Raw genomic sequence first — 49,573 nt, 5'->3', positions numbered from 1 at the left:
GAACCGCTCGGCTATATACCGCCGGCCGAAGCTGAGGCAAACTATTACAAGCAACTGAGCAGTCAAGCCGTCCCGGCCTGACTCACACTAACCGGCCTCCACAAAAGCCGGGGCGGTTCATTATGGGAACCGATCATGCTCCGCATTCGCTTGCACACTCACCGTACGCTCCCCTTCCTGCTGGCTTGCCTGTCGGCGCTAACGCCGCTGTCATCCGCCAGTAGCGATGCTGCGGTACAGGCAGCGGGCGCCGATAGCCGCTATGAACGCGTCGCCCGGAGCCCGGATGGTATCGGCAAGCGCTACATGGGCCGCGAGATCGCCGGCGTGATGGGATGGGAGGGCGCCCAATGGCTGGAGCGCGAAAGTCGGGCACGCGAGGAGCGGCCCGAATTGCTTCTGCGCGAACTGGCGCTGGCGCCGGGCATGACGGTGGCCGACATCGGCGCCGGCACCGGCTACTACACCTGGCAACTGGCGAAACAGGTCGGACCCGGCGGTCGCGTCTATGCAGTGGACGTCCAGCCGGAAATGATTCGCATGCTCGACAGCCAGATGGCAAAGCGCGGCGTGCGCAATGTGGTCTCGGTGCTGGGCAGCGAAACCACTGTCAAACTGCCCCCGGCCAGCGTCGACCTGGCAATCATGGTCGATGTCTATCACGAGCTCGCTTATCCTGCGGAGGTCCTCGACAGCATTGTCGAGGCGCTGAAGCCAGGCGGGCGCGTCGTCTTCGTCGAATATCGGGCCGAGGATCCATCGGTCGCGATCAAGCCGCTGCACAAGATGAGCGAGCGGCAGGTCCGGCGTGAAGCCACCGCGCATGGCTTGAAATGGGAACGCAGCATCACATCGCTGCCGCTCCAGCATGCGATCGTGTTTCGGAAGCCCTGAGCACCGATTTTCTTGCGGGATCAGGTGGTTGATGGCGAACTTCATCAGTTCGCCACAAGAGGGCTCCTCAGCGTTTGACATCCATCTCGAAAGGCACCGCCGGCAGGCCGGACTTGCCGTCGTAAAGCGTACAGGTCGGCGCGTCACCCCAGCAATAGCGGATTTTTTTCGCATCGGCGGCTGCGGGCAGCACGAACCGGGTACCCGCGACACGGGCTTCAGTCCAGCGGCAACCGGTATCGGTGCAGACCTCGAAGCCGATCGGGCCCGCCGCGCCATAAGCGACCAGCGCCCCTTCGACCCCATCGAAATCGACTGCCACCCCGTCTCCCTGCGCGCTGGCCGACTTCACCATCGGCCCATTGACGCTGCCCGGCTGGCCATACAGCTTGACTCCAAACGCGCGCGCCAGCCGTTCGCCGACACCCTGCTTGTTGGCGGGATGGATGTCGGTCGGGTCGCCCAGGTCGATCGCCGTGGCCAGCACGGCGTTCGCATCGGCCAGCACCGCGCGGCGCTGCTCCTCACGCAGCTGCGCCCAGCCCGATTCGACCGGCTGCGTCGGACGGGCGCCGAAGTTCGCCAGCTGGACCACGCCGAAAGCCATGCCATTGCCGAACTGGCCGCGCCAGTCCTTGAACAGGCGCGCCAGCAGGCCCTGGTACGGCGAGCCGACGTTGCTCTCGCCCTGGTACCAGAGCGCCCCCTTGAACGGGAAGCGGCCCAGCGGCGCGATCATGCCGTTGGAGAGCACGCTGACCCCAGCCATCGCATCCCAGGGCGCGCGCGGCGGATAGCGGTTCGCGCTCGGCGGCATCTGCCAGCGCCAGCCCGTCAAGGGCAGCACCGAACCGTCGGCCAGGCGCAACTGGCGCGGCTGCTCGCCGTACATGCCGCCGTAGCTCCACAGGTCGAGCACGTTCAGCACGATCGTGTTGTCGCCTGCCTTGAGCGTACCGGCTGCCAGCGGATAGGCGCGCGCCGTGCCGGCGCCCGCCGTGAAGCCGACCGGCTGGCCGTTCACCCAGGTCGTGTCGACCTCGTCGATCAGGCCGAGTTCGAGCGTCGCCGCCTGCGCCGCCTGCGCCGGCGTCAAACGGGCGGTCGCCCCGTACCAGATGCTGCCGTCGTAGCCCGACAGCTCGGGCACGCCCCAGTTCTCCCAGTTCTTGGCGACATCGGGCGCCGCCTTCCACGCCGCCAGGTCCGCCGCAGAGGAAGTCCAGGGCCGCCCCGGGCCACCGGAAGCCTGCCACCAGGCTTCGACCTCCTTGCCAAAGGCGATGCTGGCCTTGGCCGGGTCCTTCGCGTACAGCGCCAGCAGCTCCTGCTGGCGCGCATAGTCCGGCAGCGAGGCCGCGGGCGAGAGCCAGGCCGTCAGGTTCGAGCCGCCCAGCGAGGCGTGCACCAGGCCGACCGGCAGCTTGATCTTGCGCTGTAGTTCCTTGCCGAAGAAGTAACAGGTGGCCGACCAGTCGGCGACCGTCTTCGGCGATGCCGCCTGCCACGCCACCGGCTTGGCCAGCCGCGCCAGCGGCGCCGGCTGCGGATCGACGGCGACCGTCGCCATGCGCAGGTCCGGATTCGTCGACGTGCCGATCACCGTGTCCGCATTCAGGGCGCGGTTGACGGTGAGCTGCATGTTCGACTGGCCCGAGCACAGGAAGACGTCACCGGTGACGACGTCGCCCAGCGTGACCCGCTGGCCGCTGCTGCTCCCGACTGCGAGGGTATCGCTGCGTCCCGCGGGCAGGCTCGGCAAGGTGACAGAAAAGCGTCCGGCGGCGTCGGCGGTGGTCTTCCAGCTGCCGCCGAAGCCGCTCACGGTGATGTGCTCGCGGGCGCCTGCGCGGCCCGACACGACCGCCCCCTGGCGTGGCAGCACCATGTGGTCCTGGAACAGGCTGTCCAGTTGCAGGCTAGGCGCTTCCGCGGCCAGGCCTGGAGCCGCTTGCGCCAGCAAGGCGGCGGAGAGGATGAGTTGTCGCATGCGTCTCCCCTGGTGTCAACGTGCGCGGCCGCGTGCGTCCAGCGTGCTGGCAGGCAGGTCGACGGTCACGCTGGTGGCGTTGGCGGCGGAGGCGTCTTCGGCCAGCGTCAAGCGGATCTTGCCTTTCGGGCGGCGCCAGGTGCGCGACTTCTCGTCGAACATGGCCAGCAGGCGCGGCTCCACCGCGACCTCGACTTCCTTGGTCTCGCCCGGCTGCAGGGCGACCTTGCTCCAGGCGGCCAGGCGCTTCGGCGCCTCCCACTTGGTCGCGAGCGGCGACGCGTACACCTGCGGCACGTCCTTGCCGGCGACATTGCCGGTGTTGGTGACCTTGAAGCGCACGTGCAGGCGGCCGTCCTTGACCTGGCCGGACAGGCCGGAGTACGCGAACGTGGTGTAGGACAGGCCGTGCCCGAACGGGAACAGCGGCTTGTGGCCTTTCAGGTCGAACCACTTGTAGCCGACCGCCGCACCCTCGTGGTAGTCGACCGCGAACTGCAGCTCGGGGTTCTTCGGGTCGCCATCCAGTTTCGGGCGCGGCAGCTGCTGCTCGGATTGCGGGAAGGTGGCCGGCAGGTGGCCGGATGGGTTGACCGCGCCGAACAGCACGTTCGCGATCGCCTCGCCGCCGCTGGTGCCCGGATACCAGGCTTCCAGCACGGCAGGAACGCGCGCCAGCCAGGGCATGGTGACCGGTCCGCCGGTCTGCAGCACCACCACGGTGCGCCCGTTGGCGCCCGCCACCGACGCGATCAGCTCTTCCTGGCCGTCCGGCAGCGCGAGCGTCTGGGCATCGTTGGCCTCGCCGATCCACTGGTTGGCGAAGACCAGGGCGACGTCGGCCCCTGCGGCCACGCGGGCGGCGCGGGCCGGGTCGCGGCCATCGTCGAACACCACCTTGGCATTCGGGGCCTGGGCCTGGATCGCGCGCAGCGGCGAGGACGGGTAGTACACCACCGGACCCGGCCAGGTGGCCGGCAACAGGCCCTTGACCGCGATGCCGCCCACCGGGTACACCTGGGACGAGCCGCCGCCCGAGAGCACGCCGGCATCCGCATGGCCGCCGATGACGGCGATCGTGCGCACGGTTTTCGCGAGCGGCAGGATGCGGCCTTCGTTCTTGAGCAGGACCATGCCCTCTTCCGCCGTCTGGCGGCTCACCGCGCCGTTGGCGGCGAAGTCGATCGCGGCGCCCGGCTTGAGCGGGTTGTCGACCACGCCCTTGGCGAACATGGTGCGCACGATGCGGGTGACCATGTCGTCCAGGCGCTTTTGCGGCACGGCCCCGGTCTTGACGGCTTCTTGCAGCGCGCCGCCGAAGTACGGCGACTTGTCGAATTCCTGGCCGGACTGCTGGTCGAGGCCGCTGTTGGCGGCGGCCACGGTGCTGTGGGTGGCGCCCCAGTCGGACATGACATACCCCTTGAAACCCCAGTCGCGCTTGAGCACCTCGGTCAGCAGCCATGGATGTTCGCAGGTGTACGGTCCGTTGAGGCGGTTGTAGGCGCACATCACCGAGCCCGCGTCGGACTGCTCCAGCGCCAGCTCCATCGCCAGCAGGTCGGACATGCGCAGCGCCGCCTTGTCGATGCGCGCATCGAGCTCGTTGCGGCCGGTTTCCTGGTCGTTCAGCACGAAGTGCTTGAGCGTCGAGATGATCCGGTTCGACTCCACGCCCTTGATCGCCTGGCCGATCATGGTGCCGGCCAGCAGCGGATCCTCGCCCGCGTATTCGAAGTTGCGGCCGTTGCGCGGCTCGCGCTGCAGGTTCACGCCGCCTGCCAGCATGACGTTGAAGCCGGAAGCGCGCGCCTCCGAGCCGATCATCGCGCCGCCGGCGTAGGCCAACTTCGGGTCCCAGGTCGAGGCGGTGCTCAGGCCCGACGGCAAGGCGGTGCGCTCGCGCACGTTGGGGCCGGACTGCGAGGCCACGCCCTGACCAGCGTCGGTCTCGAACAATGCCGGCAGACCCAGGCGCGGCGTGCCCGGGATGTAGCCGGCCGACTGCGGCAATGCCTCCGGATGCTTCTTGCTCTTGCCGAAATCGTGACCGAAATAGCCGAACACCCAGCGCAGCTTCTCCTGCTGGGTCATGGCCTGCACGGCCAGGCGGGCGCGCTGGTCGGCGTCCAGGGAAGCATCCAGCCAGGGCTTCTGGGCCGGCTCGGCCGGCTCGGGCGCGGCGAAGGCGCCGGGGGTGAACAGCGGGAATGCTGCGGCAATGGCCGCGACCAGGGCGGTGCGCGCCGCGGCGGCGGCGTGGTTCTTGCGATGCATGATGTCTCCTGATTGATTTCTTGTTGTGTGCTGCTGCCGCCGACGCGTCGGCCGGCGGCTTGACGATTATTTCTTGCCGTCGGCCGGCCGGTAATCGAACCAGTCGAAATCGGCCGGCGGCATGGGCGCGCCGTCGGCGCTGTGCGCCACCATCCCGAGCACTACCCCGGTGAAGCCGCCCGCGTCCTCGGAACTGAGCGGCGCAGTCGGCGCGCTGCCGAAGTCCGCGACTTCGCGGCCGCCGATGCTGTAGCCGAACACGTAACGCGCCGGGCTGGCGCGCACGCTCAGTTCCACCTTGCCCGCGCCGAGGGGCGCTTCGCGCAGCACGGTGCTCACGCCTTTCACCCTTGTGACCAGCCGGATCACGCGCCCCTTGCCGGTTCCGGCGACGAGCAGCTGGTAGTGGTTGTCCTCGTTCATGCGCAGCGCCAGCCCGGCCTGCTGGCCTTTGGCGCGCGGCGTGAAGTCGAGCAGCGTCGAGGCGCGCAGGTCCCGGTGCGCCTGGCGCTTGCCCACGAAAGCCGGGGTGCCGATGTCCGCCAGCGACAGCTTGCTGCCCTTTAGGCGCAGGAAGCCTGGCCGCTCGGACAGCGACCACAGGTCCTGGGCCGGCCCGCGCAGGAAGATCCACTCGCCGCCCAGCTTGCGCGCGCCGAAATCCTCGCGCGCCGCGGGCGCCGGCCACGGATGCGGCGCCGGCAATCCCGCCGCCTCCGCCTTCTCGAGCAGCGGTGCGCCGCCATTGATCTTGAGCCAGCCGTCCTGGGTCCATTCGACCGGCGCCAGCAGCGTCTCGCGGCCCAGGTGGTGCTTGTGCGCTAGGTGCCGCACACCCAGCAGCACCATGAACCATTTGCCCTCCGGCGTCTGCACCAGGTCGGCGTGGCCTAGCGCCTGCAGCAGCAGGTCCGGGCGGTCGCGGTGGGTCAGGATCGGATTATCCGGCGCGCCTTCGAACGGTCCCCAGGGCGAGCGCGAGCGCGCCAGGATGACCACGTGGCCATACGAGGTGCCGCCTTCGGCATGCAGCAGGTAGTACCAGCCGTTGATCTTGTACAGGTGCGGCCCTTCGGGCCAGACGCCCCCGGTACCGTTCCAGATGCGGCGCGGCTTGCCCTTCAGCTGGCCGGTGGCGACGTCGATCTCGACCTGGCCGATGCCGCCACGTTCGCCGCCGTCCTGGTAGGTGAGGTAGACCTTGCCGTCATCGTCGAAGAACAGCGAGGGATCGATCCCCTGCACGTCCTTGATCCAGACCGGCTCGGACCAGGGGCCGGCCGGTTTGGTGGCGTGAACGATGAAGTTGCCGCCGCCTGCCACGTTGGTGGTGATCATGTAGAAGTGGCCGTTCCCGCAGCGCAGGGTCGGGGCGAAGATGCCCATGGAGCTTTTCTGGCCCGCGAGCGGAAGCTGGCTCGGGCGGTCGAGCGCGTGACCAACTAAGCGCCAGTTGACCAGGTCCTTGCTGTGGTAGATCGGCACCCCGGGGAAGTACTCGAAGGTGCTGGTGGCGACGTAGTAATCCTCGCCATCCCGGCAGATGCTGGGGTCGGGGTTGAATCCCGGGATGACCGGGTTCCTGTATTCGCCTGCCGCGGCGGTGATTGCGCAGGACAGCCCAAGGGCCGCCCACGCTGCGAGACCGAAACGCATCCGAGTTCCTTTCGTGCACGTAATGTTAGCGCAACCAGTATAGGTTACAAAATGGTTACGAGCAACGAAAAGAAGCTGGAGAACACGCACCGGAGAACCCGGCGCGTGGATTGCAGGGTTTAACGCACCGCTGCCACCGCGAGCGCGGTCATGTTGACGACCCGGCGCACGGTCGCGCTCGGGCTCAGGATGTGGACAGGCTTGGCCGCGCCCAGCAGGATCGGGCCGACGGTGACGCCCTTGCCGGCCGCGACCTTCAGGACGTTGAACAGGATGTTGGCGGCGTCCAGCGAGGGCATCACCAGGAGGTTGGCACTGCCCGCAAAGCCAGCGGCGCCCTCGCCTGCCGGCTGGTACAGGCGCCGGATCTCTTCGGACAGCGCGGCGTCGCCATGCACCTCGCCGATCAGCGCCAGGTCCGGCGCGCTGGTCGCCAGCAGTTCGCGCGCTTCGCGCATCTTGCGCGCCGAGGGACGCTCCGAGGAACCGAAGATCGAGTGCGACAGCAGCGCCGCCTTGGGCTCCAGACCGAAGTGGCGCAGTTCGGTGGCGGCCAGGCGCGTGATGTCCGCCAGTTCCTGCGCCGACGGGCTGTCGTTGACGTAGGTGTCGGTGATGAACAGGGTCATCTTGTCCAGCACCAGGGCGTTCATCGCGGCCAGCACTCCCGTGCCGGGCGCGGTGCCGATCACCTCGCGCACATGCGCCAGGTGGCTGTCGTAGCTGCCCGCCATGCCGCAGATGAGCGCATCGACCTGGCCCGACTGCAGCAGGCGCGTGCCCTGCAGGGTGGGGTTGCCGCTGCCATCGGGTTCGGCCAGCTCGTAATCGACGCCGCGCGTCAGGCGCAGGCCGGACTGCTTGACCGCCTGCTCCACCGCTTGCGCCGTGCCGATCAGCACCGGCTTGGCCAGGCCTTCGTCGACCACGGTCTGCACCGCGCGCAGCACGCGCTGGTCGGTGCCTTCGGCATAGGCCACACGGCGCGGGCTGGCCTTGGCCTTGGCGAACACCGGCTTCATGAAGAAACCGGTGTGGTAGATCATCTCGCCCAGGCGCGCGCGGTAGGCGTCCATGTCGGCGATCGGGCGCGCGGCAACGCCGGAAGCCGCGGCGGCTGCGGCCACTGCTGGGGCAATGGCGGCCATCAGGCGCGGATCGAAAGGCTTCGGGATGATGTAGTCGGGACCGAAGCTCAGGTCCTGGCCGGCGTAGGCTTCGGCGACGGTGTCGTTGGCTTCGGCCTCGGCCAGCTGGGCCATCGCGCCCACGCAGGCCAGCTTCATCTCGTCGGTGATGCGGGTGGCGCCGCAGTCCAGCGCGCCGCGGAAGATGTAGGGAAAACAGAGGACGTTGTTGACCTGGTTCGGGTAGTCCGAACGGCCGGTGGCGATGATGCAGTCGGGACGCGCGGCCTTGGCCACTTCCGGACGGATTTCCGGTTCCGGATTCGCGAGGGCCAGGATCACCGGCTTGTCCGCCATGGTCTTGACCATCTCGGCAGTCAAGACGCCGGCGGTCGAGCAGCCCAGGAACACGTCGGCGTCCTTGACGATGTCGGCAAGGCTACGCGCGTCGGTGTCCTGCGCATAGCGCGCCTTGTTGGCTTCCATGTTGGCTTCGCGCCCCTGCCAGATCACGCCCTTCGAGTCGGTAACGAAGATGTTCTCCTGCTTCACGCCCAGGCTCACCATCATGTCGAGGCAGGCGATCGCCGCCGCGCCGGCGCCGGAGGCCACCAGCTTGACGCTGCCGATGTCCTTGCCCACCACCTTCAGGGCATTGAGCAGGGCTGCGCTCGAGATGATCGCGGTGCCGTGCTGGTCGTCATGGAAGACCGGGATGTTCATGCGTTCGCGCAGCTTCTTCTCGATGTAGAAGCACTCGGGCGCCTTGATGTCCTCGAGGTTGATGCCGCCCACGGTCGGCTCGAGCATGGCGATGGCGTCGACCAGCTTGTCCGGATCGTTCTCCGCCAGCTCCAGGTCGAACACGTCGACACCGGCGAACTTCTTGAACAGGCAGCCCTTGCCCTCCATGACCGGTTTGGACGCCAGCGGGCCGATGTTACCCAGGCCGAGGACCGCGGTGCCGTTGCTGATCACGGCCACCAGGTTGGCGCGCGAGGTGTAGTCGGCGGCGGTGCTCGGGTCGGCGGCGATCTCTTCGCAGGCATAGGCCACGCCGGGCGAATAGGCCAGCGACAGGTCGCGCTGGTTCGACAGCGGCTTGGTGGCCACCACCTCGATCTTGCCGCGCACGGGGTTGCGGTGGTATTCCAGCGCGTCGGTGCGCAGTTGGCTGTCGACGTTTGCGCCGAGGCTGCTCTCAGTGCTCATGGGTTCCTCTTTCTTGATGTGCCGGAAGGCAGGTATGCGTAAAACGCATAGCATACTGCACTAGGAGAATCGCGTTGTGCCCGGCTGCCAATCGCGCAGCTTGTTGCGCCTTTAGCGCGCTTGCGCAGGCGCGCGCCGGTCCGCGACCGGCACACCGAAGTCGGGAGTCCCGTCAGGGCGCCACGTGATGGCTTGCGCACGCGTGTGGCGATTGGGGTCGAACAGGGAGTCGCCCGTGATCTTTTCGTAGTTGCGCGCGTGGTAGACCAGGATGTCCTGCTTGCCGTCCGGCGTGGTGGTGAAGGAATTGTGTCCCGGGCCGTACTGCCCGGTCGCTGCACTGCTCCGGAACACCGGCAGCGGCGACTTGGTCCAGGCGGCCCGATCGAGCAGATTGGCGGATTCCGCGGCCGTCAAGAGGCCCAGGCTGTAGCTGGCGTCGGTGGCGCTGGCGGAATAGGTCATGAAGACGCGGCCGTTCTTCACCAGCACGGCCGGGGCCTCGTTGACGTGATGGGTCATCTTCTCCCACGCATAGTCGGGCGTGGTCAAGAGCGTCGCCGGACCCTGGATCGACAGCGGCGTGTTCATCTTCGCGAGGTACACGGCGGTCATGTGCCGGTCCGCCGTGGGCGGCTTCTGGGTCCAGGCCAGGTAGCGCTGGCCTTTGACCACGAAGGTGGTCGCATCGAGGGCAAAGGATTCCCAGCCGGTCTTGAGCTGCCCTCGTTCGATCCACTGCCCTTCCAGGGGATTGGCGGCGGCATTCTCGAGCACGTAGAGGCGGATGTCGAAAGGGGCGTCCTCGCGTCCTGCCGTGAAGTACAGGTACCACTTGCCGTCGATATGGTGCAGCTCGGGCGCCCAGATGTGGCGGCTCATCGGGCCGCTGGCATGCTTGCGCCAGACGACCTTGGCCTCTGCCTTGCCCAGCTCGTCCAGCGAACGGGTGCGGCGCAGTTCGATCCGGTCGTATTCCGGGACGGTGGCCGTGTAGTAGTAATAGCCGTCGCCGTGCAGCGTCACATGCGGATCGGCCCGTTGCAGCACCAGCGGGTTGGCGAATTCGGCGGCGGCGGCCGGCAAGGCCAGCGCGAGCGCCAGTGCGAAGCTGAGACGGGCTTTCATCATGTTCAGGGTCCTCGGGTCAGTAGATCTCGGACGCCGCCAGCCTCACCTGCTTGAGCAGCAGGTCCGCGCCCGGCGCCAGCAGGTGGTCCTGCTGGCGGATGATGCCGAAGGCGTCCATTTTGCAGGGCAGCTCGATCGGCAGGATGCGCATCACGTTCAGCGACGCGTAGTACTGCGCCACTTCCTGCGGCATCACGTGCAGCGAATCGGTCTGCTGCAGCAGCGTGGTGATGAGCAGCAGCGCGGTGGTGTCGACCACGTTCACGGGGGGCTGCAGGCCGGCGCGGCGGAACATCATGTCGAAGCGGTGGCGCAGGATGCTGCCGGGCGGCGGCAGGATCCAGGGCTGGTCGGCGATGTCTTCCAGGCGCAGGTCCCTGGCCTCGAGCAGCGCGTGGCCGGGACGCACCACGGCGCAGGCGGGTTCCTCGGTCAGCTCCTCGTACACCAGGCCGCTCGAGTCTTCCTTCTCCAGGATGCGGCCGATCATGAAGTCGAGCGTGCCGCGCTGGAGCTTGTCGAGCAGGACGTTGCTGGGCTCGAGGTGCACGCCGATGCGCAGCAAGGGCGCCTGTTCCTTGATGCGCGCGATCGCGCGCGGCAGCAGCGCCATCGCCGGCGACATGATGACGCCCACTTCCACCTGCCCGGACAGGCCGGCCTTGAGGGCGACCAGGTCGTCGTGCGCCAGCGCCAGGCTGGTGAGCGCCATGCGCGCGTGGCGGATCATGGTCTCGCCGTAGATGGTCGGTTCCATCCCGCGCGGCAGGCGCTCGAACAGGCGCACCTCCAGCATCTCTTCCAGGTCCTTGATCTGCTTGGACGCCGCCGGCTGCGTCATGTGGAGTTCCTCGGCCGCGCGGTGGATGTTGCGGTAGTCGTCCAGCGCGATCAGGAGCAGCAGCTGGCGCGTCTTGAGACGCGCCTTCAGAAACCAGTTGGGGTTCGTCGTATCCATCAGGAAATCATATCATTTGTGATATCGATCCAATGGAAATACCGCTCGGTGGCTATCACTTGCAGCCGGGCGAGGGGTTGGCGGCCGGCCCTTCCGCCGTTTGCGCCACCGGCAGCATCTTGCCGTCCGGGCCGTAGTGCAGTTCTTCCACCGCGACCGAGCGGCGGAATTCGCCGCCGGTCGGCAGCTTGCCGTTGTGGTAGAAGATGTAGGACTTGCCGTTGAACTCGACGATGGCCTGGTGGATTGTGTTGACGTTGCTGTTCTTCTCCATGATCACGCCGCCGAAGGTCCAGGGGCCGGTGGCGGTCGGGCCGCTCATCACCACGGTCTCTTCGGGGAACTTGCGCGAGTACGAGAGGTAGTAGGTGCCCTTGCGCTTGTGCAGGTAGGCCGCTTCCACGAAATTGTCCAGGCCCACGGTGTGGATCGGTCCGTCGAGCTCGATCATGTTGGGCTTGAGCCTGGCGTACTTCATCACCGTGTTGCCCCAGTACAGATAGGCCTGGCCATCGTCGTCGATGAAGACGGCGGGGTCGATGTCGTCCCAGGGGATATCGGTTTCCTTGGTCATGTCGTTGGTGACCAGGGCGGTGCCGCGGGCGTCCACGAAGGGCCCGGTCGGGCTGTCGGAGACGGCGACGCCGATCGCCTTGCTCTTGAGGGTGGCGTGGTCCACGGTCGAATAGAAGTAGTACTTGCCGTCGCGCTTGACGATGTCCGAAGCCCAGGCGTCGCGCCCGGCCCATTTGAAGGTGCTGTAGCGCAGCGGCGAGCCGTGATCGGTCCACTTCTTCATGTCGCAGCTGGAGTACACGCGCCACTCGTTCATCACGTATTCCTTGCCGCCGACCGGCGCCTCGTCCTTGCCGACATAGAGGTAGACGCGGCCGTTGTCGACCAGCGCGGCCGGGTCGGCCGTGAAGATGTCCTTCACGATGGGATTCGAAGCCCCGGCCAGGGGCGCGGCCAATGCAGAGGCCAGTCCGGCCACGAGTACGGACATCTTATTCATCACGTCTCCTTATATATTGCTTATATTTATTAGCTTTGCTTCTGACGGAAGCCCATCAGGCGTTGGACCACGCAGAACACGAACAGCAGCGCGCCGATGACGATCTTGGTCCACCAGGAGCTGAGGGTGCCGTCGAAAGCGATCAGGGTCTGGATGGTGCCGAGCACCAGCACGCCCGACAGCGCGCCGAGGATGTAGCCGTAGCCGCCGGTGAGTAGGGTGCCGCCGATGACAACCGCCGCGATGGCATCCAGCTCGGTGCCCTGCGCATGCAGGCCGTACCCGGACAGCATGTAAAACGAGAACAGCAGGCCGCCCAGCGCCGCGCAGAAGCCGCTGAAGGCATACACCGCTACCTTGGTGCGGCCCACGGCCAGGCCCATCATCGCGGCCGACTGTTCGTTGCCGCCGATGGCGTACACCGCGCGCCCGAAGGACGAGTAGTGCGCCATCCACACCGCCAGCAGCAGCATGGCGAGCGCGATCAGGGCGCCCGGCGACAGGAAGCCGCCCAGGAAGGGCAGCTGGGTCTGCGACATGGCCACGAACAGCGGATCCTCGATGGTGATCGATTCGATGCTGATCAGGTAGCACAGGCCACGCGCCAGGAACATGCCGGCCAGGGTGACGATGAAGGGCTGCAGGCGGAAGACGTGGATGATCGCCCCCATGGCGCCCCCAAAACACGCCCCGCCCAGCAGCACGAGCGCGATCACCGCCAGCGGCGGCCACTGCGCCGCCTGCAGCAGCCAGGCCGCCACCATGGTGCTCAGGGCCAGCACCGCGCCCACCGACAGGTCGATGCCGCCCGAGAGGATCACGACGCCCATGCCGATGGCGAGCACCAGCAGGAAGGCGTTGTCGATCAGGAGATTGAGCATCACCTGCAGCGACAGGAAGCCGTCATAGGCCTGGCCGCCGGCCAGCAGCATGGCCGCCAGCAGGACCACGGTCGCGGCCGAGGTGAACCAGGGCGCATTTGTCACCTTCTTCATACCGCCCTCCTCTTCCACAGGCTCTTGAACTGGTCGGACTGCGAGATACAGACCAGGAACACCACGCTTGCTTTCACGACCATGTTGACCTCGGGCGGCACGCCCAGCGAATAGATGGTGTAGGTGAGCGTCTGGATGATCAGCGCCCCGATGATGCTGCCCATCAGCGAGAACTTGCCGCCGGCGAGCGAGGTGCCGCCCAGCGTGACCGCCAGGATCGCGTCCAGCTCCAGCATCAGGCCGGCGTTGTTGGCGTCGGCGCTCTTCACGTTGGAGCTGATCATCAGACCGGCCATGCCGGCGCAGGCCGCGCTGAACACGTACACGAAGACGACCAGGGCCGCGGTGCGGATGCCGGCCAGGCGCGCCGCCACCGGATTGATGCCGACCGCCTGGATGAACAGGCCCAGCGCCGTGTGCCGCAGCAGCAGACTGGTGGCGGCAAACACCGCAATCACCACGAACAGCGCGAACGGCAGCCCTGCTAAATACCCGCTGCCCAGGAAGAAGAAGGGCTGGTAGTAGACGGTGACGATCTGGCCGTCGGTCAGCAGCTGGGCCAGGCCGCGCCCGGCCACCATCAGGATCAGGGTCGCGACGATCGGCTGCAGGCCCAGGCCCGCCACCAGGGCGCCGTTCCACAGCCCGCACAGCACGGCCGCGCCCATGGCTGCCAGCAGCGCAAGCCCCATCGGCGTCTGCGCCACGTACTCGGGCACGCCGTTGTTGATGACCATGGTGCCGCCGATGAGCATCGAGGCGACGGTGCCGGACAGGGCCACCACCGCGCCCACCGAAATGTCGATGCCGCGCGTGGCGATAACCAGGGTCATGCCGATCGCGGCCAGCATCAGGGGCGCGGCGCGGTTGACGATGTCGACCAGGCTGCCGTACAGGTGGCCGTCCTTGATCTCGAGGTGGAAGAAGCCCGGAATCAGGAGGAAGTCGATCAGGAGCAGCAGGGCCAGCGCAGCCAGGGGGCGGAACAGCGCATGCTGGAAGACCGAGGGCCGGGACGGCGTGGCGGGGGCCAGCACCGTTTCCTTGACGGCGACGTTCATGCGCTGCCCTCCCCGGCGATCACGTGCAGCACCGAACTGTCGTCCAGCTCACCGCGGCCGTACTCGCCGCAGGCCTTGCGGTCGCGCATGACCACGATGCGGTCGCTCACGCGCAGCACCTCGGGCAGCTCGGACGAGATGAACAGAATCGACATGCCCTTGCGGCACAGGGTGGTAACGTAATCCATGATTTCCTGCTTGGCGCGCACGTCGATGCCGCGCGTCGGTTCGTCGAGGATCATCAGCTTCGGCTCGGTGGCCAGCCAGCGGGCCAGCAGGACCTTCTGCTGGTTGCCGCCGGAGAGCGTGCCGATCGGCGTTTCGATGCTCGCCGTCTTGATCCCCAGTTGTTTCACATAGTGGGCGGCCAGTTCCTGCTGGCGGCGCATCGGGATGGCGCGCAGCAGTCCCTGGCGCGCCTGCAGCGCCAGGATCAGGTTCTCGCGCACCGACAGGGCCAGGATCGCGCCCTCGTACTTGCGGTCTTCCGAGCAGAAGCCGATGCCCTGTTGGATGGCGTCGCGCGGCGTGGAGAACACGCGGCTGCGGCCATCGATCTCGATGGCGCCTCTGTCGGCCTTGTCGGCTCCGAACAGCAGGCGCGCGGTCTCGGTGCGGCCGGAACCGAGCAGGCCGGCCAGGCCGAGCAGCTCGCCCTTGCGGATCTCGAGGTCGATTGGGTTCAGGACGCCCTTGCGCGCCAGCGCCTTGGTGCGCAGGAAGGTCTCGGTGGCTTCGCCAGCCGCGGCACAGGCGCTGCCGCTTTCTTCTTGCGCCTCGGCCGGCGCACCGATCATCTTGTTGACCAGGGCCAGGCGCGACAGCTCGCTGCACAAGTATTCGCCTTCGCGCTCGCCGTTGCGCATCACGGTGATGCGGTCGGAGATTGCGTAGGTCTGGTCGAGGAAGTGGGTGACGAACAGGATCGCCATGCCCTGCTCGCGCAAGCCGCGCAGCACCGAGAACAGCAGCTGGACTTCGTTCTCGTCCAGGCTCGAGGTGGGTTCATCGAGGATCAGGACCTTGCTCGAGATGTTCAGGGCGCGCGCGATCGCCACCATCTGCTGGATCGCGAGCGGATAGCTCGACAAGGGTTGACTAACGTCGACGTCGATCTGCAGGCGCGCCAGCAGTTCGCTGGCCTGGCGGCGCATGCCGCGCCAGTCGATCATGCCGAAACGGCGCGGATAGCGTCCAATGAAGATGTTTTCCGCGACCGACAGGTTCGGGCACAGGTTCACCTCCTGGTACACCGTGCTGATGCCGAGCTGCTGGGCGTCCTGGGTGGAGCTTGGTGCGATCTCCCGGCCATCGAGCATGATACTGCCGCGCTCGGGCTGGTAGACGCCGGTGAGGACCTTGATGAGGGTCGACTTGCCGGCGCCGTTCTGGCCCATCAGCGTGTGGACTTCGCCGGGGAACAGGCGCAGGCCCGCGTCCGACAGCGCCTTCACGCCCGGGAATTGCTTGTGGATGCCGGTCACTTCCAGGACCGGCGCCACGGTGGTCGAGGCGAGCATGGCCGCCTCAGTATTTACGGTTCGGGAATTCCTTGGCCGCGACTTCAGCTGGGAACACACCCTCGTTCACGGTAATACGCTTCGGTACCGGCTTGCCCGCCTTGACCATTTGCGCGGTCTGGATCAGCTGCGGCCCGAGCAGCGGGTTGCACTCGACGGTGACGTTGAGCTTACCCTGCAACATGGCTTCGAACGCGCCGCGCACGCCGTCGATCGACACCACCAGGATGTCCTTGCCCGGCTTCAGGCCCGCTTCCTCAATGGCCTGGATCGCGCCGATTGCCATGTCGTCGTTGTGCGCGTACAGCACGTTGATGTTCTTCCGGTCGGACTTCAGGAAGGCTTCCATCACCTCCTTGCCCTTGGCGCGGGTGAAGTCGCCGGTCTGCGAGCGGATGATCTTCAGCTTCGGATGGTCCTTGATCACTTCCGCGAAGCCGGCCTTGCGGTCGATCGCCGGCGCCGAGCCGACGGTGCCCTGCAGCTCGACGATGTTGTAGCTGCGGTTCGGATTCTTCTTCTGGTGCTCGACCAGCCAGCGCGCGGCGCGGCGGCCCTCTTCCACGAAGTCGGAACCGATGAAGCTCACGTACAGCGAGGGATCGCTCACCTTGACGGCGCGGTCGGTGAGGATGACCGGGATCTTGGCGGCCTTGGCTTCGCGCAGAACGGTGTCCCAGCCGGATTCCACGACCGGCGAGAAGGCGATCACGTCGACGCGCTGGGCGATGAAGGAGCGGATCGCCTTGACCTGGTTTTCCTGGCGCTGCTGGGCGTCGGCGAATTTCAGGTTGACGCCGGCCGCCTTGGCGGCGCTCTTGATCGAGGCGGTGTTGGCGGTGCGCCATTCGCTTTCGGCGCCGACCTGGGAGAAGCCGATGGTGAGGGGTTTGGCGGCGTAGGCCGGCATCGCGGCGGCGATCGCACAGGCGGCGGCGCTACCCAGGAGGGTTCTGCGGGTGAGGGTCATTACCTAGTCTCCGGTATTGTTGTTTCGCAATCGTAAGACAAAGTGTGATGCTGATCCAATCATATTTGTGCTTGAGTAGATACCGGATTCGATATCACTACCCTGGGGCCTTCCCTTCCTTGCATGCACGATGCATCAAAACGGGGTTTGGACTGATTCGACAGGGACAACTGCTGCATACTCGACTACTATTATTTCCACAAGACAACATGGAATGGAATATGGGTCGCCGCAGCAATAAGGGTTTGGTCAACGATCTGGTCGCTCTGCCTTGGCAGTTCAGTGCCGTGCTGGCAGTCAGCGCGTTTGTCGGTATCCGCTGGGTGCTGCCGGGTTTTCTGCCCGAGCGCGGGCCGCTGTCGGCACTGAAACCGGATCTCGACGCGCTGTCCTGGATCGTCTTTGTCGCACTGGCTTTCATGGCAGTGCTGGCAGCGCTGCGTACCGGGTTTCGAGGCTCGGACCATCGATCCGGGTCCAGCCGGCAGCGTGCGCGCATGCGCGCCGTACCGGATGCGGCGCCAGCCGCGAAGCCGGACCCTGCGCGCCTGCCCGCCGCAGCGACGGCGTGGTCGAGCGAGGCACTGCGCATGCTGGAATGGAAGCGCTTCGAGCTGCTCTGCGCCAGCTACTATGAAGCTGTCGGCTTTACCACGGCGACCCTGGCCGCGGGGCCGGACGGCGGCATCGACGTCAAGCTGTTCAAGGTGGATCCGGCGAAACCCCTGGCGATCGTCCAGTGCAAGGCCTGGAACAGCCATCCGGTCGGGGTCAAGGAAGTACGCGAGCTGCTCGGCGTGATGGTGCACGAAGGCGTCGGGAGAGGCATCTTCGTCACCACCGGGAGCTATACAGCCGACGCGCTGCAGTTCGGCGCAGCAAACCCGATCCAGCTGCTCGACGGCGAAGCGTTCGTCAAGAAAATCCTCGCCCTCCCGCTCGACAAGCAGAAGGCGCTGCTCGATGCCGCCTTCGAAGGCGACTACCGCACACCGACCTGCGCCTCCTGCGGCACCAAGATGGTCGCGCGCGACAGCAAGCGCGGCGCATTCTGGGGCTGCATCTACTACCCGCGCTGCAAGACGACGCTGGCGATGCGCGCCTGAAGCCCCGCTAGCGCAGCAGGCGCAGCCCGTACAGCCCGCCCGCGATCGATCCCGGCCTGGCCACGAAGCGCACCGACAACGCGTTCGGCCTGGCCTGCAGGATGGCCGGCGGCAGCGCGTAGTCGACGGTGTAGAACTCCTGGGCGGCATCCTTGGCAAGCGTCACTTCGGCCAGCATCACCCCATTGACCTCGATATCGAAGCGTCGTCCCGCATCGGCCCTGGCAAAGGTGAGCCTCAACAGTTTGGCCTCCCCTTTCGGATCCTTCAGCTCATAGCTGAACCATTTCTTCGCATGGCGCCAGTGGCGTCCGCCGTTCACGCCCGCATCGATACCCTCGCCCTTGAAGAAGTGGTCGGATTCCGGTTGCTGCTCGCCCGGCGCCACCTGATCGATGGTACGGGCGTCCAGCGCCAGCCGGTCCGCTTCGCGGGCGGCATTCTCGGCCCGCATGCGCTCGAAATTGGCCGGCGTCGCATGCTGCCAATACATCGTGTAGCGCGACTCGTGCAGGCGGAAGAAGGGAATGAACTCGGTCGCGCTGCCCGCGGCGCCCTGCACCAGCCCCGGCGCCGTGAAGGTCAGCGGCTTACCCTTCACCGGCTTGAAGCGGCGCAGGAAGTCCAGCGAGTCGCTCACCAGCATCGGCGCCGCCTCCAGTGGACACACCGGCCCGCCCGCGATGTGGCCCATGCGCGACTCGTCGGCCAGGTAGTTCAATTGCTCGTCACCGAACATGCGGGTCTTCGCGGCCAGCACGATGGGGCCGTGCAGCACGGCGTAGTAGTTGGACTGGTCCGGCATCTGCTCCAGGCGCGTGCTCATCGGCAGTTGCACCTCGACCCGGTCGCCCTTCTTCCACGCGCGCTCCAGGCTTACGTAGCCGCCTGGCGCCGCGTCAAACTTCACCGCACTGCCGTTCACCTTCACCACCAGCTTGCCGGCCGCGACCCAGCCCGGATAGCGGATCTTCATGGTGAAGCTGCCCGGTTCGTCCACCGTCAGGCGCGTGCTGCCCTCATCCGGGAAGCGCGTCGACTGGGTGATGCGCACGCCCTTCTCGCGCCAGTGCAGGGTCGAAGGGATAAACAGGTTCACAAACAGCGCATCGCCCTCGTGCGCGTAGATGAATTCGCCGTACTTGGCGTGGCTCTCGATGCCCGAACCGACGCAGCACCACATGCCCTTGTCGACCTGCGAATACACCCGGTAGTGGTTCGGCCGCATCGGCGTGAAGTAGACGAAGCCGCCGCCCGGGCGCTGCGAGGACAGGATGTGGTTGTACAGCGCGCGCTCGTAATAGTCGCCGTAGCTGCCCTTCTGCTCCGACTGGAACAGCATGCCGGTCAGCTTGAGCATATTGTAGGTATTGCAGGTTTCCGGCCCCTCGACCTCGCCGATCATGGAACCGAAGTCCCCGGTGTCGTGGAAGTGCTCCTTGACGCTGTTGCCGCCGATCGCCACCGAACGGCGCTCGACCACCGTCTGCCAGAAGAACTCCGCGGCCTTATCGAGGTCCTGGCGCCCCGTCATGTCGGCGATGCGCTTGAAGCCGATTACTTTCGGAATCTGGGTGTTGGCATGCAAGCCGGTCAGCTTGTCCTCTCCTTGCGCCAGCGGCTGCAACACCGCCTGGTGCGAGAAGCGCAGCGCCAGCTGGAGGTATTTATCGTCGCCCGTCATCTGCGCCACGTCGGCGAGAATCTCGTTCATGCCGCCATGCTCGGCGCGCAGCATCTGCTGCATCTGCTCCTCGCTCAACTGCGCGCTCAGGCGCAGCGCCCAGTCGGACAGCGCAATCAGCATCGCGCGGGCGTCCACGTTGCCGGCGTAGCGGTGGGCGTCGCGCAGGCCCGCGTAGACCTTGTGCAGGTTGTACCAGGGGACCCACTTGCCGTTGACCGAGAAGTTACTGGCGTCCAGCTTGCCTGCCGCGATGTCGCGCCAGGCCTGGCGCCCACCGGGAATGCCGCCCAGGTAGCCGTCTCCGTTCGCTTCCTGCGCGCGCTTGAGTTCCGCCACGAAGTAGTTCAGGCGGCGCAGCACCTCGGCGTCGCCCGTGGCCGCGTACATCAGCGCCAGGGCCGACAGGTAGTGGCCGCCCATGTGGCCGTCCAGCCCCGTCGATTCCCAGTTGCCGTAGCTCGGCTGGCGCGGCGCCAGGCCGGCCTCGCGCAGGAACGGGGCCAGCAGGCGGTCCGGCTCCATCGCCATCATGTAGTTCAGGTCGGTGGTCTGGGCGTCGAGGAAGGGGCCGGGCTTCAGGCGCACGTCGGCCAGCGGGAACAGCTCGGCCGCCTGGGTCCAGGCGGATGACACGAACAAGGCAATTGCGGCGATGCGAAGCTTCATGGCAGGCGGACGCTCTGGTAACGGTTGAGTTCAGACTGGTCGACCAGCGGCCAGCCGTCGCCGTCCCACTTCATCTCCAGCACTTTCAGCTTCTGCTTGTAGCGGTCGGCGCTTTCATAGGCGTGCAGCACCATGACATCCTTGCCGTCGAAGGTGTAGGCGCTGTTGTGGCCCAGCCCCTTCCAATCGCGGTCGCCCTGGATGACGAGCGTACCGCCGCCCTTGGCCATGTCCAGGCCCTGGCGGTCGAGGTAGGGGCCGGTGATCGTCTTGGCGCGGCCGACCACCACCTTGTAGGTGCTGTCCTTGCCCTTGCAGCACAGGTCCCAGGAAGCGAACAGGTAGTACCAGCCATTCTTCCGGAAGATGAAGGGCGCCTCGATCTGGGCCGGACCGGCTTCCTCATCCGGCACGTAGGCCGGACGGTCGCGGCGGGCGATGGTGTGCCATTCCTGCGGCTCGGCCAGCCTAATGCGGCTGGGGTCGAGCTTGACGAGCTTCAGGCCGGTCCAGAAGGAGCCGAAGGACATCCAGGGCGTGCCGTTCTCGTCGTCGATCACGTGCGAGTCGATGGCGTTCCACAGGTCGCGACCCGGCACCGACTGCAGGACCATGCCCTGGTCTTCCCACTTGTAGTGCGGGGAGCGCGGGTCGAGCGTGGTGTTGGTGGTCACGCCGATGCCGGAGGTGTTCTTGCCGAAGCCGGAAACCGAGTAATACAGGTAGTACTTGCCCTTGTGGTGGTAGATGTCCGGCGCCCAGATGTGGTCGTTGAAGGTCGGCGCCGCCGTCCTGGCCCAGGTGGGCTGGCCGGCAAAGACGCGCCCTTCCGGCTTCCAGGACTTCATGTCGGTCGAGCTGTAGAGGGTGATGCCGGGGCCGGTGCTGAAGAGGTAGTACTTGCTGCCCTCTTTCGCCATCACCGGGTCGTGGACTTCGAGCTGGGCGGCGGAGGCAGGGAGCGTGGTGGCGAGCGCCAACACGCCCGCGCTGAGGCGTGAGAGTAAAGACATTGCAAACTCCTGAATTGTCGCGATCCGTAGCGTGGACGGCGGAGCGTGATCTGGTCCACCGGACCAGATCACCCCTACGGAAAGCCTTAGGCGTCTACGGACACGACCACCACCGACTTGGCCGGCACCTTCAGCGTCAGCTTGCCACCCACCGCCTTGGCACTGTACGGCGCCGGCTTGATGGCCTGCGGCTTGTCGAAGGTGTTATGCGCATCCATCGCCTCGGCGGTCAGCACCTGCCCCGTGGCGCCGGTCGCAGCCTGGCCCTTCAGGTCGATGTTCACGTCGCTGGCCTGGTGCGGATTGGTGTTCACCAGGGCCACGTACACCTTGCCGTCCTTGCCGCGCGCGCTCGATGCGCTGATGCCCGGGATGCTCTGGTTGTCGCTCGAGTAGGCCACGTCGTTGTTGACGGCCGTCGGCAGCGAGGTCGCGTCCTGGAACGGTATGTACATCTTGTAGGCGTGGTAGGTCGGGGTCAGGAGCATCTTCTCCTTGTCGGTGATGATCATCGCCTGCAGCACGTTGACCATCTGCGCGATGTTCGTCATGCGGACACGCTCGGCATGCGCATGGAAGATGTTGAAGTTCAGCGCCGCCACGACCGCGTCGCGCAGGGTGTTACGCTGGAACAGGAAGCCCGGATTGGTGCCCGGCTCGACGTCGTACCAGGTGCCCCATTCGTCGACGTAGAAACCGATCTTCTTCTGCGGGTCGTTCTTGTCGAGCACGGCCAGGTTGTCGCGGATGAGCTTATCCATGCGCATGGTCTGGCGCATGGTCGAGAACCATTCCGATTCCGGGAAGCCGATGGCGGCGCCCTTCTTGTCCCAGTTGCCGGTCGGGAGCGTGTAGTAGTGGAAGCTGATGCCGTCGGTGCCGCGCGCGGCTTCGCGGCTCAGCACGTCGGTCCACTTGGTGTCGTTGTCGTTGCCGCCGCTGGCGACGATCTTCGGACGCGCGTTCGGCGGCGTCTTCAGGAAGGTGGCGTAGTGGTTGTACAGCTGCGCGTAGTATTCCGGCTTCATGTTGCCGCCGCAGCCCCAGGCTTCGTTGCCGATGCCGAAGAAGGCGACCTTGAACGGCTCCTTGCGGCCGTTCTTGCGGCGCTGCTCGGCCAGGGTCGACTTGGTGTCCGAGGTCATGTACTCGAGCCACTCGGCCATCTCCTGCGGGGTGCCGGAGCCGAGGTTGCCGTTGACGTAGGCTTCGGTGCCGAGGATGTCGACCAGGTCGAAGAACTCGTGGGTGCCGACCGCGTTGTCCTCGGCCACGCCGCCCCAGTGGGTGTTGACCTTCACCGGGCGCTTGTTGCGCGGGCCGATGCCGTCGCGCCAGTGGTATTCGTCGGCGAAGCAGCCGCCCGGCCAGCGCACCAGCGGCACCTTCAGTTCCTTCAGGGCGCCGACCACGTCATTGCGCCAGCCGCGGGTGTTCGGGATCTTCGAGTCCGGACCCACCCACAGGCCTTCATAGATGCCGGTGCCGAGGTGTTCGGCGAACTGGCCGTAGACGTTCTTGTTGATCACCGGGCCCGGTTTGGTAGCGTCGATGCTTACGTTCACCTGGGCGAAGGCCGAGGCCGATGCAAGGACGCTGAGCGCGAGGATGGTCGGTTTGAATACGTTCACTACTGTCTCCTGTTCTGTCGAACTCTTATTGGAATACGGCGACGAAGCCGCCGTGCGCTTTGATACTGATCTTGTGCTTGCCGCCCTTGCTGCCCGTGAAGCGCGACTGGCTGAAGGCGCGCTCGCCCTCGCCGTCCGTGATGAGGGTGCCACCCGCTTTGCCGATGAAGGACAGGTCCAGCTCGAGCGCCTTATCGGCTGCGTCGGCGTTCAGGCCGGCCACGTACCAGGCCTTGCCTGCCCTGCGTGCGATCACGACATGGCGGCCGGGGTAGCCGTCGACGAAGCGGGTCTCGTCCCAGCTGCGCGGCAGGTCCTGCAGGAAGCCCTTCACATAGGCGGGCGCGGTGGCCATGCCTTCCGGCGTATCGGCGAAGTGCTGGATCCCGGAGAGGAACAGCACCGACTCGGCCAGCTCGAAGCCGTTACGGGTCTTGCGCTGGATCTTGGGGATATCGCCGAACACGGTGGGCGTGAAGTCGATCGGGTCGAACAGGTTGCGCGTGAACGGCAGCATCGCAGCGTGCGGCGCGACCACGTCCTGGTCGCTTTGTTCGAAGGTGGTGAACTCGAAGCCGCGCACCGCCTCCACGGTCATCAGGTTCGGGTAGGTGCGCGACCAGCCCCGCGGCAGCGTGGCGCCGTGGAAGTTCACCAGGAGACCCGCCTTGGCGGCATCGTTCAGGATGTCGACGTAGTAGGCGATCATCGACTGGCCGTCGCCGGCGAAGAAGTCGATCTTCACGCCCTTGACGCCCATCTCGACCAGCTTCGCGAATTCGCGGGTGCGCCCTTCGCGGGTGAGCAAGGCGCTTTTCGGTGTGAACGGGGTCTTGTTCCAGTCGCCGGACGAGTTGTACCAGACCAGGATGCCGATGTTCTTCCTGGCGCCGTAAGCGACCAGCTCGCGCATCTTCGCGTCGCCGATACTGCGGTCCCAGCCGGCGTCCACCAGGGTGTACTCCCAGCGCATGTCGGCGGCGTAGTCGACAAACTTCTTCTGGACCTCGAAAACGGTACCCTCATCCTTCAACAGCGCCCAGCTCCACGAGGCGTGGCCGGGCTGGACGCGCGCCTTGTCGAAGGCAATGGCCGGAGCCGCGAGGTCGGTGCCGAGCGTCGATTCGACCAGGGTCTTCAGGGAACCGAGCGCGATGACGCGCCAGGGCGTCACCAGCTCGCCCTTGCTTTGCGCCAGCAGCGCGCCGTTGGTGAACACTTCGGCGGCCATCGGAGAAGCGAGCCGGTAGCGGCCTTCCGGCGACTCGGCGTCCAGGCGCGAGGCGTGGAAGCTGCCGTCCATGTTCGCCTCGGTCAGCGCCACCCAGGTGTCGCCCGTGCGGAACAGGGCCGGGAACACCCAGCCGGCGGGCATCGGGGACCGGGTGCCGACCGCGATCTCGCGCTGGTAGTGCTCTTCGTAGGACGGGTTGGTGTTCGCCCAGCCGGTCTGCGCCACCGCCATCGGCTGGAGCCAGGCTTTAGCCGACTTGTCGAAGCTGAAACCGGTGGCCTCGGAGATGAATTTCTTCTGCGGCAGCGCCGGCTCGGCTACCCGATAGCGAAAGGCGACGCCGTCGTTCGAGACGCGAAAAGCCAGGTCCATGGCATGGCCCTGGGCGTTGCGCACGGTGTAGACCTGCTCGTTTGCGGCGTAGGTAATGCGTCGCTTCTTGCCGGTGGCGAGTTCGTAGCTGTCGCGGACCGACTTGATCGCGGAGGTGGAGGCGATCTTGAGCCCGGCCGCGAGGTCGGCGCCTTCCAGTCGCAAACCGAGCGGGGACGGGAGGATGACGGGTTTGCCGCCGCGGGCGACGGCATAGGTCAGGGTGCCGTTTGGTGCGGCGCTGACGGTCACGGAGATATGGCCGTCCGGGCTGGTCAGGGCGGCGGCGTGCGCCTGAGTGCTGAAGATGGCGGCGAGCGCCAGGGTGGTGCGAATCACAGAGGTCATAGGAATCTCCGTTAGCGCGTCGTTCCGGCGCAGGCCGGAACCTAAGTCCGTGGCGTGCCGACGAACTTGGATCCCGGCCTTCGCCGGGATGACGGATCATAGGGATGTGGTGAAAGCGAGCGTAGCGGCACTCAGCCGCTACACATCACGTCCAGCCCGCGTCGACGACGAAATCCTGCGCCGTGCACATCTTGCTGTCGTCGGCGCCGAGGAACAGCACCATGGCGGCGATATTGTCCGGCATCAGCTTGCCCGGCAGGCACTGGGCCTTCTTGATCTCGAGCTCCGCCGCCTCGTCGACCCACAGGTCGATCTGGCGCTGGGTCATGACCCAGCCCGGCGTGACGGTGTTGACGCGCACGCCGAAGGGACCGAGGTCGCGCGCCAGGCTGCGGGTCAGGCCGATCACAGCCGCCTTGGTGGTGGCGTAGACCGGATAGCCGGCGCCCTTGGCATGCCAGGACATGGAAGAGAAATTGATGATGGAACCGCCGCCCATCTTCTTCATGCCCGGCAGGACTGCCTGCGCGGTGAAGAACATGGGGCGCTGGTTGATGGCGATGCGCTCGTTCCAGTAGTCGAGCGAGACCTTTTCGACGTCGTGGCGCTGGTCGTTGGCAGCGTTATTGACCAGGACCTCGAAGTCGCCCAGCTGTTCGGCCAGCTCGGCCATCGTGCGCTGCAGCGCGGGGATGTCGGTGATATCGCAATGGCGGAACACCGGCGCGCGATGACCGGCATCGGCGAGCTTCGCGCACAGCGTCTCGCTCGCCTCTATCGCAATGTCGACGAAGGCGACCACCGCGCCCTGCTCCACGAACGCCTTCACGATCGCTTCGCCGATGCCGGTGCCGCCTCCTGTCACGAATACCCGCCTGTCCTGCAGGCTGGGGTAGCTAGCCAACTTTGTCATGCATGTCTCCGTCCGTTCTTATTGTGAGGCGGCCTTGCTCTTCGGTCAATGCGCCGCCAGTGCTTACAGTGGCTTCACCTTCGCGAAGCCGGTATCGAGCACTGCCAGGCGGTTGCGCAGGGCCGGGCCGAACTGCGGCGATTCCACTTCGAAGGTCTCGCCGGGTGTTACCTGGATGCTGTCGGCGAAGCTCAGGGTGGCGGTCCCGAAGAAGTGGATGTGCACGTCGCCCGGACGCTTGAACAGGCCGTACTTGAAGTGGTGGTATTCGAGGTTCTCGATGGTGTGCGACATGTTCTGCTCGCCGCTGACGAAGGCCTTCTCCCAGCGCACCTGGCCGTCCTTGCCGAGGATGCGCGAGGTGCCCGACACGTGGCCCGGCAATTCGCCCACCAGCAGCGCCGGTCCGACGCCGCAGTTGCGCAGTTTCGAGTGGGCCAGGTAGAGGTAGTTCTGGCGCTCGGTAACGTGGTCCGAGAATTCGTTGCCGATGGCGAAACCGAGGCGGTAGGGCTGGCCATCGTCGCCGATCAGGTACAGGCCCGCGATCTCCGGCTCCTCGCCGCCGTCGAGCGCGAAGTCCGGCATCTCGATGTCCTGGCCGGTCGCGCGCACGATCGAGCCGTCGCCCTTGTAGAACCATTCCGGCTGCACGCCGGGCGTGCCCGATGCCGGCTTCCCGCCTTCCACGCCCATGCGGAACATCTTCATCGAGTCGCTCAGGGACTCGACGTCGCCGCCGATCTTCTTGTGCATGGCGTCGCGGGTGTCGGCGCTGCCCAGGTGGGTCAGGCCGGTGCCGGTAACGTAGCAGTGGGCCGCGTCCGGGTGGTCGAGCGGCGGGAGGATACGCCCGGCCTGGGCGACGTCGTCGTAGTGATAGTGCTCGCTGGTGGCGGCGCTGTCGGCCAACTGCGCCAGGCCGGCGCCGGCGGCGATGGCGGCGCGCGCGAGCTCGAGGGTCGTGGCATAGCCGCCGACGACGCGGATGGTGTTGTCGTGCAGGATGCCGATGCGGCGTTCCTGGGATTCAGTGATGAATTGTACGAGCAGCATGGCCCGGTCTCCGATGTCGATATAAAAGAGAATGCGCGGCCGCCGGGGCGGCCGCGTAAGGCAGCGTCAGTGCGAGTGCTTCGGCACCGCGGACCCGCGACAACCGATCAGGAAGTCGAAGTCGCAGCCCTCGTCCGCCTGCAGCACGTGATCCAGGTAGAGCCGCTGGTAGCCGCTGTGCTGGACCGGCTTGTTCTGCTCGGCGCGCTCGGCCAGGCGGGTGCGGATCTCCTCGTCCGACAGCTCGATGTTCAGGCCGCCGCCGGCGCAATCCAGCTGGATCCAGTCGCCGTCGCGCACGATGCCGAGCGGGCCGCCGGCCATGGCTTCCGGCGCCACGTGCAGCACCACGGTGCCGTAGGCGGTGCCGCTCATGCGCGCATCCGAGATGCGCACCATGTCGGTGATGCCCTGGGCCAGCAGTTTGGGCGGCAGGCCCATGTTGCCGACTTCCGCCATGCCCGGGTAGCCTTTCGGGCCGCAGTTCTTCATCACCAGGATCGAATTCGCATCGACATCCAGGTCGGGGTCGACGATGCGCTGCTTGTAGTGGTCGAAGTCCTCGAACACGACGGCGCGGCCGCGGTGCTGCATCAGGTGCGGCGAAGCTGCCGAAGGTTTCAGCACGGCGCCGCGCGGCGCCAGGTTGCCGCGCAGGATGCGGATGCCGCCGTCCTCGATCAGCGGAGTCTCCAGCTTGCGGATCACTTCATCGTTGTAGATCGGCGCGTCCTGGCAGTTTTCCCACAGGGTCTTGCCGTTGACGGTGAGCGCGTCCCTGTTCTTGAGCAGGCCGCCCTCGCCCAGGCGCCGGATCACGCCCGGCAGGCCGCCGGCGTAGTAGAACTCCTCCATCAGGTATTTACCCGAGGGGAGCAGGTCGACGATGGTCGGGGTGCCCTTGCCGATCGCGGTCCAGTCTTCCAGTTCGAGCGGCACGCCGACGCGGCCGGCGATGGCCTTCAGGTGGATCACGGCATTGGTCGAACCGCCGATCGCCGCGTTCACGCGGATCGCGTTCTCGAAGTTCTCGCGCTTGAGGATTTTAGAGAGGCGCAGGTCTTCGTGCACCATCTCGACGATGCGGATGCCCGACATGTGGGCCAGCACGTAGCGGCGCGCGTCCACTGCGGGAATCGCGGCATTGTGCGGCAGCGAGGTGCCGAGCGACTCCGCCATGCAGGCCATGGTCGACGCGGTGCCCATGGTGTTGCAGGTGCCGGCCGAGCGCGAGTGGCCGGCTTCGGCGGACAGGAAGTCGTGCATGGTGATCTGGCCGGCCTTGGCCTGCTCGTGCAGCTGCCAGACGGCGGTGCCGGAACCGATGTCCTTGCCGTTCAGCTTACCGTTGAGCATGGGGCCGCCGGTGACGACGATGGTCGGCAGGTCGACGCTGGCGGCGCCCATCAGGAGCGCCGGGGTGGTCTTGTCGCAGCCCACCAGCAGCACCACGGCGTCCATCGGATTGCCACGGATGGATTCCTCGACGTCCATGCTGGCCAGGTTCCGGGTCAGCATGGCGGTCGGGCGCAGGTTCGATTCGCCGTTCGAGAACACCGGGAACTCGACCGGGAAACCGCCGGCTTCCAGGATGCCGCGCTTGACGTGTTCGGCCAGTTTGCGGAAGTGGGCGTTGCAGGGGGTGAGTTCGGACCAGGTGTTGCAGATGCCGATGATCGGCTTGCCCTGGAATTCATGGTCGGGAATGCCCTGGTTCTTCATCCAGCTCCGGTACATGAAGCCGTTCTTGTCCTGGGTCCCGAACCACGCCGCCGAGCGCAGCGTGGTCTTTTTCTTCGTCTCGGACATGCCTTCTCCTCGTTGTTTCCGCCACGGGAGGCTGGTTACCCCCTCTCATGTCGTGTTGTTCAGCAATGAGGCAAGTCTAAAAGCTGACCAGATAACTTTCCAATCAAATATTTCGCAATATTGATACTGAATTCGTTATCTGAAAGCGCCCAGAAAGCGCGATTCCGGCAGTCCGCGCACGTCCAGCGCAGAGCGGAACATGGCGCCCGACAGGGGCGCGCCGGCGCGGTCGCCCCCTGTCATGCCAAGCCAGGCGCTGGTGACATACAGGGTAGAGAAGTCCGGCCCGCCGAAGGCCGGGCAGCTCGGCTGCGGCGCGGCGAGCGTCAATACCCGGTCCAGCCGGCCATCGGGGCCAAAGCGCATCACCTGCCCCGCTCCCCAGCGCGTGGTCCACAGGCAGCCTTCGGCATCGATGCAGGAGCCGTCCGGTTCCCCCGGCGCCGCGTCGGCCGGCACGAACACCTGCGAGGCACCGATCGCGCCGCTGTCCGGGTCATATTGACAACAGCGGATCTCGCGCGTGACCGAGTCGGCGTAGTACATGCGCCGCCCGTCCGGGCTGAAGCAGATGCTGTTGGCGATGGCGGCATTCCCGAGCGGCAGGCGCTCGAGGCTCAGGTCCGTGTTCAGGCGGTAGAAGCCGCCCAGCGCGCGCTTTGGACTGTCTTCCTGGTTGAACATGCCGAACACGAAGCGACCCTGGCGGTCGCAACGCCCGTCGTTGATGCGGGTGGCCGGGATGTCGGCTTCGACCTCGACGATGCGCGTCACTTCTCCGGTCGAGAAGCGGAAGAAGGCCAGGCCGGAGGCCAGCGCCAGCAACAGGCAATCGTCGCTGCCGGTCAGCGCGAAGGAGCACAGGCGCTCCGGCATCTGCCAGCTAAAGCTCCTGCCGCTGGCAGGCGAATACGACCACAGGGTCGCCTGTGGAATGTCGGTCCACAGCAGGCGACCGGTGCGCTCGCACCACAGCACGCATTCGCCCAGTTCATGGCGATTGTCGAGGAAGTGCTCCATCATGGCTGCGCTCCCTGCACCGAGAAGCGGAAGCGCGACGCGGTCCGGTACACCTGGCCCGGGCGCAGGATCACGTTCGGGAAGCGCGGCCGGTTCGGCGAATCCGGGAAATGCTGGGGCTCCAGGCAGAAGCCGCTGCGGTGTCCGTAGCTGCGGCCCTTGCCGGATAGCGAGCCGTCCAGGAAGTTCCCGCTATAGAACTGCACGCCCGGCTCCTCGGTGAACAGCTCCAGCACCCTGCCCGACACCGGTTCGAGCACGTGGGCCGCGCGCGTCATCTCGGGGCCGTTCGGCTTGTTGAGCACAAAGTTGTGGTCGTAGCCCTGGCCATGGCGCAGCTGCTTGTCCGGCTGGCCGACGCGTTCGCCGATCGGACGCGGGGTGCGGAAGTCGAAGGGCGTGCCGGTGACCGGCGACAAGGTCCCCAATGGGATCGATGCCGCATCGATGCCCACGAAGGTGTCGGCGTCGATGGTCAGCAGATGCTCGAGGATGTCGCCTTCGCCGGCCAGGTTGAAGTAGCTGTGCTGGGTCAGGTTGACCGGGGTCGGCTGGTCGGTGACGGCCTCGAAGCGCACCACCAGCTCGTTGTCGTCGTTCAGCTCATAGTAGACAACGGTATCCAGGTTCCCGGGATAGCCCTGCTCGCCGTCGACGCTGCGGTAGGCCAGGCGCAGGCTGTCGCCCTCCACGCTGGCCTGCCACTTGCGCTTGTGGAAGCCGTCCGGTCCGCCATGCAGGTGGTTCTCGCCGTCGTTCGCCGGCAGCACGACGTCGCGGCCGTCGAGCGTGAAGCGGCCACCGGCGATGCGGTTGCCGTAGCGGCCGATCAGGGCGCCGAAGTACGGGTTCTCGCCTTCATAGGCGGTCAGCGTGTCCAGGCCCAGCACCACGTCGGCGAAGCGCCCCTCGCGGTCGGGCGCGTGCAGCTCGGTGATGATGCCGCCGAAATCGATGATCTTGGCCACCAGGCCGTTCGCATTGGCCAGTGTGAATTCGGTGATGGCCTGGCCGTTCGCCAGCCGTCCATAGGGCGCCTGGGTGATGCCGCGGGTGCTCAGGTCTCTCAAGGCGTTCTTCCTCGGTTGGTGGCTCAGTTGGTCGATGGGCGGCCGAACACCGGCATGCCGTCCGCGTCCCAGCGCAGGGTTTTCACGAAGGTGTGGCGGTCCGGGTTCCACAGCGGATCGCCGACGATCTCGGTATAGGTGCGGGCGTGGTAGACCAGCATCACGGTCTCGCCGTCTTCGGCATAGGTGAAGCTGTTGTGGCCCGGGCCGTAGATGCCGTGCTCGTAGCAGGTGCGAAGCACCGGCTCGGGCGACTTGGTCCAGGAGCTGGGGTCGAGCAGGTCGGCGTCCTGGTCCGCCCACAGCAGGCCCATCGCGTAGTTCTCGTCGGTGGCGCTGGCCGAGTAGCTGATGAAGATCCTGCCGTAGCGGCGCACCACCGACGGGCCTTCGTTGACCCAGAAGCCGCGCGTCTCCCAGTCGAACTCGGGCTTGCTGAGCATGACCGGCTTGCCTTCGATCTGCCACGGCGTCTTCATCGGCGCAATGTAGAGGTTGGAGTTGCCTTCGATGTCGTGGTTCTTCTGCGCCCACAGGTAGTACAACTGGCCCTTGTGGGTGAAGGTGGTGGCGTCCAGGCAGAAGCTGTCGATGCCGGTGTCGACCTGGCCCATGAATTCCCATTCGCCCTCGAGCGGATTGGCATTCCGGTTGCGGATCGCGTACATGCGATGCTGGAACAGCTTGTGCTTGATCTCGCGGCTCGGGGCCGCGGCGAAATAGATGTACCAGGCACCCTGGTTGAAATGGATCTCCGGCGCCCACACCAGTTCGCAGTACGGGCCGGTGTCGGGCTTGGTCCAGACGTCCACGGTGCGGGCCTGCGCCAGGCCGGCGATGGTGCTGGCGCGGCGCAGCTCGATGCGGTCGTATTGCGGCACCGAGGCAGTGAAGTAGTAGTAGCCGTCGTCGTGCTTGTAGATGTAGGGATCGGCGCGCTGCTCGATCAGGGGTTTCAGAATGGTTTCTTGCATGATTATTCGATGATTCATGGGGTGGTTGAACTACGGCACTCAACTGGCGACGTAGCCCGCCGTGCGCATGTCGGCCTTCACAGTGTCGTAGTAGCTGTCGCTGATGCGGTACTTGAACATCAACACGCCCATCAGGAAGTGGAAGAAGCCCGGGATCACCGACAGCATCAGGGCGATGCCCTGCAGCGCCAGCGCCGACTGCTCCTGGTTGGGCTGGTACTGGAAGTAATCCAGCAGGATGCCGACCATGCCGCCCGCGATCGCCATGCCCGCTTTCTGGCACACCGAGATGCCGCCGAAAGCGAAGCCTGACACGCGCTTGCCGGTCTTGACCTGGCCGTAGTCGATGGTCTCGGCGATCGCCGACCAGAACACCGGCGCGTGCAGGTCCACCACCAGCGACAGGATGAAGTACAGGACGAAGGCCAGGACGATGTCGCCCGGCTGCACCAGGAAGTAGATCAGGAGGCTGATGACGGCAACCAGGATCTGGGTGTTGCGAAACAGCTTGACCTTGCAGTAGAACTTGGTGGTCCAGGTGGACACCACCATCGCCAGGATCGCCGCCGCCACGCCCGTGGACAGGAAGGCCGAGACGGTGGCGGTGTCGCCGCCCAGGTAATACTTGGCGTAGTAGATCGCCACCGAGCCGCGGATCACGTAGCCGATGGTGCCGGTCACGCACACGGCGCACAGGATCAGCCACTGGTCGTTCCGCATCAGCACGCGCACCTGGTCCATCAAGGGCTGCTTCTCGACCTTGTGGACGACGCGCTCGGTGGTGGTGAAGAAGCACAGCAGGAACAGCAGCACGCCCATCGCGGCCATCACCGCCATCGCGGCCTGGTAGCCGGCGGCCTGGTTGCCGGGGTCCCACCAGCTGGCCAGCATCGGCACAATGATGGTCACCATGAAGGCGCCGATCTTGGCGAAGAACAGGCGGTAGCCGTTGGCCGACAGGCGTTCCTGCGGGTCCGAGGTGAGGCCGCTGATCAGGGAGATGTAGGGAATGCCGACGCCCGCCGTCATCAGGGTCATCAGGATGTAGGTCGAGTAGGCCCACACCAGCTTGGCGTCATAGCCCCAGTCGGGCGTGGAGAACACCAGGAACACGCTCAGGCCGTAGGGCGCGGCGAGCAGCAGCAGCCAGGGACGGTAGCGCCCCCAACGGGTCAGCACCGAGTCGGTCACCTGCCCCATCGCCAGGTCGGCCACGGCGCCCACCACTTTCACGGCCACGAACAGGGCCGCCAGGTCGGCGGTGTGGATGCCGTAGATGTCGGTGTAGAAGAAGGTAATGATCAGCATCATCGACGAGATCACCACGTTGAGCGCCATGTCGCCGGCGCCGAAACCCACTTTTTCGAGGGTGGAGAGTTTTTGTGTGTGCATGTGCATTCCCTTCCGAACGACCCGGGGCACTGCCGGAATCCATCCCGCAGTGCCCCTGCTTCTACTACATCGCTTGCGGCTTACATCTTCCAGCGCAAGGCGACCGAGACCGAACGTCCGACCTGCACGGTACCGAAATTGGTCAACTGCTCGTTACCCGCATTGCCGAAGTGGTAGTACTGGCGCTGCATTTCGTTGGTCAGGTTGATGGCGCCGATATCGACCGACATCCTGTCGTTGACCTTGTAGGACACTTGCATGTCCACGCTCTTCTCGGGCTGGCGCCAGATACCGATCGGATTGGCAAACAGGGCGGCTTCGTTGGCGGCCAGGAAGGCGGAGCGCCAGACATAGGACAAACGCGCGCTGACCGGGCCCTTTTCGTAAGCCAGGGTGGCGTTGTACGAGCGGTCGGACACGCCGAAGAACGGCGTTTCGAGCTGGGCGATGATCTCGCCGGCGCTATTCGCCTCGGGAACGTTCTGCGACGAGCTGAGCTTGGTAATACTGCCCTGGAAGCCCAGGCCGTCCAGCGGGCCTGGCAGCCACTTCGGGAAGTAGATCAAGCCGAGCTCCACGCCCTTGATGCTGCCGTCGGAGGCGTTGACCGGCGAGTTGATGACATAGTCGTAGCCGTTGGTATGGTCGCCGCCCGAGGTCGAGTTGCGGAACGGGTCGTCCGCCGGGTCGACGTGGATCTTGCGGCGCAGGGGCACGACCAGGCCGTCGATCTTGCGCTTGAAGACAGTGCCGTAGAGCGCGCTGTCTTTCTGGAAGTACCACTCGCCGGTCAGGTCGAAGTTGGTCGAGAGCGTCGGCTTCAGGTCCGGATTGCCGCCGGTGCCCGAGCCATACCCCACCCGCGACACGTCGTCGGCCAGTTGCAGGACGGGATTCAGGTCGCCGAAGTTCGGACGGCGCAGGGTTTTGCCGAAGTTGAAGCGCGTGACGACGTCCTTGGCCGCATCGTAGGTCAGGGTCAGGCTGGGCAGGAACTTGCTGGTCGACTTGTCGGCGCCGGACGGCGTCACCGCTTTCGTGCTGGCGTCGACCTTGTAGAAGGTCATGTCGGTATCGACCTTGGTGTAGCGCACGCCGGCATTGGCGCGCAGGCGATTGCCGAACAGCTCGCTCTGGAAATTCCCCATCAGGTAGAGATTGCTCGTCTTTTCCTCGATCTCGAAGGTCTTCTGCAGGCGCAGCTGGTCCGTGGTCAGGAAGTTGCTGTTGACCGAGTGATACAGCTTGCGCCACTCGTCGATATTGTCGCGGATGTAGTAGGCATTGGGTTCGAGCCATGAGCGCGGGACATCCGAGATGTCGGTGCCGAAGTTCGAGTTGGTAATGGCATACTGCGGACCGAGCGAGGCGAGATTGCGGCCCAGGAAGGCCGATTGGGTCCGGTTGGCTTCCGAGGCCTTGCGTACGTCGTGGCGCACGCCGAACTGCAGCGTCTGCAGCGCACCCCAGTCGGCATCGAACACGCCCGCCAGCGTGGCAGTGGCGGCGCTGCCCTTGTTGCGGTTGGCGTTATCGTAGAACTCCGCCACATTCCACTTGGTCGGGTCGACCAGGTCGGCATTGTTATTGAAGCGGAAGGCCGTATCGCCGCCGGCATTGAAGTCGACGTCGATGGACGGCGCCACGCGATCGATCCGGGTGGCGGTGAATTGCGTGTCGAACTCGCTCGTCTGGTAGGACAGATCGCCGTCCAGCTTCAGGCGCTCGCCGACATTCCACTTGCCGTTCAGGGCATATACGAAGGAATCGGTTTTCGAGGTGGTGTAGTCGCCGCTGTTGAAGCCATAGACGTTGTTGACCTTGCGGGTCTTGATGACGTTGGTACCCGGGAAGGTCGTGATCGTCCCCGCCGGGTTGCTGCCCAAATCGCCCCACCAGTCGACAAAGCTGAACAGCAGCTGGTTGAAGGCCTTGTCGCGATAACCGTTGTACATCGATTCGAAGGTGTAGACCGCATCGCTGTTCGGTTTCCACTGCAAGGCGATATTCGCGGCGGGACGCTTGCGCTCACCCTGGACGTCGCTCTGGAAGATGGCGTCGCGCGCCAGGTAATACGGATAGGCCTTGCCGCCGAAATTCAGGGTCGAACCGGCTGCCATCGGCAAGCCGGTACGGGTACCGGGCGCCCAGATGTTGTTGTCGAAGATGCGCTGCAGGGGCGTATACCCTGGCGGCACTTCGGCCGCATTCGGGCTGGTGAACGGCACCATGGCGCCCGGCGTCACGCTTTCATTGCGGTATCGCGTCTGGGTGGCAGCCAGGTTGACCAGGGCGCCGACCTCGCCAATGCCGGTTTCCCAGCGGTTGCTGAACATGGCGCTGAGCTGCGGGTTCCACTTTTTCGCAGGGTCCAGATAGGTTTCGCGCGCCGAGATCGACACCTGCGGCCCCTTGAAATCGAAGGGCCGCAGCGACTTGACGTCGATCTGGCCTGCAATGCCGGTTTCCAGCTGGCTGGCGTCGCGCGTCTTGTACACGTCGATCTGGCGCACCAGGGTCGAGGGAATGTCCTGGAGCGCGACCTGGGTGCCCGAGGCGGTAAAGATGTTACGGCCGTTCCAGGTGGTCTGGACGTCGGGCAGGCCGCGGATCGACAAGGCGCCGACTTCGCCGCCGGCGCGGTTGGTGACCTGGATCCCGGTCACGCGCTGCAGCGCTTCGACGACATTGTTATCGGGGAGCTTGCCGATGTCTTCGGCAACGACCGATTCCACCACCTGGTCGCTGATGCGCTTGATCGCCAGGCTCTTGACGAGCGATGCCCTGACGCCGGTGACGACCACGGTCTGCGTATCACTCGGCTCCGTCGTCTCGGCCGCGGGGGAGATCTCCTGGGCGCCGACCGTGGCGGCGCTCATCAGGCCTGCTCCGGCCAGTGCAGCGACCGTGGCGCGAAGTGCGAAGGCGTGACCGGTACTGGCCGCGGCGCGGCCGAATGATGTGCGTTTCATACGTCTCCTGATGTCGTTGTCGTTATGGCCGCTGTGTCGCGGCTTTGCTGTTATTACATGCTCGACAGGAATGGTAGGCCTAGCATCGAGAGCGTTCCAATCATATTTTTGGCCAATCCGATACCAAAACATGTATCGGCGAGGCAATCACGATCGTGATTGCTTGCAGGGCCATGCGCACGAGCTGTCTCCACTCGCTACCATGCAAGCCTGCTCATCCGAACAAGAAGGACATCATGCTCAAACCGATCGCCGGCGCCGCCGCACTCTTCTTCTCCACCCTCCCCGCGGCGCATGCCGAGGCGCCCAGGCCGGTCAAGGTGCTGATCGTCAGCGGCGGCTGCTGCCACGACTACCCGCGCCAGCGCGCGGTGCTGGAACGGGCGCTGAAGGAGCGCATGCCGGCGGAAGTCAGCCACGTCTACCACGATCCCGGGCCCGGAGAAAAAGCGACGCGCCCGGCGCTGCCCATCTACGGCAATCCGGGCTACGCCGACGGCTACGACGTGGTGATCCACAACGAATGCGCGGCCGACGAGGACAGCGCGCAAGCGCTCGACGCCGTGCTGGCGCCGCACCGCAAGGGCATCCCGGCCGTGAACCTGCACTGCGCGATGCATTCCTACCGCTCGGGCGATTGGCGCCGGCCGGTGAAGGCCGGCGACGCCAATGCGCGCTGGTTCGAGTTCACCGGCATCCAGTCCAGCGGCCACGGGCCGCAGTCGCCGATCCGCCTGAGCCTGGCCGGCAAGGAGCATCCGATCGTGAAGGGATTCGTGCCCTACACCACCGGCAGGGACGAGCTGTACAACAACCTGAGCAGCTTCGGCGTGACGCCGGTGCTGACCGGGACGCAGCCGGAATCGAGCATCGAAGCGGACCGCGCCAAGGTCTATACGGTGGCCTGGACCCACCTGTACGGACCGCAGCGGGTGCGCGTGTTCAGCACCACGCTGGCCCACAACGCGGCCGAGATGGAAGACCCGCGCTACCTCGACCTGGTCGCGCGCGGCGTGCTGTGGGCGGTCGGCAGGCTGTGACTCAGTCGCGGACCAGGCTGACGTCGTCCAGCATCAGCCACTGCCCGTCCTTGCCCTCGGTGTAGACCCCGACCTGCACGCTACCCTTGCGCACGTCGATGCCGGGCAGCGTGACCTGCGTCCATGCGCCAAGCGCCCCGCTGAACTCGCGCGCGACTTCCGGTCCGCCATGGCCGCTGGCGAACAGCCGTGCCACGCCCTGCCCCCCGCTACTCCTGACCCAGGCCCGCAGGGTGTAGCTGCCGTTCGGCAGTGTGATGTCCTGGATCGCGCTGCCCATGCTCGGATCGGCATGCCTCAGCACCAGCGCCCAGCGGCTGTTGCGGCCTTCCAGGGTGTTGACGATCGGCGCGGCGCCTTTGATGCTGGTCCAACTGGTGCGCCAGCCGGCCACGCTGGTTTGCGTGACGCGGTCGGCCTCGAATCCGGGATTGCGCACGTAGTTGTTGCCCTTGCCGACCGACCAGCTGCCCTTGGCGGCATCGAGCCTGAATTCGCTGAGCGAGTTGAACACCGGTTTATCGCCCTCGAAGGAGAGCGGCGTCCAGATGTTGTAGCCGATGCCGTTGGCGGCGTAGTTGCTCCAGCGGTCGCCCGCGTACAGCACCGTCGTGCCTTCGCTGCCCTGTACGGGAACGAAGAAGCCGTTCTGCGACACGTGCGAAAAATCGGCCTCGGTGCCCTCGATCAGCCGCTCCGGCGTGTAGGGGCCGGTGATGCTGGTCGCGGTCATGTAGAAGCTGCGCGAGGCGTTCCAGCCGTGCAGGTCCGACGAGCAGAAGTAGTACAGGCCCTTGTACTTGAACATGGCATTGCCTTCGCGCCCGCCGGCCGGCGCCGAATGCACCAGGGTGGCCGGTTCCACGGCCAGGAAGTCCGAGGCGCGCAGCGGCGCCACGTACAGCTTGCGCCGGTCGCCCCCGCTGCTGAACACCAGCCAGGCCTGGCCGTCGTCGTCGACGAACACGGTCTGGTCGCCCGACGTCGGCGTGGCGACCCGGTCGATCCGGGTCTGCAGGCGCTGGTACACGAAGGGGCCGGTGGGCGAATCGCTGGTGGCGAACAGCACGCCGCTGCCGTTTTCCTGGCTGCCGTACTGGGTCAGCAGCACGTACTTGCCGCTGCGCTTGTTGTGGACCACGCCCAGGCGCCCGACCCAGCCCGGCTTGTCGAACATCTTGCCGGCGGCTCCCGCCTTGAGCACCTCGCCTTCGAACTTCCAGTTGACCAGGTCGGTGGACGAGTAGGCCGTTACCGCGCTGAACGTCGGGTTGGCGTTATTGGGCTTCGGGACCGGCTCCCTGGCGTAGCTGACCGCCTCGGCGTACTTGGCGCCGTACCAGTAGTAGATGTCGCCGACTTTCAGGATGCCGCCGCCCTGCGAGTAGATCGGCGTGCCGGACGTGTCCTTCCAGAAGACGCCGTTGCGGATGGTCGATTCGGCGGCGCAGGCGATCGGCGCCAGGCCGCCGAGCCCTGCACATATGAGCAGGATTTGTAAATCGCGGCGTGGATTCATGAACATCATTGATGAGTCGCCACCCGCTTGCCGTTGACGACCACGTTCTCCATCCGCAGATTGGCGACGTCCGCCGTATCGAGCTTGTCGCCCTGCAGCTGCACGTCGAAGTCCTTCAGCAAGACGTCGCTGATCGAAGTCTGCCCCGGATTCGGCTTGATCGTCCCGAAGGCCTTGAGGCGTCCGCGGATGCCCACCAGGCTGATGTTGCGCACGATCGACTTCGGTGGCGGTGCGCCCTTCAGGTCGACATACTGGGTCCAGGGCTGGATCGTGACGATCTGGCCGCCGGAATTGTCGACCGTGATGTTCCTGAAGTGGATGTTCTCGTAGTGCTGCGGTGTGTCCGGGCGCAGCTTGAAGACCGCCAGGCTGTCCACCTTGCCCGTCACCCGGCAATCCTCGATGAGGACGTCGCGCACCAGCGTCGCCTCGCTGCCGAGGGCCAGCATGTGGTGGCCGCGCCGGAACTCGCAGTTGCGTACCCGGACGCCGATCACCGGCGGGCTGTCCTTGTCCTCCATCGCGAACGGCCCCTTCGAGCCCTTGGCGGCGATGCAGTCGTCGGTCACCGAGAAGTAGCAGCCCTCGACCAGCACGTGCTGGCAGCTGTCCAGGTCGATGCCGTCGGAGCTGGGCGCCTGGTGGTAGTCCTCGGGCACCACGAAGCGGGCATTGCGCACCGTGACCTGCTGGCAGCGGTACAGGTGCAGGTTCCAGAACTGGGAGTCCTTGAAGGTGACGCCCTCGATGCTGACGTCCTTCGAGCGCTCGATCAGGGCCAGGCGGGCGCGCGGGATGCCGATGTTCTTGAAATTGTGCGGATCGGGCGCGGCATTGCGCAGCTTCCAGAACAGGTCCCAGATCGGTCGGCCGGCGCCATCGAAGGTGCCGGCCCCGCTGATCCGCAAGCCGTCGCAGCCGTTCGCATTGATCAGCGCCGGATTGAAGTTGGGGGCGAAGTGCCCCTCGATCCGGGTGCGGCCGGCCGGGAAGTGGCGCAGGTCCGTCGAGCAGCGCAGCACCGCGCCTTCGTCCAGGTGCAGGTTGACCTTGGGCTTGAGGAACAGCGCGCCGCTGACGAACACGCCACTGGGGACCACCACCGTGCCTCCGCCCTGCGCCGCCACGTGGTCGATGGTCTTCTGGATGGCTGCGGTATTGACCGTGGCGGCATCGGCGACGGCGCCGAACTCCGTGATCGGAGTGCGCCGCGCCGCTGACGGCGTGGATGGCGAAGCGCAGCCCCATAGGGGAGCCGAGAGTAAGGACAGCGTCAAGGCGCGGCGGGTGGAAAGACGGTTTGGCATGCTGGCTTCCTGATCTCCTGTTTCGTGGGCCGCCGATGCGGCCCCCAAGGTATAGACGAAAACCGGGAATCAGTCTCTAGCCGCCGCCGGGATAATCACATTGTTGATTGCTTCTCGACGGCAGCAGCAGGAGCCGCGTCCTCGTCCGCGGCCTCGGTCGGCGCCGGCAGGATGTCCTCTACCGGCGCGTCCGGCGCGACGTCGAGGGCGCGCAGCGCATCCTGGACCACGCTGGCGAACACCGGCGCCGCCACCCGTCCGCCGAAGTAGCCGCCCTCGGTCGGCTCGTCGATCATCACGGCGACGATGATGCGCGGCCGCGACACCGGCGCGAGGCCGACGAAGCCGGCGATGTAGCGGTTGGTGTAGCGTCCTCCCACCGGCTTGTGCGCGGTGCTGGTCTTGCCCGCCACCCGGTAGCCGGGCACCCGCGCGCGCGGCGCGGTGCCGCCCGGCCAGGTGGCACGCTCCATCATGGCGCGCACCGCGGCCGCGCTGGCGCTCGACAGCACCGGACGTGCGACCGGCGGCTCGTCCACTTTCAACAGGCTGAGCGGCACCATGTCACCGTCGCGGGCGAACACCAGGTAGGACTGGGCCATCTGCATCAAGGACGTCGCCATGCCGTGTCCATAGCTGATGGTGGCCTGCTCGATCGGTTTCCAGGAACGGTGGGGCCGCAGGCTGCCGGCCGCCGTGCCGGGAAAGCCCAGCTGCGGCGGCTGGCCGAAGCCGACCTGCATCAGCATCGACCACATGTCCTGCGCCGGCATCTGCAGCGCCAGCTTCACGGTGCCGACGTTGGAGGACTTCTGCAGCACCTCGGCCACCGTCAGGGTGTCGTGCCGGCCGGCGTCGCGGATGGTGGCGCGGCCGATGGTCAGGCGCCCGGGGGCGGTCTCCACCAGAGTGTCGGGCGTGGCCAGGCCTTTCTCCAGGGCCAGCGCGATGGTGAAGGGCTTGATCACCGAGCCCGGCTCGTAGATGTCGGTCAGGGCCCGGTTGCGCAGCTGGGCGCCGGTCAGACCCTTGCGCTCGTTCGGGTCGTAGTCCGGCAGGTTGGCCAGCGCCAGCACCTCGCCGCTGCCCACATCAAGCACCACGATGGCGCCGGCGGCAGCCTGGTGGCGCTCGACCGCCGCCTTCAGGTGGCTGCGCGCCGCATGCTGGATGCGGCCGTCGATCGCCAGCGCCAGGTCGCGGCCGTCGCGCGCCGGCAGGCGACCGCCCGCGTCTTCGGCGATGCGCCCGAGACGGTCGCGGATCACGCGGCGGCTGCCGGCCGTGCCGCCCAGGCTGGCCTGGTGCGCCAGCTCGATGCCCTCCTGCCCCTGGTCCTCGACGTCGTTGAAGCCCACCACGTGCGCCGTCAAGGCCCCATGCGGATAGTGGCGGCGGCTCTCCTTGCGGGTGTGGATGCCGGCGATGCCGAGCGCCTCGACGCGTCCGGCGGTGGCCAGGTCGACCTGGCGCTTCAGGTAGACGAAGCCGCGCCGCGAATCGAGACGGGCGTCGAGTTCCGCGCGGCCCAGCCCGAGCTGGCGCGCCAGTTCGTCCAGTTGCGCAGGCTGGGCGCCGCGCGCCTCGGCCGGAATCGCCCACACCGCGCGTGCCGGCAGCGACAGCGCCAGCACCTCGCCGTTGCGGTCGAGGATGCGCCCGCGGGTGGCCGGCAGCTCCAGCGTCCGGGCATAGCGCGCCGCGCCCTGCTTTTGCAGGAATTCGTCGGACCACAGCTGCAGCCAGACCGCGCGCCCGGCCAGGGTCGCGAAGGCGGCGAACAGCACCAGCAGCAGCAGGCGCGAGCGCCAGGCCGGCAGGCGGCTCTCCAGCACCGGGCTGGCGCTGAAGGCGTGGCCCTTGCCGGCGGCGACGCGGCCGGTCTCGCCCATCTAGCCGTGCTCCCGCGGCTCGTCGAAGCTGCTGGTGTCGGCTTCCAGCACCGGCAGGGCCAGGCCGAAGCGCAGCGCCAGCAGGCGCAGGGCGAAGCCTGCCGCGATCGCGGCGCTGGTGGCGACACCGGCGGCCACGCCCAGCTCCAGCAGGCCCAGGTAAAGCACCCCGGTGGCCAGGGACACCGTGGCGTACAGGTCGCGCTGCAGCACCAGCGGCACCTGGTTGCACAGGACGTCGCGCAGCAGGCCGCCGAACACGCCGGTGGCCATCCCCATCAGGATCACCACCACCCAGTGCGCGCCGGTGGACGCGGCGATGTCGCAGCCGATCACGGTGAAGGCCACCAGGCCGAGCGCGTCCAGCCACAGGAAAGCCGTCTTGAGGCGATGCATGCGACGCGCCAGCAGGGCCGCCGCGATCGCGGCGCCGACGGTAAAGGCCAGGTATTCGGGATGCGCGACCCAGCCGAGCGGATAGTGGCCGATGAGCAGGTCGCGGATGGTGCCGCCGCCCAGCGCGGTGACGGTGCCGACCACGCACAGGCCGAACAGGTCCATGCGGCGCCGCATGCCCATCAGGGCGCCGGATGCGGCTTCGGCCGCGATGGCGACCAGGTAGATCGTGTGGAGCAGGCTCATTCTCGGGGGCGGCAGGATGGCGGAGTTCGGTGCGGGGCATGGTACGATGCGGCTATCGATGTGTCCAATGCATTATTCTTGCCATATCGATGCATCTTACGCATGAGAGTAGGACGTGAACATCAAGCAGCTGGAACACCTCATCGCGGTCGCCGAAGCGCGCTCCTTCAGCCGCGCGGCCGAGCGCCTGTTCATCACCCAGCCGGCGCTGAGCCGCAGCATCCAGGCGCTCGAGGACGACCTGGGGGCGCCGCTGTTCGACCGCATCGGCAAGCGCATCGAGCTCACGCCGCTGGGCAGCCACGTGTTGACGCGCGCCGCCCGCCTGGTGCGCGATGCGGGCGAGCTGGCGCGCAGCGCCGACATCTTCCGCCAGGGCGCGGGCGGCGCGCTACGCATCGGCATGGGATCGGGTCCGGCCGCCATGCTGATGGCGCCGCTGCTGTGCCACATGGCCGAGCGGCACCCGGGGGTCAAGCTCGGCATCACGCGCGGGCCGCTGGCGCAGCAGCTGGTGCAGCTGCGCGCCGGCCAGCTCGACGCCCTGGTCGCGGACGCGCGCAGCATCGCTCCGGCGGAGGACCTGGTGGCCGCGCCGGTGGGCGAGCTGCGTACCTGTTTCGCCTGCCGCCCGGGTCACCCCCTGCTGGCGCACGACACGCTCGGGTTCGAGCAGTTGCTGGCCTTTCCGGTCGCCTCCACGCCGCTGTCGGACGAAGTGGCGCGCCTGCTGGTGGCCGCCTACGGGCCGGCGGCCCTGCCGGAACAGATGGTCACCCTGCAGTGCGAGGACGTGGCCAGCCTCGTGGATGCGGTCGGCCGCTCGCAGGCCCTGTTCCTGGGATTGGCAGCGGCCGCGCGCGCCGGCGGCCTGGCCGAACTGCCGCTCCGTCCGCGCCTGGACGCCAGGGCGCGCTTCGCCTGCGTCACCCTGGCGGGCCGCACCGAAGCGCCCTTGCTGCCGGCCTTTCGCGCCTTCGCGGCAGGGCTGTTACAGGACTGAAGCTGGAATGTAGGAGAGCATGAAAATGGAAAACCAACAACTCTGGGTCGAGCCGGTCGGCGACATCATCATCGCGCGGATCCGCGGCGCCTGCACCGCAGCGCTGCTCGAGGAATGCCAGCGGCGCGTCATCGCGCTTGTGCAGGACACCCGCCAGGTAAAGGTCCTGTACGACTCGCTCGAAATGGACGTCCCCTCGGTCGACATCGCCCTGGTGCAGCAGGATCTGGAGTCGCGCGCCTGGGAGCGCTACGGCCCCCTGCCCTTGCGCCGGGCGATCCTGGTCGCGAATACCCGCATCGCCTACCGCGCCCGGATCGCCTTCGGCGAACTGGGAGAAGGCAGCTACCGGGTGTTCTACAACGACCTCGCGGCCGCGCTGCGCTGGCTCGACGAGCCGCCGGAAATCCCCGCCTGAGTTCACCGCTCCTGCGCGCCGGCCGGCGCCAGGCGACGCAACCAGGCGCCGGCGACCGCGCGACATCGTGGGTTGTGCAGGCACCAGCCGCCGGCCAGGCCGATCGCGCATCCGAGCAGGGTGTCGACGAAGCGCGCCTGCACCAGCGCGCCCGGCGCCGCCTGGCCCAGGGTCGCCGCTTCGGCCAGCAGGATCGTGAGCGGGGTGATGAGCGCCGTGGCCAGCGCGTAGTGGCGCACCACCAGCATCTCGATCAGGAAGGTCAGCAGCATCACCATCGCCGCCACCGACCAGCCGCCCAGCGGCAGCGACAGCAGGCCCCAGGCCAGGGCCACGCCGGCGCCGGTGCCGAGCACGCGCTGCAGCTGCTTGTTCCATATCGCGCGCAGCGAGACGCCCTGGATCACCGCCAGGCAGCTGACCGGTACCCAGTAGGGCTTGGGGAGCGCCAGCAGCTGCGCGGCCAGCAGCGACAGGCCGACCGCGGCGCCGATCACGACCGCGTCCAGCACCACGTAGTCGAAATCGAAGGCAGGCAGGGGCGGCTGCGATGCCGGCGCGCGGCCGCGCAGCGTGAAGACGCTGTAGCAGAAGCCGACCGCGCAGCCCAGCAGGCCGCCGAAGCCGAACAGGCCAACCATGCGCGGCAGCTCGGCCGCCGTCACCGGGCTGCAGGCGCCGATCGCGGCGGCCATCACGAAGAACAGGCTGCCCGGCGGTCCGAGCGCGTAGATGCGGCAGGTCATCGTCACCAGGATCGTGATCGCGACCAGGGCGGGAATGATCGCCGGCGGCCACAGGCCGCTGGCCGCGCCCAGCGTATAGCAGGCCAGCATGCCGAAGGCGCAGGCCAGCAGCGCCACCATGCGCCGCGCCAGCGAGGTGGCCGGCAGGTACAGGAACACCAGGCCGCCGAGCGAGGCCACCAGGCCGTCGCCGATGCGCCCGAGCGCGGCGCCGGCCAGCAGCGGCAGGCCGGACGACAGCGCCGCGGCCAGCGGCATCGGCCAGGCGCGGTCGCTGGCCTGGATGGTGGTCAGCTGGCGCAGCTCCTCGGACAGGACAGCCCGCAGCCGCTGCCGGCGCGGAAGGCGCATAGTCCGCTCAGTTGAAGCGCCCGGCCGTGCCGCCCAGGCTGTAGCGGCCAGCGCCCAGCAGCGCGACGGCCAGCGCCGCGGCCAGGAACATGCCCTGCAGTTCCAGCGCCCAGCCGCCCGTGTCGCCCAGCGTGAAGAACTGCGCGGTATGGGCCAGCAGCACCGCCACGATCATGTTGATCACCACCACCAGCGCCGCGGCGCGGGTGAACAGCCCGACCAGCATCAGGAGCGGCGCCACCACTTCGCCGACATACACGCCGTAGGCGAACACCCCCGGCAGGCCGGCGCCTTCGACCATGCCGGTGATCGGGCCGATGCCGCCGACCAGCTTGGAAAAGCCATGGAACAGAAGGAGGGCCGCGAGCGCCGCGCGCAGCAGCAGCTTGCCTTCGTCGTCCATGCTGCGGGGTGCAAGGTTTGTGGTTTGCATGATCACTCCTTCCGGATGAGTTGTCTTGACATCATCGCCCTTCGACCGATTCGCGGGCGCACCGTTCGCTTCAGTCGAACGCATAGGCGTCCATCGCCAGCACCCCGTGCTCCACGCTCGCGTGCAGGCGGGTGGCGCGCGCCTGCGGCCCGCCCGCGCCCATGGCGACGAACAGGGGCAGCAGGTGCTCGTCGGTCGGGTGGTTGCGCACCGCGGACGGGGCGCGGCGGCGGTAGTCCAGCAGCTCGGCCTGCTCGCCGTTCTCGAGGGCGGCCTGCATCCAGCGGGCGAAGTCTTCCACCCACGCGGGCGCCGGCGCCTCGACCGCCTGGCCCCGGTATTCGTGCAGGTTGTGGGTCAGCGAACCGGAGGCCAGCACCAGCACGCCTTCGTCGCGCAGCGCGCGCAAGGCCTGGCCGATGCGCAGGTGGGCGGCGGGATCGCCGCCCTGCAGGATCGAGAGCTGGGTGACCGGCACGTCGGCAGCGGGATACATCAGGCGCAGGGGCACCCAGGCGCCGTGGTCGAGCCCGCGCCCGGCGCTGCGTCCGGCCTGGATGCCGGCCTGCTCCAGCAGGGTGAGGGCGCGTTCGGCGAGTCCGGGCGCTCCCGGCGCCGGATACCGGATCTCGAACAGGGCGCGCGGAAAGCCGCCGAAGTCGTGGATGGTGGCGGGTTGCTGCGCCAGGCTCACGGCCGGGGCGCCGATGGTCTCCCAGTGCGCCGACACGGCCAGCACCGCGCGCGGACGCGGCAGCGTCGCGCCGAGCTGTTCGAGGAAGCGGCGCGCCGGGCTGTCCTGCAGCGCCAGCATGGGCGAGCCGTGGGAAATGAACAGGGCGGGAAGGCAGGTCATGGTGTGTCTCCTCGTGAAAGACACCATCTTATTGTCTTATGCGGCGCCGACAAATAGGCTTGAGCGGATAGGACTGTTTCACTTAGCGGAACAATTCGGTCAATCGCGCCAGGGTGGATCCGCAAACGCCTCGACCAGGAAATCGATGATCACCCGCACCTTCGGCGCCAGGAATTTACGCGAAGGATAGACCGCATAGATGCCCAGCGCGATCGAGCGCCAGCCCGGCATCAGTTCCACCAGCCTGCCCTCGGCCAGGTCGGCGCCGACCATGAAGCTGGGCTGGAGGATGATGCCCTGCCCTGCCAGCGCGGCGGCGCGGCAGGTGTCGCCATTGTTGGTGCGCATGCGCGGCTGCACCTTGACGGTTTCCTCGCCGGCGGGGCCGGAAAAGCTCCAGGTGTCGCCGGACGCGAACAGGCTGTAGCCGATGACGGCATGGCGCGCCAGCTCGCCCGGCCGGGCCGGCGCGCCATGCGTGGCCAGGTAGGCCGGCGCGGCGCAGGCCACCAGCCGTGTCGAGGCAAGCCGCCGGCTCACCAGCGAGGACGCGGGCAGCTGGCCGATCCGCACGGCCAGGTCGTAGCCCTCGTCCACCAGGTCGACCACCCGGTCCGACAGGCTGACGTCGAGTTCCAGTCCGGGATGGCGCTCCAGCAGCCGCGGCCACAGCGGCGCCAGGTGCATCAGGCCGAAACTGAGCGGCACATTGGCCCTGGCCACGCCCTGGGCCGTGGTACTGCCCGATCCGAGCTCGGCTTCCGCTTCCTCGAGCCGGTCCAGCAGCTCGCGGCAGCGCGCGTGGAACAGTTCGCCTTCCGCGGTGGTCGAGAGCCGGCGCGTGGTCCGGTGCAGCAGGCGCACGCCGAGGCGCTCCTCGAGCTCGGCCACGTGGCGCGACACCGCCGCCTTCGACATCCCGAGCCGCGCCGCGGCCGCCGTGAAGCCGCCCGCCTCGACCACGGCCGCGAACACGCGCATTTCCTCGAACCTGTCGGTCATCCATCTTTCCCGGGTTGCAATGATGAGGGCGATTCTACCCGCACATCTCGCCTGGCTACGCCGGTTCTGCCACAATGTGGCGGTACACGGGAGCCGCAAGACATGTATCACGAACCGAACCGCCAATCGATCAGCATGCTGGTCAGGGACTTTTATGCCGATATCCGGCGCGACGAGCTGTTGCAGCCGGTATTCGACGGCGCCATCGGCGCCAGCTGGAAACCCCACCTCGAGCGCATGGTGGACTTCTGGTGTTCGGTCATGCTGTCGAGTAGCGAGTTCAAGGGCAATGTCTACGGCAAGCACATGGGCTTGCAGGGCATCGAGGCCGAGCATTTCCGGCGTTGGCTCGGCCTGTTCGAGGCGCATGCGCGGCGGCTGTTCGCGCCGGAAACCGCCGACGCCTTCCTGGGCGCGGCCCGGCGCATCGCCGCCAGCCTGCAGTACGGCTATTTCGGCCGCGTTGAAGTGGCTTGAGGGGAACAACATGAAGCACCTGCCCGCGGGACTGGATCACTACAAGAGCACGCCCGTGTTCGACCAGGACACGGTACCCGCGGGATTGCGGCGCGCGCACCGCACCGCGGCCGGCGTCTGGGGCCGCATCGTCGTCCACGAGGGCAGCCTGCGCTATGTGATCGAGGTGCCGGAGAACGAAGAACACCTGCTCGTGCCCGGGACGCCGGGCATCGTCGAACCGGGCGTGCCGCACCATGTCGACATCGCGGGGCCGGTGCGCTTCTGCGTGGAGTTTCACCGCTAAGCGGCCGTTCGCCCGCGCGGTCCTGCATATTTGATTTGCATCGCATCCCGGGTTTCGGGTATGTTCGATCCTGTCCGCACGCACGACGAAAGGTATACGCCATGTTCCTCGAACGCGTCTGTATCGCCACCGATGGCTCCGACCTGGCTGTCCGCGCCGCCCAGATGGGCGCCCTGCTCGCCCGCTCCGGCGCCGGCCGCGTCGTCGCGGTCTCGGTGGCGCAACCGCACTTCCACCGGCCGGAAAGCGGCACGGCCGCACCGGACAACGAATGCGCCCAGGCGGAATTCGCCCGCGCCCGCCGGGCCGCCCAGGCCCACGTCGAGACGGTGCTGGATATCGCCCGCCAGACCGGCGTCAGCTGCGATGCCGAGACGCCGCTGGCCTCGGCGCCGGGCCCCGACATCATCCGGGTTGCGGAACAACATGGCTGCGACCTCATCGTGATGGGCACGCACGGGCCGAACGACGCGAACCGCCTGTTCGTCGGCAGCGTGGCGCAGTACGTGCTGGCCAATTCCAGCATTCCGGTGCTCCTCCTGCGCGATCCGCGCGAAGCGTCGCAGCCCGACTTCATCGAGGGCGTCGCGTCCTGAACGGGCGGCGCGACGTGATCGGGACCCTCAGCGCAGAATCGCGGCCCGCCTCGCCCCTGTCTTTTGATCGGATCAACTACCCCGGGTCCACGCCGCCATCCACTTGCGCAGCTCCAGCCCGGCCAGCGCCAGCAGCGCCATCCCGAGGGCGGCGGCCAGCGCGGCGGGCGGCGGCGGCGCAAGGTCGAGGATGCCTGCCAGCGCCGGCACAAACATCGCCAGCGCGAGCAGCAGCAGCGCCGCCCCGGCGATCGCCCAGAACACCGGGTTGGCGACCCGCAGCGTGCTCCCGACACCGTCGAGCTGGCGGTTCGACAGCAGCAGTGCGAGGTTGCACAGCACCAGCGCGGCAAACGCGGCGCTGCGTGCCTCCGGTTCCGGCAGCCATGAGAGCGCCCAGGCATACAGCGCCACGAGCAGGGCCAGCACCCAGGCGCCCTGGACCAGCGCACTGCCGACGGCGGCGCGCCCGAACAGGGCTTCGCCGGGCGCGCGCGGCGGGCGCCGCATCAGGTCCGCCTCGGCCGGTTCGTTCTCGAAGGCGAGCGAACAGGCGGGGTCGATCACCAGCTCCAGGAACACGATATGGAGCGGGTACAGCATCACCGGCCAGCCCAGCAGCACGGGCAGCAGCGCCATGCCGGCGATCGGCACATGCATCGCCATCACGTAGCACATCGACTTGCGCATGTTGCCGAAGATCCGCCGACCCGTTGCGATGGCCTCGACCAGCGACGCGAAGCGGTCGTCCAGCAGGGTCAGTTCGGCGGCTTCGCGCGCGACGTCGGTGCCGCGCCTGCCCATGGCGACGCCCACGTCCGCGGCGCGCAGCGCCGGCGCGTCGTTGACCCCGTCGCCGACCCTGGCGACCTTGCGGCCCTCGTGCTGGACTTGGGCGCCCTTGGCGGCCTTGTCTTCGGGCCGGCCCCCGGG

At 66.9% G+C, this 49,573-nt stretch carries 40 protein-coding genes; 8 read left to right on the top strand and 32 right to left on the bottom strand.

Annotated features, from left to right (window positions below):
- Positions 1–135: 135 nt before the first annotated feature.
- The gene (locus B2R83_RS06105; protein ID WP_292039211.1) at positions 136–894 is read left to right on the top strand and encodes a class I SAM-dependent methyltransferase; all 759 of its coding nucleotides are present in this window, start codon (positions 136–138) and stop codon (positions 892–894) included.
- A gap of 67 nt (positions 895–961) precedes the next feature.
- Here the strand turns inward: B2R83_RS06105 and B2R83_RS06100 are convergent, their stop codons facing one another.
- The 11 genes from B2R83_RS06100 to B2R83_RS06050 form a co-directional block, all read right to left on the bottom strand.
- Complete coding sequence (locus B2R83_RS06100; protein WP_292039208.1) at positions 962–2,884, bottom strand: sialate O-acetylesterase; 1,923 nt, start codon at positions 2,882–2,884, stop codon at positions 962–964.
- A gap of 15 nt (positions 2,885–2,899) precedes the next feature.
- Positions 2,900–5,161 carry a beta-glucosidase family protein gene (locus tag B2R83_RS06095; protein ID WP_292039205.1) on the bottom strand — a complete coding sequence of 754 codons (2,262 nt, stop codon included), beginning with the start codon at positions 5,159–5,161 and terminating at the stop codon, positions 2,900–2,902.
- Positions 5,162–5,227: 66 nt separating this feature from the next.
- Complete coding sequence (locus B2R83_RS06090; RefSeq protein ID WP_292039202.1) at positions 5,228–6,817, bottom strand: glycoside hydrolase family 43 protein; 1,590 nt, start codon at positions 6,815–6,817, stop codon at positions 5,228–5,230.
- 119 nt (positions 6,818–6,936) lie between these two features.
- The gene (locus tag B2R83_RS06085) at positions 6,937–9,156 is read right to left on the bottom strand and encodes an NADP-dependent malic enzyme (protein WP_292039199.1); all 2,220 of its coding nucleotides are present in this window, start codon (positions 9,154–9,156) and stop codon (positions 6,937–6,939) included.
- A gap of 111 nt (positions 9,157–9,267) precedes the next feature.
- Positions 9,268–10,287 carry a glycoside hydrolase family 43 protein gene (locus B2R83_RS06080; protein WP_292039197.1) on the bottom strand — a complete coding sequence of 340 codons (1,020 nt, stop codon included), beginning with the start codon at positions 10,285–10,287 and terminating at the stop codon, positions 9,268–9,270.
- A 16-nt stretch (positions 10,288–10,303) separates the two neighbouring features.
- Entirely contained in the window at positions 10,304–11,245 is a 942-nt protein-coding gene (locus tag B2R83_RS06075) for a LysR family transcriptional regulator (RefSeq protein WP_036217497.1), read from the bottom strand.
- Positions 11,246–11,300: 55 nt separating this feature from the next.
- Positions 11,301–12,260 (bottom strand): glycoside hydrolase family 43 protein, encoded by a 960-nt coding sequence (locus tag B2R83_RS06070; RefSeq protein ID WP_414674362.1) that lies wholly within the window; start codon positions 12,258–12,260, stop codon positions 11,301–11,303.
- A 29-nt stretch (positions 12,261–12,289) separates the two neighbouring features.
- Entirely contained in the window at positions 12,290–13,255 is a 966-nt protein-coding gene (gene yjfF / locus B2R83_RS06065; RefSeq protein WP_292039187.1) for a galactofuranose ABC transporter, permease protein YjfF, read from the bottom strand.
- Positions 13,252–14,316, bottom strand: coding sequence for an ABC transporter permease (locus B2R83_RS06060; protein WP_292039184.1), 1,065 nt, complete (start codon positions 14,314–14,316; stop codon positions 13,252–13,254). The genes yjfF and B2R83_RS06060 overlap by 4 nt, the downstream gene beginning before the upstream one ends.
- The gene (locus tag B2R83_RS06055; RefSeq protein WP_292039183.1) at positions 14,313–15,836 is read right to left on the bottom strand and encodes a sugar ABC transporter ATP-binding protein; all 1,524 of its coding nucleotides are present in this window, start codon (positions 15,834–15,836) and stop codon (positions 14,313–14,315) included. Before B2R83_RS06055 ends, B2R83_RS06060 begins: the two co-directional genes overlap by 4 nt.
- A 7-nt stretch (positions 15,837–15,843) precedes the next feature.
- Positions 15,844–16,806 carry an ABC transporter substrate-binding protein gene (locus B2R83_RS06050; protein ID WP_292039180.1) on the bottom strand — a complete coding sequence of 321 codons (963 nt, stop codon included), beginning with the start codon at positions 16,804–16,806 and terminating at the stop codon, positions 15,844–15,846.
- 209 nt (positions 16,807–17,015) lie between these two features.
- Here B2R83_RS06050 and B2R83_RS06045 point away from each other — a divergent pair, with 209 nt between their 5' ends.
- Positions 17,016–17,912, top strand: coding sequence for a restriction endonuclease (locus tag B2R83_RS06045; protein ID WP_292039176.1), 897 nt, complete (start codon positions 17,016–17,018; stop codon positions 17,910–17,912).
- A 7-nt stretch (positions 17,913–17,919) separates the two neighbouring features.
- Here B2R83_RS06045 and B2R83_RS06040 read toward each other — a convergent pair whose 3' ends face one another.
- The 12 genes from B2R83_RS06040 to B2R83_RS05985 form a co-directional block, all read right to left on the bottom strand.
- On the bottom strand, positions 17,920–20,265 hold the full coding sequence (locus B2R83_RS06040; RefSeq protein WP_292039173.1) for a glycoside hydrolase family 127 protein: 2,346 nt from the start codon (positions 20,263–20,265) through the stop codon (positions 17,920–17,922).
- Entirely contained in the window at positions 20,262–21,278 is a 1,017-nt protein-coding gene (locus tag B2R83_RS06035; RefSeq protein WP_292039171.1) for an arabinan endo-1,5-alpha-L-arabinosidase, read from the bottom strand. The genes B2R83_RS06040 and B2R83_RS06035 overlap by 4 nt, the downstream gene beginning before the upstream one ends.
- An 86-nt stretch (positions 21,279–21,364) precedes the next feature.
- The gene (locus B2R83_RS06030; protein ID WP_292039168.1) at positions 21,365–22,909 is read right to left on the bottom strand and encodes an alpha-N-arabinofuranosidase; all 1,545 of its coding nucleotides are present in this window, start codon (positions 22,907–22,909) and stop codon (positions 21,365–21,367) included.
- Between the two features lie 25 nt (positions 22,910–22,934).
- Positions 22,935–24,863 carry a glycoside hydrolase family 97 protein gene (locus B2R83_RS06025; RefSeq protein ID WP_292039165.1) on the bottom strand — a complete coding sequence of 643 codons (1,929 nt, stop codon included), beginning with the start codon at positions 24,861–24,863 and terminating at the stop codon, positions 22,935–22,937.
- 145 nt (positions 24,864–25,008) lie between these two features.
- The gene (locus B2R83_RS06020; protein ID WP_292039163.1) at positions 25,009–25,776 is read right to left on the bottom strand and encodes an SDR family NAD(P)-dependent oxidoreductase; all 768 of its coding nucleotides are present in this window, start codon (positions 25,774–25,776) and stop codon (positions 25,009–25,011) included.
- A 63-nt stretch (positions 25,777–25,839) separates the two neighbouring features.
- Positions 25,840–26,832 (bottom strand): AraD1 family protein, encoded by a 993-nt coding sequence (gene araD1, locus B2R83_RS06015; protein ID WP_292039159.1) that lies wholly within the window; start codon positions 26,830–26,832, stop codon positions 25,840–25,842.
- 66 nt (positions 26,833–26,898) lie between these two features.
- On the bottom strand, positions 26,899–28,641 hold the full coding sequence (locus B2R83_RS06010) for an IlvD/Edd family dehydratase (protein WP_292039154.1): 1,743 nt from the start codon (positions 28,639–28,641) through the stop codon (positions 26,899–26,901).
- Between the two features lie 135 nt (positions 28,642–28,776).
- Positions 28,777–29,664: an SMP-30/gluconolactonase/LRE family protein gene (locus B2R83_RS06005; RefSeq protein WP_292039151.1), complete on the bottom strand. Its 888-nt coding sequence runs from the start codon at positions 29,662–29,664 to the stop codon at positions 28,777–28,779.
- Positions 29,661–30,731 carry an aldose epimerase family protein gene (locus tag B2R83_RS06000; protein ID WP_414674361.1) on the bottom strand — a complete coding sequence of 357 codons (1,071 nt, stop codon included), beginning with the start codon at positions 30,729–30,731 and terminating at the stop codon, positions 29,661–29,663. Before B2R83_RS06000 ends, B2R83_RS06005 begins: the two co-directional genes overlap by 4 nt.
- Positions 30,732–30,754: 23 nt before the next feature.
- Positions 30,755–31,705: a glycoside hydrolase family 43 protein gene (locus B2R83_RS05995; RefSeq protein ID WP_292039148.1), complete on the bottom strand. Its 951-nt coding sequence runs from the start codon at positions 31,703–31,705 to the stop codon at positions 30,755–30,757.
- 39 nt (positions 31,706–31,744) lie between these two features.
- Entirely contained in the window at positions 31,745–33,097 is a 1,353-nt protein-coding gene (locus B2R83_RS05990) for an MFS transporter (RefSeq protein WP_292039144.1), read from the bottom strand.
- Positions 33,098–33,177: 80 nt separating this feature from the next.
- A complete protein-coding gene (locus B2R83_RS05985; RefSeq protein WP_292039140.1) occupies positions 33,178–36,069 on the bottom strand; it encodes a TonB-dependent receptor in 2,892 nt (963 codons plus the stop codon).
- A 236-nt stretch (positions 36,070–36,305) separates the two neighbouring features.
- On the opposite strand from B2R83_RS05985, the gene B2R83_RS05980 reads away from it, so the two are divergent.
- Positions 36,306–37,109, top strand: coding sequence for a ThuA domain-containing protein (locus B2R83_RS05980; RefSeq protein ID WP_292039137.1), 804 nt, complete (start codon positions 36,306–36,308; stop codon positions 37,107–37,109).
- 1 nt (position 37,110) lies between these two features.
- Here the strand turns inward: B2R83_RS05980 and B2R83_RS05975 are convergent, their stop codons facing one another.
- The 4 genes from B2R83_RS05975 to B2R83_RS05960 form a co-directional block, all read right to left on the bottom strand.
- Positions 37,111–38,628: a family 43 glycosylhydrolase gene (locus tag B2R83_RS05975; RefSeq protein WP_292039134.1), complete on the bottom strand. Its 1,518-nt coding sequence runs from the start codon at positions 38,626–38,628 to the stop codon at positions 37,111–37,113.
- A 5-nt stretch (positions 38,629–38,633) separates the two neighbouring features.
- On the bottom strand, positions 38,634–39,938 hold the full coding sequence (locus B2R83_RS05970; protein ID WP_292039131.1) for a glycoside hydrolase family 28 protein: 1,305 nt from the start codon (positions 39,936–39,938) through the stop codon (positions 38,634–38,636).
- A 95-nt stretch (positions 39,939–40,033) separates the two neighbouring features.
- Complete coding sequence (locus B2R83_RS05965) at positions 40,034–41,830, bottom strand: peptidoglycan D,D-transpeptidase FtsI family protein (protein WP_292039128.1); 1,797 nt, start codon at positions 41,828–41,830, stop codon at positions 40,034–40,036.
- Positions 41,831–42,472: a trimeric intracellular cation channel family protein gene (locus B2R83_RS05960; RefSeq protein ID WP_292039125.1), complete on the bottom strand. Its 642-nt coding sequence runs from the start codon at positions 42,470–42,472 to the stop codon at positions 41,831–41,833.
- 115 nt (positions 42,473–42,587) lie between these two features.
- On the opposite strand from B2R83_RS05960, the gene B2R83_RS05955 reads away from it, so the two are divergent.
- Together B2R83_RS05955 and B2R83_RS05950 are read left to right on the top strand one after the other, a co-directional pair.
- Complete coding sequence (locus B2R83_RS05955) at positions 42,588–43,475, top strand: LysR family transcriptional regulator (RefSeq protein WP_292039124.1); 888 nt, start codon at positions 42,588–42,590, stop codon at positions 43,473–43,475.
- A 25-nt stretch (positions 43,476–43,500) separates the two neighbouring features.
- A complete protein-coding gene (locus B2R83_RS05950) occupies positions 43,501–43,893 on the top strand; it encodes a hypothetical protein (protein ID WP_292039121.1) in 393 nt (130 codons plus the stop codon).
- A gap of 2 nt (positions 43,894–43,895) precedes the next feature.
- On the opposite strand, the gene B2R83_RS05945 is transcribed toward B2R83_RS05950, so the two are convergent.
- The 4 genes from B2R83_RS05945 to B2R83_RS05930 form a co-directional block, all read right to left on the bottom strand.
- Positions 43,896–44,990 (bottom strand): FUSC family protein, encoded by a 1,095-nt coding sequence (locus B2R83_RS05945; RefSeq protein ID WP_292039120.1) that lies wholly within the window; start codon positions 44,988–44,990, stop codon positions 43,896–43,898.
- Between the two features lie 7 nt (positions 44,991–44,997).
- Positions 44,998–45,423, bottom strand: coding sequence for a DoxX family protein (locus tag B2R83_RS05940; protein ID WP_292039119.1), 426 nt, complete (start codon positions 45,421–45,423; stop codon positions 44,998–45,000).
- Positions 45,424–45,493: 70 nt separating this feature from the next.
- Positions 45,494–46,279 carry a DODA-type extradiol aromatic ring-opening family dioxygenase gene (locus B2R83_RS05935; protein ID WP_292039116.1) on the bottom strand — a complete coding sequence of 262 codons (786 nt, stop codon included), beginning with the start codon at positions 46,277–46,279 and terminating at the stop codon, positions 45,494–45,496.
- 99 nt (positions 46,280–46,378) lie between these two features.
- On the bottom strand, positions 46,379–47,281 hold the full coding sequence (locus B2R83_RS05930) for a LysR family transcriptional regulator (protein WP_292039114.1): 903 nt from the start codon (positions 47,279–47,281) through the stop codon (positions 46,379–46,381).
- A gap of 102 nt (positions 47,282–47,383) precedes the next feature.
- Here B2R83_RS05930 and B2R83_RS05925 point away from each other — a divergent pair, with 102 nt between their 5' ends.
- The 3 genes from B2R83_RS05925 to B2R83_RS05915 all read left to right on the top strand — a co-directional run bounded on the left by B2R83_RS05925 (position 47,384) and on the right by B2R83_RS05915 (position 48,640).
- Positions 47,384–47,758 (top strand): group III truncated hemoglobin, encoded by a 375-nt coding sequence (locus B2R83_RS05925; protein ID WP_292039112.1) that lies wholly within the window; start codon positions 47,384–47,386, stop codon positions 47,756–47,758.
- Positions 47,759–47,768: 10 nt separating this feature from the next.
- Entirely contained in the window at positions 47,769–48,044 is a 276-nt protein-coding gene (locus B2R83_RS05920; protein ID WP_292039110.1) for a DUF1971 domain-containing protein, read from the top strand.
- A 101-nt stretch (positions 48,045–48,145) separates the two neighbouring features.
- Complete coding sequence (locus tag B2R83_RS05915; protein WP_292039108.1) at positions 48,146–48,640, top strand: universal stress protein; 495 nt, start codon at positions 48,146–48,148, stop codon at positions 48,638–48,640.
- 72 nt (positions 48,641–48,712) lie between these two features.
- Here B2R83_RS05915 and B2R83_RS05910 read toward each other — a convergent pair.
- Positions 48,713–49,573: HAD-IC family P-type ATPase (locus B2R83_RS05910; RefSeq protein ID WP_292039105.1), on the bottom strand; the 861-nt coding region annotated here is incomplete at its 5' end.

The sequence above is a fragment of the Massilia sp. UBA6681 genome, assembly GCF_002454935.1.
GTDB lineage: Bacteria > Pseudomonadota > Gammaproteobacteria > Burkholderiales > Burkholderiaceae_D > Telluria > Telluria varians.
This window is presented reverse-complemented; position numbering and strand designations above follow the sequence as displayed.

Bases quoted from the DNA above. Each gene is read 5' to 3' on its own strand.
- B2R83_RS06105 (WP_292039211.1), top strand. From the start codon at position 136: ATGCTCCGCATTCGCTTGCACACTCACCGTACGCTCCCCTTCCTGCTG.
- B2R83_RS06100 (WP_292039208.1), bottom strand. From the start codon at position 2,884: ATGCGACAACTCATCCTCTCCGCCGCCTTGCTGGCGCAAGCGGCTCCA.
- B2R83_RS06095 (WP_292039205.1), bottom strand. From the start codon at position 5,161: ATGCATCGCAAGAACCACGCCGCCGCCGCGGCGCGCACCGCCCTGGTC.
- B2R83_RS06090 (WP_292039202.1), bottom strand. From the start codon at position 6,817: ATGCGTTTCGGTCTCGCAGCGTGGGCGGCCCTTGGGCTGTCCTGCGCA.
- B2R83_RS06085 (WP_292039199.1), bottom strand. From the start codon at position 9,156: ATGAGCACTGAGAGCAGCCTCGGCGCAAACGTCGACAGCCAACTGCGC.
- B2R83_RS06080 (WP_292039197.1), bottom strand. From the start codon at position 10,287: ATGATGAAAGCCCGTCTCAGCTTCGCACTGGCGCTCGCGCTGGCCTTG.
- B2R83_RS06075 (WP_036217497.1), bottom strand. From the start codon at position 11,245: ATGGATACGACGAACCCCAACTGGTTTCTGAAGGCGCGTCTCAAGACG.
- B2R83_RS06070 (WP_414674362.1), bottom strand. From the start codon at position 12,260: ATGAATAAGATGTCCGTACTCGTGGCCGGACTGGCCTCTGCATTGGCC.
- yjfF (WP_292039187.1), bottom strand. From the start codon at position 13,255: ATGAAGAAGGTGACAAATGCGCCCTGGTTCACCTCGGCCGCGACCGTG.
- B2R83_RS06060 (WP_292039184.1), bottom strand. From the start codon at position 14,316: ATGAACGTCGCCGTCAAGGAAACGGTGCTGGCCCCCGCCACGCCGTCC.
- B2R83_RS06055 (WP_292039183.1), bottom strand. From the start codon at position 15,836: ATGCTCGCCTCGACCACCGTGGCGCCGGTCCTGGAAGTGACCGGCATC.
- B2R83_RS06050 (WP_292039180.1), bottom strand. From the start codon at position 16,806: ATGACCCTCACCCGCAGAACCCTCCTGGGTAGCGCCGCCGCCTGTGCG.
- B2R83_RS06045 (WP_292039176.1), top strand. From the start codon at position 17,016: ATGGAATGGAATATGGGTCGCCGCAGCAATAAGGGTTTGGTCAACGAT.
- B2R83_RS06040 (WP_292039173.1), bottom strand. From the start codon at position 20,265: ATGAAGCTTCGCATCGCCGCAATTGCCTTGTTCGTGTCATCCGCCTGG.
- B2R83_RS06035 (WP_292039171.1), bottom strand. From the start codon at position 21,278: ATGTCTTTACTCTCACGCCTCAGCGCGGGCGTGTTGGCGCTCGCCACC.
- B2R83_RS06025 (WP_292039165.1), bottom strand. From the start codon at position 24,863: ATGACCTCTGTGATTCGCACCACCCTGGCGCTCGCCGCCATCTTCAGC.
- B2R83_RS06020 (WP_292039163.1), bottom strand. From the start codon at position 25,776: ATGACAAAGTTGGCTAGCTACCCCAGCCTGCAGGACAGGCGGGTATTC.
- araD1 (WP_292039159.1), bottom strand. From the start codon at position 26,832: ATGCTGCTCGTACAATTCATCACTGAATCCCAGGAACGCCGCATCGGC.
- B2R83_RS06010 (WP_292039154.1), bottom strand. From the start codon at position 28,641: ATGTCCGAGACGAAGAAAAAGACCACGCTGCGCTCGGCGGCGTGGTTC.
- B2R83_RS06005 (WP_292039151.1), bottom strand. From the start codon at position 29,664: ATGATGGAGCACTTCCTCGACAATCGCCATGAACTGGGCGAATGCGTG.
- B2R83_RS05995 (WP_292039148.1), bottom strand. From the start codon at position 31,705: ATGCAAGAAACCATTCTGAAACCCCTGATCGAGCAGCGCGCCGATCCC.
- B2R83_RS05990 (WP_292039144.1), bottom strand. From the start codon at position 33,097: ATGCACACACAAAAACTCTCCACCCTCGAAAAAGTGGGTTTCGGCGCC.
- B2R83_RS05985 (WP_292039140.1), bottom strand. From the start codon at position 36,069: ATGAAACGCACATCATTCGGCCGCGCCGCGGCCAGTACCGGTCACGCC.
- B2R83_RS05980 (WP_292039137.1), top strand. From the start codon at position 36,306: ATGCTCAAACCGATCGCCGGCGCCGCCGCACTCTTCTTCTCCACCCTC.
- B2R83_RS05975 (WP_292039134.1), bottom strand. From the start codon at position 38,628: ATGAATCCACGCCGCGATTTACAAATCCTGCTCATATGTGCAGGGCTC.
- B2R83_RS05970 (WP_292039131.1), bottom strand. From the start codon at position 39,938: ATGCCAAACCGTCTTTCCACCCGCCGCGCCTTGACGCTGTCCTTACTC.
- B2R83_RS05965 (WP_292039128.1), bottom strand. From the start codon at position 41,830: ATGGGCGAGACCGGCCGCGTCGCCGCCGGCAAGGGCCACGCCTTCAGC.
- B2R83_RS05960 (WP_292039125.1), bottom strand. From the start codon at position 42,472: ATGAGCCTGCTCCACACGATCTACCTGGTCGCCATCGCGGCCGAAGCC.
- B2R83_RS05950 (WP_292039121.1), top strand. From the start codon at position 43,501: ATGGAAAACCAACAACTCTGGGTCGAGCCGGTCGGCGACATCATCATC.
- B2R83_RS05945 (WP_292039120.1), bottom strand. From the start codon at position 44,990: ATGCGCCTTCCGCGCCGGCAGCGGCTGCGGGCTGTCCTGTCCGAGGAG.
- B2R83_RS05940 (WP_292039119.1), bottom strand. From the start codon at position 45,423: ATGCAAACCACAAACCTTGCACCCCGCAGCATGGACGACGAAGGCAAG.
- B2R83_RS05935 (WP_292039116.1), bottom strand. From the start codon at position 46,279: ATGACCTGCCTTCCCGCCCTGTTCATTTCCCACGGCTCGCCCATGCTG.
- B2R83_RS05930 (WP_292039114.1), bottom strand. From the start codon at position 47,281: ATGACCGACAGGTTCGAGGAAATGCGCGTGTTCGCGGCCGTGGTCGAG.
- B2R83_RS05925 (WP_292039112.1), top strand. From the start codon at position 47,384: ATGTATCACGAACCGAACCGCCAATCGATCAGCATGCTGGTCAGGGAC.
- B2R83_RS05920 (WP_292039110.1), top strand. From the start codon at position 47,769: ATGAAGCACCTGCCCGCGGGACTGGATCACTACAAGAGCACGCCCGTG.
- B2R83_RS05915 (WP_292039108.1), top strand. From the start codon at position 48,146: ATGTTCCTCGAACGCGTCTGTATCGCCACCGATGGCTCCGACCTGGCT.